The 42,154-nt window shown below is 57.9% G+C and carries 35 protein-coding genes, 1 other RNA gene, 4 pseudogenes and 1 riboswitch; of the genes and pseudogenes, 27 read left to right on the top strand and 13 right to left on the bottom strand.

Annotated features, from left to right (window positions below; all coding sequences use genetic code 11):
* A pseudogene (locus DXA70_RS10125) lies at window positions 1-238 on the top strand (ZIP family metal transporter); the annotation flags it as partial.
* Between the two features lie 34 nt (window positions 239-272).
* Here DXA70_RS10125 and DXA70_RS10120 read toward each other — a convergent pair.
* Complete coding sequence (locus DXA70_RS10120; protein ID WP_128118396.1) at window positions 273-1,352, bottom strand: mechanosensitive ion channel family protein; 1,080 nt, start codon at window positions 1,350-1,352, stop codon at window positions 273-275.
* Window positions 1,353-1,553: 201 nt separating this feature from the next.
* A riboswitch (FMN riboswitch) is annotated at window positions 1,554-1,674 on the top strand.
* Window positions 1,675-1,814: 140 nt separating this feature from the next.
* On the opposite strand from DXA70_RS10120, the gene DXA70_RS10115 reads away from it, so the two are divergent.
* On the top strand, window positions 1,815-2,414 hold the full coding sequence (locus DXA70_RS10115) for an ECF transporter S component (protein ID WP_128118395.1): 600 nt from the start codon (window positions 1,815-1,817) through the stop codon (window positions 2,412-2,414).
* Between the two features lie 62 nt (window positions 2,415-2,476).
* On the opposite strand, the gene DXA70_RS10110 is transcribed toward DXA70_RS10115, so the two are convergent.
* The gene (locus DXA70_RS10110; RefSeq protein ID WP_128118394.1) at window positions 2,477-3,895 is read right to left on the bottom strand and encodes an MATE family efflux transporter; all 1,419 of its coding nucleotides are present in this window, start codon (window positions 3,893-3,895) and stop codon (window positions 2,477-2,479) included.
* A 166-nt stretch (window positions 3,896-4,061) separates the two neighbouring features.
* On the opposite strand from DXA70_RS10110, the gene DXA70_RS10105 reads away from it, so the two are divergent.
* The 5 genes from DXA70_RS10105 to DXA70_RS10085 all read left to right on the top strand — a co-directional run bounded on the left by DXA70_RS10105 (window position 4,062) and on the right by DXA70_RS10085 (window position 8,599).
* Entirely contained in the window at window positions 4,062-5,012 is a 951-nt protein-coding gene (locus DXA70_RS10105) for a phospho-N-acetylmuramoyl-pentapeptide-transferase (RefSeq protein WP_112115168.1), read from the top strand.
* 255 nt (window positions 5,013-5,267) lie between these two features.
* Window positions 5,268-5,993 (top strand): amino acid ABC transporter ATP-binding protein, encoded by a 726-nt coding sequence (locus tag DXA70_RS10100; protein ID WP_112148106.1) that lies wholly within the window; start codon window positions 5,268-5,270, stop codon window positions 5,991-5,993.
* Between the two features lie 121 nt (window positions 5,994-6,114).
* On the top strand, window positions 6,115-7,035 hold the full coding sequence (locus tag DXA70_RS10095; RefSeq protein ID WP_243001294.1) for a transporter substrate-binding domain-containing protein: 921 nt from the start codon (window positions 6,115-6,117) through the stop codon (window positions 7,033-7,035).
* A gap of 48 nt (window positions 7,036-7,083) precedes the next feature.
* Window positions 7,084-7,821: an amino acid ABC transporter permease gene (locus tag DXA70_RS10090; RefSeq protein WP_022256354.1), complete on the top strand. Its 738-nt coding sequence runs from the start codon at window positions 7,084-7,086 to the stop codon at window positions 7,819-7,821.
* 1 nt (window position 7,822) lies between these two features.
* On the top strand, window positions 7,823-8,599 hold the full coding sequence (locus DXA70_RS10085; protein WP_112148109.1) for an amino acid ABC transporter permease: 777 nt from the start codon (window positions 7,823-7,825) through the stop codon (window positions 8,597-8,599).
* A 163-nt stretch (window positions 8,600-8,762) separates the two neighbouring features.
* Here DXA70_RS10085 and DXA70_RS10080 read toward each other — a convergent pair whose 3' ends face one another.
* The 5 genes and pseudogenes from DXA70_RS10080 to DXA70_RS13795 all read right to left on the bottom strand — a co-directional run bounded on the left by DXA70_RS10080 (window position 8,763) and on the right by DXA70_RS13795 (window position 11,041).
* Window positions 8,763-9,614 (bottom strand): bifunctional 5,10-methylenetetrahydrofolate dehydrogenase/5,10-methenyltetrahydrofolate cyclohydrolase, encoded by an 852-nt coding sequence (locus tag DXA70_RS10080; RefSeq protein WP_128118393.1) that lies wholly within the window; start codon window positions 9,612-9,614, stop codon window positions 8,763-8,765.
* Window positions 9,615-9,737 (bottom strand): hypothetical protein, encoded by a 123-nt coding sequence (locus tag DXA70_RS15490; protein ID WP_347553544.1) that lies wholly within the window; start codon window positions 9,735-9,737, stop codon window positions 9,615-9,617.
* Between the two features lie 15 nt (window positions 9,738-9,752).
* Window positions 9,753-10,252, bottom strand: a pseudogene (locus tag DXA70_RS10075) (cyclodeaminase/cyclohydrolase family protein); the annotation flags it as partial.
* Window positions 10,227-10,814, bottom strand: a complete 588-nt coding sequence (locus DXA70_RS10070) for a 5-formyltetrahydrofolate cyclo-ligase (protein ID WP_022256350.1) — start codon at window positions 10,812-10,814, stop codon at window positions 10,227-10,229. The pseudogene DXA70_RS10075 and the gene DXA70_RS10070, both read right to left, overlap by 26 nt.
* Window positions 10,811-11,041: a hypothetical protein gene (locus tag DXA70_RS13795; protein WP_199522878.1), complete on the bottom strand. Its 231-nt coding sequence runs from the start codon at window positions 11,039-11,041 to the stop codon at window positions 10,811-10,813. The genes DXA70_RS10070 and DXA70_RS13795 overlap by 4 nt, the downstream gene beginning before the upstream one ends.
* A gap of 509 nt (window positions 11,042-11,550) precedes the next feature.
* Between DXA70_RS13795 and DXA70_RS13650 the strand changes: the two genes are divergently transcribed.
* The 10 genes from DXA70_RS13650 (at window position 11,551) to DXA70_RS10015 (ending at window position 22,944) form a co-directional block, all read left to right on the top strand.
* A complete protein-coding gene (locus DXA70_RS13650) occupies window positions 11,551-12,033 on the top strand; it encodes an InlB B-repeat-containing protein (protein WP_158565159.1) in 483 nt (160 codons plus the stop codon).
* Window positions 12,034-12,078: 45 nt separating this feature from the next.
* Window positions 12,079-12,321: a hypothetical protein gene (locus DXA70_RS10055; RefSeq protein WP_022256348.1), complete on the top strand. Its 243-nt coding sequence runs from the start codon at window positions 12,079-12,081 to the stop codon at window positions 12,319-12,321.
* 337 nt (window positions 12,322-12,658) lie between these two features.
* Window positions 12,659-13,306: a signal peptidase I gene (gene lepB / locus DXA70_RS10050; RefSeq protein ID WP_243001293.1), complete on the top strand. Its 648-nt coding sequence runs from the start codon at window positions 12,659-12,661 to the stop codon at window positions 13,304-13,306.
* Between the two features lie 15 nt (window positions 13,307-13,321).
* Window positions 13,322-15,985, top strand: coding sequence for a hypothetical protein (locus DXA70_RS10045; RefSeq protein WP_128118391.1), 2,664 nt, complete (start codon window positions 13,322-13,324; stop codon window positions 15,983-15,985).
* On the top strand, window positions 15,982-17,157 hold the full coding sequence (locus tag DXA70_RS10040) for a hypothetical protein (RefSeq protein WP_128118390.1): 1,176 nt from the start codon (window positions 15,982-15,984) through the stop codon (window positions 17,155-17,157). The genes DXA70_RS10045 and DXA70_RS10040 overlap by 4 nt, the downstream gene beginning before the upstream one ends.
* The gene (locus DXA70_RS10035) at window positions 17,070-18,926 is read left to right on the top strand and encodes a Cna B-type domain-containing protein (protein WP_128118389.1); all 1,857 of its coding nucleotides are present in this window, start codon (window positions 17,070-17,072) and stop codon (window positions 18,924-18,926) included. The genes DXA70_RS10040 and DXA70_RS10035 overlap by 88 nt, the downstream gene beginning before the upstream one ends.
* 99 nt (window positions 18,927-19,025) lie before the next feature.
* Window positions 19,026-20,513, top strand: a complete 1,488-nt coding sequence (locus tag DXA70_RS10030; RefSeq protein ID WP_128118398.1) for an isopeptide-forming domain-containing fimbrial protein — start codon at window positions 19,026-19,028, stop codon at window positions 20,511-20,513.
* A gap of 48 nt (window positions 20,514-20,561) precedes the next feature.
* Complete coding sequence (locus DXA70_RS10025) at window positions 20,562-21,431, top strand: class C sortase (protein WP_022256343.1); 870 nt, start codon at window positions 20,562-20,564, stop codon at window positions 21,429-21,431.
* On the top strand, window positions 21,415-22,314 hold the full coding sequence (locus tag DXA70_RS10020; protein WP_128118388.1) for a SpaA isopeptide-forming pilin-related protein: 900 nt from the start codon (window positions 21,415-21,417) through the stop codon (window positions 22,312-22,314). The genes DXA70_RS10025 and DXA70_RS10020 overlap by 17 nt, the downstream gene beginning before the upstream one ends.
* A gap of 3 nt (window positions 22,315-22,317) precedes the next feature.
* Window positions 22,318-22,944 (top strand): sortase, encoded by a 627-nt coding sequence (locus tag DXA70_RS10015; RefSeq protein ID WP_128118387.1) that lies wholly within the window; start codon window positions 22,318-22,320, stop codon window positions 22,942-22,944.
* A gap of 101 nt (window positions 22,945-23,045) precedes the next feature.
* Here DXA70_RS10015 and DXA70_RS10010 read toward each other — a convergent pair whose 3' ends face one another.
* Window positions 23,046-23,498, bottom strand: coding sequence for an S-ribosylhomocysteine lyase (locus DXA70_RS10010; protein WP_128118386.1), 453 nt, complete (start codon window positions 23,496-23,498; stop codon window positions 23,046-23,048).
* Between the two features lie 30 nt (window positions 23,499-23,528).
* Entirely contained in the window at window positions 23,529-25,286 is a 1,758-nt protein-coding gene (gene pyk / locus DXA70_RS10005; protein WP_128118385.1) for a pyruvate kinase, read from the bottom strand.
* Between the two features lie 409 nt (window positions 25,287-25,695).
* Between pyk and DXA70_RS10000 the strand changes: the two are divergent.
* Window positions 25,696-26,873, top strand: a pseudogene (locus DXA70_RS10000) (phosphopentomutase).
* 61 nt (window positions 26,874-26,934) lie between these two features.
* Here the strand turns inward: DXA70_RS10000 and DXA70_RS09995 are convergent.
* The 4 genes from DXA70_RS09995 to rnpB all read right to left on the bottom strand — a co-directional run bounded on the left by DXA70_RS09995 (window position 26,935) and on the right by rnpB (window position 31,533).
* Entirely contained in the window at window positions 26,935-28,674 is a 1,740-nt protein-coding gene (locus DXA70_RS09995) for an LCP family protein (RefSeq protein WP_128118384.1), read from the bottom strand.
* A gap of 37 nt (window positions 28,675-28,711) precedes the next feature.
* Entirely contained in the window at window positions 28,712-29,068 is a 357-nt protein-coding gene (locus DXA70_RS09990) for a NusG domain II-containing protein (RefSeq protein WP_128118383.1), read from the bottom strand.
* 6 nt (window positions 29,069-29,074) lie between these two features.
* Window positions 29,075-31,012 carry an NAD(+) synthase gene (locus DXA70_RS09985; RefSeq protein ID WP_128118382.1) on the bottom strand — a complete coding sequence of 646 codons (1,938 nt, stop codon included), beginning with the start codon at window positions 31,010-31,012 and terminating at the stop codon, window positions 29,075-29,077.
* A 183-nt stretch (window positions 31,013-31,195) separates the two neighbouring features.
* An RNA gene (gene rnpB / locus DXA70_RS09980) (RNase P RNA component class A) lies at window positions 31,196-31,533 on the bottom strand.
* Between the two features lie 100 nt (window positions 31,534-31,633).
* On the opposite strand from rnpB, the gene DXA70_RS09975 reads away from it, so the two are divergent.
* The 9 genes and pseudogenes from DXA70_RS09975 to DXA70_RS09935 all read left to right on the top strand — a co-directional run.
* Window positions 31,634-32,539 carry an RluA family pseudouridine synthase gene (locus tag DXA70_RS09975; RefSeq protein ID WP_022256496.1) on the top strand — a complete coding sequence of 302 codons (906 nt, stop codon included), beginning with the start codon at window positions 31,634-31,636 and terminating at the stop codon, window positions 32,537-32,539.
* A 190-nt stretch (window positions 32,540-32,729) separates the two neighbouring features.
* On the top strand, window positions 32,730-34,622 hold the full coding sequence (locus DXA70_RS09970; protein WP_243001292.1) for a M23 family metallopeptidase: 1,893 nt from the start codon (window positions 32,730-32,732) through the stop codon (window positions 34,620-34,622).
* Window positions 34,623-34,645: 23 nt separating this feature from the next.
* Window positions 34,646-35,364 (top strand): annotated as a pseudogene (deoD, locus tag DXA70_RS09965) (purine-nucleoside phosphorylase).
* 57 nt (window positions 35,365-35,421) lie between these two features.
* Window positions 35,422-35,883, top strand: coding sequence for a cytidine deaminase (locus tag DXA70_RS09960; protein ID WP_128118381.1), 462 nt, complete (start codon window positions 35,422-35,424; stop codon window positions 35,881-35,883).
* 191 nt (window positions 35,884-36,074) lie between these two features.
* Window positions 36,075-37,253: a BMP family ABC transporter substrate-binding protein gene (locus DXA70_RS09955; RefSeq protein WP_128118380.1), complete on the top strand. Its 1,179-nt coding sequence runs from the start codon at window positions 36,075-36,077 to the stop codon at window positions 37,251-37,253.
* A 233-nt stretch (window positions 37,254-37,486) separates the two neighbouring features.
* Window positions 37,487-38,998, top strand: a complete 1,512-nt coding sequence (locus tag DXA70_RS09950; protein WP_112148321.1) for an ABC transporter ATP-binding protein — start codon at window positions 37,487-37,489, stop codon at window positions 38,996-38,998.
* A 269-nt stretch (window positions 38,999-39,267) separates the two neighbouring features.
* Complete coding sequence (locus DXA70_RS09945) at window positions 39,268-40,164, top strand: ABC transporter permease (protein WP_347553543.1); 897 nt, start codon at window positions 39,268-39,270, stop codon at window positions 40,162-40,164.
* Between the two features lies 1 nt (window position 40,165).
* The gene (locus DXA70_RS09940; RefSeq protein WP_128118379.1) at window positions 40,166-41,083 is read left to right on the top strand and encodes an ABC transporter permease; all 918 of its coding nucleotides are present in this window, start codon (window positions 40,166-40,168) and stop codon (window positions 41,081-41,083) included.
* Window positions 41,084-41,224: 141 nt separating this feature from the next.
* Window positions 41,225-42,154 (top strand): thymidine phosphorylase (locus DXA70_RS09935; protein WP_128118378.1); only part of this gene is annotated, 930 nt, incomplete at its 3' end.

Below are 42,154 nucleotides of genomic sequence, written 5' to 3'. Positions count from 1 at the left end.
CTTTCTGGCCGGGGCAGCCTCCGGGCTGGTGGAACCGCTGGGCGGGCTGCTGGCCCTTGCGGTGGCAGGCTGGGTGAGCGCGGCTCTGCCCTGGCTGATGAGCGCGGCCGCCGGGTGCATGGTCTGCGTAACGGCGCAGGAGATGATCCCGCAGGCCGTTGAACCGGATGAATCGGCGGGGGTCATCAGCATTGTGTTAGGGTTTGCTTTGATGATGGCGCTGGATGTGGCGTTGTAAACAAAAAAACTCCTCCGCACGGAGGAGCAAAGAATTATTTGGAGAGATAGACGGTGGTGGAGGGGAATGCGAAGTCCACATTGTTTTTCTGCATCACGTCCATGACATTCAGGTTCAGGTCGTTCTGCATCTGGAGGAACGTTCCGGCCTGATTGGTGAGCAGGTAGGCGGAGACGAGGAGATTGATGCTGGAATCGCCAAAGCTGGTGAGCCGGACAAGGGCAGAGCCCTTTTCCACATAAGGGCTGGCTTCCAGCATGGCGGTCAGGTCGGCCATCAACTGCTCAAGCTTGGCACGGGAGGTATTGTAAGTGACGCCCAGCGTGAACTTATAAGGCCGGGTGGAGCGCATGGCGCAGTTGACGATGATGGAGCTGCACACCTTGCTGTTGGTGATGACGCTCACGGTCTTATCCAGGGAGCGGATCTTGATGGAGCGGAAGTTGATGTCGATGACCTCGCCCTCCACATCGCCCACGAGGATCCAGTCGCCCACGGCAAAGGGCTTGTCAACGAGGATGACGATGCCGCTGAAGATGTTGCTGGCCGTCTCCTGGGCAGCCAGGGAGATGGTCAGGCCGATGAGGCCGGCGCCGGCAACGATGCTGCCGATGGGGAAGCCGCTCTCCTGCGCGATGGTCGCCACGCCCAGAATGACCACCAGCACCTTATAGGTGGTGTCCAGCAGGGAGAGCAGCGTCTTATTGGAGCGGATCTCCTCGCCGCAGGATTTCAGCAGCAGGGTGGCGACATCCGAGGCGTGGTACAGGCCTTTGCAGATGCAGAGGGTCATGGCCATCTGGTAGACGACGAGCAGGAATTTGGGCACGGGGGCAATGGCCCAGGGCAGGCTGGCCAGGGCAAAGTAAATGCCCGTGAGCCAGACCATCCACTCGGCAGGCAGCTCAAAGCTGCGGAGCAGGATGCCGGTGGCCTCAAAGTGCCAGCTGTGGGCCAGCAGCTTCGGGAAGATCTTTTTGCGGAGCAGGGCACGGGCCACAGCGCCCAGTGCCAGCAGCACCAGAGCGCAGACGCACCGGGCCGCAAAGGCCAGCCAGCCCTCCAGCAAAAAGCCGCCAATGGCAAAGCCCAGGTTTTGGATGGTAAAGATCATACAGAAATTGTTCCTTTCGGGTGAATTGTGTCGAACACATTGGTCTTAGTATAGCATACTCCAGCAGAGGGTTCAAATTTTCTTTGCCGCAGTGCAGGGGCAGTCGTCCAGAAGCAAACGTTACACTTGTGAAAAAGAAAACAAACTTTTGCGGATAAGGGTTGACAACAGCAGGCTGCCGCGCTATACTGTGTGCCAGAAAGTTCGTTTCAGGGCGGGGTGCAATTCCCCACCGGCGGTATAGCCCGCGACCACCCTTATGGGGTGCTGACTCGGTGAGACTCCGAGGCCGACGGTATAGTCCGGATGCAAGAAACGGCAGACAAATTGCTTGTCTACGCGCCCTGTTGCAGTGTTTTTGCAGCAGGGCGCTTTTGGTTTGTCTTCCCGGTTCCCATCGGTGCGAAAAGGGCTTTCCACAGTTTATTTTGAGTGGGGCCAGCCGCCCCGGGAGGAAAAACCATGAAAAAAGACACGACCCACAAACTGACCGTTGCCGCCATGCTCAGCGCGGTGGCATTCATCCTCATGTTCATCGAGTTTCCCATCCCGATGCTGATTCCGGCATTTATCAAGATGGACTTCTCGGACCTGCCCGCCCTGCTGGGCGCGTTTGCCCTGGGCCCGGTGTATGGTGTGATCATCAGCTTTATGAAGAACCTGCTCCACATCGTCATCAAGGGCACCTCCACGGCCTGTGTGGGTGAGCTCTCCAACTTTATCCTGGGTGCCATCTTCTCTGCCGTGGCCGGCTATATTTACAAGCACCACAAGAGCCGCAAGACGGCCATCATCGGTGCCGTGGCAGGCGCCGTGGCCATGGGTGTGTTGAGCGTGCCCTCCAACTACTTCGTCGTTTACCCAGCCTATGTGCAGTTCTACCACATGCCGCTGGAAGCCATCCTGGGCATGTATCAGGCGATCCTGCCCTCGGCAGACAGCCTCATCAAGTGCCTCATCCTCTTCAACCTGCCGTTCACGCTGGTCAAGGGCCTGCTGGACGCTGTGCTCTGTATGTTGATCTATAAGCCGCTGTCGCCCATCCTGCATGGCCGCCGCTGATTCCACTCGATCAGAAAGAAAAATACTCCTGTGCATCCGCACAGGAGTATTTTTTATATCGCTTATGCCAGCGCGCCTCTCTCCAGCCACTTGCCCCGGGCAAGGCGGAGCAGAAACAGCACACCCCGGGTGCACAGCTCCACGCACATGGCCGTCCAGACACCGGCCAGCCCGAAGCGGGGAGCCAGCAGGAATGCCAGCGTCAGCCGGACGCCCCACATGCTGAACAGGTTGAGTACAAAGCAGGCGGTGCTGTCGCCAGCCCCCTGCATGGCACCGCTGGCCACGATGGAGGCCCCGAACATGGGCTCGGCAAAAGCCTCAATGCGGAGCATTTGGGCCCCCAGTGCAATGACAGCCGCGTCGGCCGTAAAAATGCTCATCAGTGCCGGGGCAAACAGCCACATCAAGACGCCGGAAAGAGCCATGATGCCCATGCCCATCCCGGTGCAGAGCCAGGCAAACCGCTTGGACATGTCCCGGCGGTGGGCACCCACGGCCTGCCCTACCAGTGCGATGGAAGCATCCTGGATGCCGTAGCCCGCCATGTAGCACAGGCCCTCGGCGCTTACGGCCAGGCTGTTGGCCGCAATGGCCACAGTGCCCAGCTGGGACACGATGCGGACGAGAAGCACCTGAGCCGAGGAGAGGGCGGCGCGCTCTGCCGCCAGCGGCACACCCACCCGCCACAGGTTGATCAGGCAGGAGCGGGTGATTTTCCAGCTGCCGGGGTAGCGGATGGCCAGTGGGCTCTCCCGCAGCAGGAGCACCGCCAGTGCGGCCAGCCCGCCGATCATGGTAGCAAGGGCCGTGCCCAGCGCCGCGCCCGGCACACCCCAGCCAAAACCGAACATCGTGACGGTCTGGCCAAACAGCTCCATCTCCCGGGTGGGATTGATGAGGAAAAAGTTGAAGAAGATGTCCAGCACGCAGACCAGCACGCTGATGAGGCTGGGCGTCAGGGCGTCACCCGTGGCCCGCAGCATGGCGGAGTACATCCCCATGGCCATGCTGAACGGCAGGGCTGCGGACCAGATGCCAAAGTAGGCCGAAGCATTGCCCTGCAAAGACGGGTCCGCACCCAGCCACCCGGGCAGGAACCGGCAGATGCCGATGCCCAGCGCCGCCATGCCGCAGCCGAGGAGGATGTTGAAGATCATGGACTGCCGCAGCACGCCCCGGGCATCATCCTGGCGGTCGGCCCCGAGATACTGCGCGATCTGGATGGCAAAAGACGTGAACAGCCCCACCAGAATGCCGTGGAGCAGCCAGGTGCTGGAGCTGACGATGCCGATGGCCGCCGTGGCCTCGGCCCCGATGTGGCCCACCATGGCCGCGTCAATGTACTCCATAGCCGTGACCACCAGCTGCTGCAGGATGGCGGGCACGCTCAGGGCAACGGCAACGCGGGCCGTGTCGCCCAGCGGGATGCTCTCGCCCTGCCGCATCCGGGCCGCGAGAATATCAAGTGAAAGTGTCATGATGTCTCCTCTGCAAATACAAAATGGAAAAGCCGATACCTATTATAATAAGAGGGAAGAGGATTGTCAATCAAGGGCGATTTTGCGGCAGGACAATTGATTTTTACTGTTCTGCGTGATACACTCTCATCATGGGAAGAATACTATGAAAGAGGAATTGAATCTTATGATCGAAATGCTTTCTGATACCATCGGCACCCGTGCCGTGGACGCGCTGGGCTTTCTGCTGGCGTTTGCATTGACCGCCCTGATGGACTCCATGTTCCGGGAGCGGCTGCCCCATGACCATGGCCGCGCGTTCGCTGTCAACGGCGAGCTGTCCAAGGGAAAGGCCCGTGGTTCCGGCCTCATCTTTGTGCTCTGCATCGCACTGGTGACGCTGGCTGTCGTCCCGTTCCGGGTGGAGTACCTGATCTATACCGCCCTCCTCATCGCCTCCATGCTCTCGGGCTATTTTGACGATGCGGCGGATACGGCCTGGAACGAATACAAAAAGGGCCTCATTGATTTTGTCATCGCGGTGGTGGCAGGTGTCACCTACCTCAACTTCAACGGCACCGGCGTGCAGCTGCTGAACTGGGCGTTCAGCATCCCGTACCCGGTCTACCTGCTGCTCATCGTCGTGCTCATCTGGGCCAGCATCAATGTGGTCAACTGTACCGACGGTGTGGACGGCCTCTCGGCCAGCCTGGCAGTGGTGTCCATCGGCACGTTCCTGCTGGCCTATTGGGAGGAGCTGGGCGAGTATGCCACGGCAGGCGTCATCTTCATCGGTGCCCTGCTGGCCTACCTGTGGTCCAATGCCAAACCCTCCACCCTGTTGATGGGGGACGCCGGCAGCCGCGCCATGGGCTTCTTCCTGGCCATCCTGGCCCTCAAGAGCAATCACCCGTTCGCATTCCTGCTGGCGGCACTGGTCTTTATCGTGGACGGCAGTCTGGGCATCCTCAAAATCAGCTTCAAGCGGTTTTTGCACATCAGCATCCTGAAAAAAACGCTGACCCCGCTGCACGACCATGTGCGCAAGCGGATGGGCTGGAGCGATGAGCAGGTGGTGGCCCGCTGGCTGATCCTGCAGGCGGTGGCATCGGCACTTTTGCTGCTGCTGGCCCGCTGAATGAATGATTTTAAGTATGATGTTTGTCTAACTTTCCAAAATGCATAAAAGAGCACGTGGTAAATTGTTGCACTTTACTTATTGAAAGTTTGACGGAAAGCAGGTATACTTTTATCAACGAAAGCAAAGGCGCTTGAGTGAAGCTTATTCACTCTGCGCCTTTTTTCTTTTCATGTTAAAAGACAACCCCCGGGCGCACTGGTCTGTGGTGCATGTGCACAGGCAAAAAGAGGATAGGGAAAGGCGGAATACTTCATGATCAAACTGGAACATGTGGATAAATACTTCGGGGACCTGCACGTTCTGAAAGACGTGAACCTGGAAGTGGCTGAGGGCGAGAAGCTGGTCATCATCGGACCCTCGGGCAGCGGCAAATCGACCACCGTCCGCTGCATGAATTTTTTGGAGGAGCCTACCAGCGGCCATGTTTATATCAACGGGGAGGAGCTTACCAACAAAAACAAGACCCGTGTCGTGCGGGAGAACATCAGCATGGTGTTCCAGCAGTTCAACCTCTACCCGCACATGACCGTGCTCAAGAACCTGACGCTGGCCCCCATGAAGCTCCACCACAAAACAAAGGCCGAGGCGGAGGAGCTTGCATATCATTATCTTGAGGTAGTCGGCCTGCGGGATAAGGCGGATGTTTATCCGCCCCAGCTCTCCGGCGGCCAGCAGCAGCGCATCGCCATTGCGCGGGCCCTCTGTGCACAGACCAAGATCATCCTGTTCGATGAGCCCACCAGTGCACTGGACCCCGAGACCATTCAGGAAGTGCTGGACGTCATGGTCCGGCTGGCACACGAGAAAAACATCACGATGGTGGTCGTCACCCACGAGATGGGCTTTGCCCGCTCGGTGGCAGACCGGGTCGTCTTTATGGCGGACGGACAGATCCTTGAAGAGGGCACGCCGGAGCACTTCTTCACCAACCCCAAGAGCGAGCGTGTCCGCCAGTTCCTGAGCAAGATCGTCCGGTAACATCTTATTTTGGTTGACACGGCCGGGTGCACAAGTTGTGGTGCGCCGCCGTTGTTGATAAAACGCAGCCGGTTTCGGGGCGGGCAGGGAAAGCCGCCCAGGCTGCAAAAAACATAGAGGAGTGTATGATTATGAAAAAGATCTCTCGTCGCAGCTTCGTCAAGGCGCTGGCTCGGCCGCTGTCCTTTCCATGCTGGCCGCCTGCGGCGGCTCTTCCAGCAGCACCGCTGCTTCCACCGCTTCCACTGCCGCCAGCACCGCCGGTGCTTCCAGCGCGGCAGCCGCCAGCTTTGGCCCGGATACCCAGGCCATCGTGGATCGCGGCGTCCTCAAGGTCGGCGTCAAGAACGCCGTGCAGGGCTTCAGCTTCCAGGACACCCTGACGGGTGAGTACAAAGGCCTGGAGGACAGCCTGGCTGAGATGATCGCCGAGTATCTGGGTGTGGATGTCGAGTTCACCACCGTCACCGCTGCTACCCGCGGCGAGCTGCTGGACTCCGGCGACATCGACGCCGTTCTGGCAACGTTCACCATCACCGAGGAGCGCAAGAAGAGCTGGGATTTCACCACTCCCTACTACACCGATTATGTTTCCGTTCTGGTCGAAGACTCCAACGGCATCAAGGATCTGGCAGACCTGAAAGACAAGGTCGTGGGCGTGTCCTCCGGTTCTACTTCTGCCCGTGCTCTGGTCAAGGCCATGATCGACGCGGGCGTGCTGGATGGTGCAAACTTTGACGCCGACACGTTCAACGCGGATACCTGGAAAGAGGGCATCTCGTTCCGTCAGTACGACGATTATCCCGCCATCAGCACCGCGTTGAGCGCAAACGAGATCCAGGGCTTCTGCGTGGATAAGTCCATTCTGGCCATCTACAAGACCGATGGCCGCAGCTACGTGGATGCGGAGTTCAGCCCGCAGGAGTACGGCGTCGCCACCAAGAAAGGCAGCGATTTCTCCACCCTGTGCGATGAGCTGGTGCAGGGCTGGCTGGCCGATGGTACGGTCGAGAGCCTGATCAAGGAGAACGGCCTGAGCTAAAAGACCACTTTTGCAATTGAGGGATAGAAAGGGAAAGGAGCGTTTGCCATGTCTGGTTTATTTTCGATGGACGCTTGGAGTACGGTTTGGAACCATAAAGAGAGCTTTCTGCTGGGTCTGGGCAATACCTTACAGACCGCTGTCTGCGCACTGGCGCTGGCCTTTGCCATTGGCGCTCTGCTGGGCCTGATGGCCACCAGCGGCAATAAGATCTTGAAGTTTGTAGCCCGCGTGTATGTGGAGTTCATCCAGAACACCCCGCTGCTGCTCCAGCTCTGCTTTTTGTACTACGCGCTGGCCTTTGCGGGCCTGAGCCTCGGCGTCATCCGCACCGGCATCATTGCACTGGGCGTTTACACCGGTGCCTACATGGGCGAGGTGGTCCGCGCGGCCATTGAGTCGGTGCCCAAGGGTCAGTTTGAGGCCGCACAGGCACAGGGCTTCAATTATCTGCAGCGGATGGGTTACATCATCCTGCCCCAGAGCATCCCCGTGATGCTGCCTCCCATGGTCAATCAGGTGGTCAACCTCTTTAAAAACACTTCCTGCCTCTACATCGTGGGTGGTGCGGACCTCATCAGTGTGACCTACAGCTTTGTCACCGGTGCTTCCACCGGCGGCGCTTACGCTCCCGCTTACATCGTCTGCGGCCTCATCTTCTTTGTGGTCTGCTTCCCGCTGTCCACGCTGGCGACCCGTTGGGAGGCTTCCCTCAAGGCACGCAAGGGCCGCGTGAACACCGCCCTCAAGACCGCCGCCAAGGTGGAACTCAAGGAGGCTGCTTAACATGAAAACACTTGCTGCAAGCCTTTCCATCCTCACCCAGCAGGGTGTGATGCTCTACCTGCTGCGCGGCGTGGCCTTTACCTGCATCATCTCGGTGCTGGGCGTTATTCTGGGCCTCATCGTCGGCAGCCTGCTGGCACTGGCCCGCACCTACTGCAAGCATGGCCCGGCCCGCGTCCTGGGCTGGCTGAGTGCCGCCTACATCGAGCTGTTCCGCAACACGCCCTACCTGCTGTGGATCTTCGTTTGCGTGGTCTTCTGCCCCTGCCCGGCATTCTTTGCCCGGAAAATGTTCGGCCTGACCAGCGTGGAGATGAAGCTCCTGTTCAAGGCAGCGCTGGCTTTGATTCTGTTCAACTCCTCCGTCATTGCGGAGATCGTCCGCGGCGGCCTGAATGGTGTGGCCAAGGGCCAGTTTGAGGCTGGTTACGCACAGGGCTTCAACACCGCTGAGGTGCTGCTCTACATCGTGCTGCCCCAGGCATACCGCAACATCGTGCCCACCCTGCTGAGCCAGGTCATCACCACCATCAAGGATTCGTCTTATCTGGCAAACGTGGCCACCATTGAGCTGATGGCCCGCATCCGCCAGCTGCTGAGTGCCGCGGGCACTTACAACGGTCTGGGCACCGTGAATGTTTCCGACGTCATGGTCCTGTTCGGTGCCGCCTGCGTGATCTACTTCATCATCAACTTCACGCTCAGCTGCATCGTCCGTTCGATGCAGAACAAGCGGAAAAAAGCGCTGGTCTTTGCCCCGGCAAAGAACGCCGCGTAACATCTGACCTTATCTTTTTCCTATTTTCCTATTTTCTTTTCTACCTCCCGGCATAACCCTAGAGCGCAAAACGCGCCCGGCGGTTCCTCACCGCCCGGGCGCGTTTTGCGTTTTGTGCTTCGTTTTGTGCTTTATGATTGAAAATTAAAAATAGATGAAACTTTTATAAAAGCGTCTTCTCCGCTGCTTCCACCACATGGCCCACCAGCACGGAGGTGGTCACGGTGCCCACACCGCCCGGCACGGGGGTGATGGCTTCCACCACGGGCTCGGCCTCGGCAAAGCGGACGTCCCCGCAGAGCTTGCCGTCATCGCCCACATGGATGCCCACATCCACAACGGTCTGGCCCTCCCGCAGGCAGTCGGCTCCGATGAAGCCGCGCTTGCCCATGGCCACCACGACCACATCAGCCTCTTTGCAGAGGGCGGGCAGGTTCTGGGTGCGGGAGTTGCAGATCGTGACCGTAGCGTTTTCGCGGTCCAGCATCATGGCGGCAGGCTTGCCCACCACAAGGCTTCGGCCCACCACCACGGCCCGCTTGCCGGAGAGGGGGATATCGTAATACTTCAGAATTTTCAGGCAGGCCTGGGCGGTGCAGGGCGGGTAGCCCAGCGCCGTGTTGGTAAACACGCCGGCCAGCGAGCCGTCCGTGATGCCGTCAATGTCCTTTTCCGGGGCCAGTGCCGCGCGGATGGTGCGGTCATCGAACTGCCTGGGCAGCGGGCGGAAGAGCAGACAGCCGTGAATGGACTTGTCCGCGTTGATTTTTTCAATGACTTCCAGCAGGGCGTCCTGAGTGGCATCGGCGGGCAGCAAAAACTGCCGGACGGCTACGCCCACCTTGCCGCAGCGGGTCATGACGCCCCGCTCATAGGAGAGGTCGTCCTCCCGCTCGCCCACCCGGACCACGGCCAGGGCAGGGGTGATGCCTTTGGCGGCCAATGCCGCACAGCGGGCGGCGTTTGCCTCGTTCATGGCCGCCACCACGGGCGCGCCTTTTAAGATCGTTGCCATTTAAACTTCCCCTCTCAATTGTGTTGCCATTTTTTCGTAGAGCGTATCGGCCAGCGGGACGTACTGTGCCAGCAGTGCGTCTGCCTTGGCGTTCAGGGCCTCGGCGTGGGCGCGGTCTGCCATCAGTTTGGTATTGATGGAGACATTCAGGCCCGAAGCCTGTAAGGCAGCCTTGCAGAACAGCGCCGCACACCCGGCGTCGGAGACGGCCAGCGCGCTGCCCTTGGCGGCGTACTCCTGCGCCAGCGCAATGCCCTCACAGCAGGCTCCATGGTCTCCAGAGGCACGGCACAGGCCCCGTCCAGCGCCTGCTCCAGCACCGCGGCCTTATGGGCCTGCTGTTCCGGCGTCTCTTTGGGCAGGCCGTAGGCGGCAGCCAGCGGCATAAACGCCTCCGCGTCGGCCTGCACCAGCGCTTCCAGCCGCCTGCGCAGGACTTTCGCCCGGGCATTCAGGGCTCGGATATCCGCCTCCACCGCTGCGTACTTCTTTTTGCCCACGGTCAGGCTGCCCACCATATTGCCCAGGGCCACGCCGGCCGCGCCCACAAGGGCCGCTGCACCGCCGCCGCCCGGGGCCGGGGCTTTGCTGGCAAGGCTCTCCAAAAAGCCCTCACAGCTCGATTTTGTCAGTTCCACGATAGATTCCTCCCTCGGTGATGAACGCGTCCAGCCGCTGGTCGTGTTCGTCCAGAGCGGCGTGGGGGACGCGCTGTGCTTCAAACGCAATGCCCAGCTTCACCGCACGGGTGCAGCGGGGCAGGTAGCGGTCGTAGTAGCCTTTGCCCATCCCCACCCGGCCGCAGGCGGCGTCAAAGGCGGTGCAGGGCACTAAAATCAGATCCAGTGCCTCCGGCGGCAGGATCTCTGCCCGGCTCAGGATGGGGGTGCGGATGCCGTAGGCCCCTGCCTCCCAGCCATCCTCGCCGGGCACAGCCGCGGTCAGGCTGAAATTTTCCCCGCAGACGGGATAGGCCAGCGTTTTGCCCAGGCCCCGGGCCGTCTCGGCCAGGGTGGCCAGATCGGCCTCGCCGCCAAAGGCTGCGTAAAGCAGGATGGTCCGGGCCTGCCGGAAGCAGGGGAGCGCCGCCAGCCGGGCGCAGAGAGTTGCATTGGCAGCGGCACGGGTTTCCGGTGCCAGTGCCCGGCGGGCCGCAATGCCCGCTTTGCGCTGAACCTGTTTCTCTTCCGCAAGGGTCATGCGGCTTCCTCCGTTCTTCCGGGCGGTGCCCATGCAGACGATCCGCACAAAAACCACCCAGCATTTTTATAGGAATATAATAAGCAATGCGGGCTCAAAAAGCAAGCGTTTTTGTCGAAATTGCGGTTGAAGAAAGGCTGGCATTTTGTTATCAGAGAAAAAAACCGTCCGGCCCAATGCGGGGCCGCGCTTTTTGGGATCGTCTCGCCTGCCGTCATGGCGGCCATGGGCGGCATCCTGACCAACAAGTACGCCGAGGGCCTGCCCGGCTGCGGTGGATTTTTATGCCGTGTTTTTTGTGCGTTCTACACGAACTTTTGGGGGAGGCTTTGTGCAGAACCCAATAAAACAGGCGCAAATCTGTGATTTGTGTCCATTTGGACACTTGCGCGGACACGGGCATTTCTGGTAAAATATTTCTGATGAAAAAGAACCGGCTGTGAGCTTTTCCTCCATGCTGTTTCCTGCACGGCAGAGAGGGGCGCAAAAACGGGAAACCGGCGGGAAATGGCCGCGGAAACGCGACATCTGTCCGGAAACGCGGAAAATGACGGAAAATGCCATAAAAATTCCCACCTCGATTTTGCGATCCGGGCTTGACAAGGCACCCGTTCCGATTCATAATTGTTCCAAGGGAGAGCGCTGGAAAACCGCCCGGCGGCTGGGTGGAACGTGCCGCTCCCGGAACACCGGAAAGCGCCCGGGGAAATACGCTTGGAAAGAGAGGACGCGGTCTATGAAGCAGCTTTGGAAAAAGCTCGTGCTCTGCGTACTGACGCTGGCACTGTGCTGCAACCTGGTGCCCATGGCGTTTGCGGCGGACGCAAGCTATTACAACGTCTACTTGGAAGCACAGGGCGGTACATGTGATGTCATGCAGCTGTATGCTTACAAGTACGGCTCCAATTACCGGCTGACCAGTACGCCCACCCCCACCATGGAGGGCTATAAGTTTGATGGCTGGTACGACGATGTGGTGGGCGGCACCAAGATCACCACGCGGTACAACTTCAAGGACGATACCACCATCTACGCGCACTGGACGCCGACAGCCAAAAAGAACACAGCCACAGCCACTGCAGCCAAGACAACGACGACAGCACCGGCAGCCGCTGACACAGAGAAGAGCTGGAAGCTGAAAGACAACCTCGGCACGGTGCTGGTGGTCACAGCGGTGGTCGCTGTCGTGGTTACCGTGGTCGCCGCACAGGGTTCCTGATGAATTTGCTTTTCTATTGAGTTTACTGAAGAAAGGAAAATTACTATGACGAACTATGAGCTCAAAATGCCCGCCAATTACGCAGCCATTGATGCGGAGGAGATGACCTATCTGGTTGGTGGTGAAACCACCGGCTGGCAGATGTTCAAGGATATCGGCACCCTGTTCAATTACATTGCCCGTGTCTTCTCCGCCGGCAGCTCCATCATCAACAACGTGGTCACCATCGTGGACACCGTCAAGAAGATCAATAGCTTTGTCCCCGATATGGGAAGCACCAAGAAGTAAATAAAACGCGCAATTCAACACCGTGTAATCAAAGAGCACTCCGGGTTTCCTGCCCTGGGGTGCTCTTTTGTTGTAAAAATACAAAAAGATGTTTTGCAAAAGGAATAAATCATGAAAAGCAGGAGTCATGGTAAAGAATCTTAGGAAAATTGATTGAAAACAGGAAATATTGGTGCTATACTGTTATTAATATCACTTATCTTTATAAAGATTTTTTTGTGGAAAAAGAACGAAAATGTTTTCGTGGATTGCGCCGCGCTTTGCAGAGGACGGCGATTGAGATAAACTGGGAATGGAATGAAAGACAAAGCCTTGCGGAAGACTTTGCGGAGGAATTATGTCAGAGCGGAAATTGCGGCGGATGAGCCGCACGGAGCTGATCGACGTCATCGACACGCTCCGGCAGGATGAAACGCCGCAGGACACCGAGGCTTTGCGGCGGGTGGATGCGGAACGGAAGCGCCTGACCGAACGGCGGCGTTTCTGGCGGGTGCTGCGCGGTACGGTGAGCACCCTGATCGTGGTGGCGGCCATTGCGGTGCTGCTGGCCACGCTGCTGCTGCCTGTGCTGCAGGTGTCGGGCGACAGCATGAACCCCACCCTGCAGGACCGGGACGTGATCCTGCTGGTAAAAACGGACGATTGGAAGACGGGCGACTTGTGTGGCTTTTACTGGCAGAACAAGCTGCTGCTCAAGCGCATCATCGGCGGGCCGGGCGATGTCATCTCCATCGACACCAAAGGTGTCGTGAGCGTCAATGGAGAGGTGCTCGACGAGCCCTATGTGGATGAGCTGGCGCTGGGCGAGTGCGACATCGAGTTCCCCTATCAGGTGCCGGAAAGCCGCTATTTTGTGATGGGCGACCACCGCGTCACCTCCATCGACAGCCGGAGTACGGTGATCGGCTGTGTCGAAAAAAGTCAAATCGTGGGCAAGGTCTTTTTACGCGTTTGGCCCTTGTCCGGTTTTTCGTTGATCCACTGAGGAAAGGAATCCATTATGGAAATGAAGAATCGCTTCCAGGAAGCCATTCAGAACGTCCAGCGGCAGCGTCATCTGGCCCGGCGTTCGGTGGCAATGGTTCTGGTGCTGGCGATGCTGACCGCCATGAGCGTCAGCTGGCGGCTGCATCAGGATGGCATCGCGCTTACCGCCGATGACACGCGCTATTACTGCGGCAAGGAAGAACACAAGCATACCGACGATTGCTACATCGAGGGCACCGAGCCTGTCTGCGGCTATGAAGAGGGCGAAATCGTTGAAGAAACGATGGATTCGGCTGATGACGCAGGGGACGGTGACTCCAGCGCTGCGGACTGGGACGAAGCCGGGAGCGAGCCGGAAAGTGAGCCCGCCACGCAGGAAGAGCCGGAGCCGGAAGTGGTGCTGCACCACCACACCTCGGATTGCTACGAGGAAAAAGAGGTGCTGACCTGCGGCATCGAGAGCGACCACGTCCATCAGGATTATTGCTACGACCAGGAGACCGGCGAACTGCTCTGCACCGAGCATGAGCACACCGACGACTGCTATACCCTCGAAGAGGTTCTGGTCTGCGGCCAGGAAGAGGGCGAGCCGGAGGAAACGGATGACGGCGCCGCTCTGTACGATAGGGACGAAAACAGCGCGGAGGAGAGCGATTTTGCCGAGGAACCGGAGACAGCAGCCGACCCGGAACCCGAAAAAGAAGCCACCAAGCCCGAAACGGACGACGAGATCGACACGGGCTATACCGTCCACCACCACACCGCCGAGTGCTATGGCAAGGTGCTGATTTGCGGCAAGGAAGAGCACGAGCATACTGCCGCCTGCCTTGTCAACCCCAACGCCGAGATCGACGCGGAGTACGACGCCAAGACCCCTGCCCGCACGGATGCGGACTGGGCTGAGGACATGGTGCTGGTAGCCAAGAGCCAGCTCGGCTATACCGAGAGCAAGGCCGACGTGGACGAGGACGGCAACGGCTACACCATGTATGCCGACCAGTATTATAAGGACAAGCCCATGGTGTATGCTGACTGGGACAGCACCTTTGTGGCCTACTGCCTGTACCACGCGGGCGTGCCGCAGGATATCATCCCCCAGTACGCCAGCATCAGCGCCCTGCGTGGTGAGCTTGCCCGCATGAACTCTGAATATTATACCGATGACCCGCAGGATTTTGGCGGTATCCTGCCGGGTGATATCGTCATGTACAAAAATGCCGAGGGCCGCGAGACCATTGGCGTGGTGTCCGACGCGGCGGTGGACGAGGAGACCGATCTGACCACGGCCCTCACCGTCATTTCCGGCGATGTCGCCACCGGCTACGAGTCCGACGGCGAGACCACCATCGACCAGGTGGCCGAGGTGAGCGTTGCCCTGAGCGAGGTCACCAGCTTTGTGTCCGTCAATGCCGCGGAGGGGTATGGGATCAGCGATTTGATGGATGGAGAGCAGGGAACGGAGAGCCTTGACGTAGTGGTTACAGGTACTCCCCTTGAGCTGAATGAAATAAATACTAAAAATCTGACTATCAATGTAAAACATACTGGTAGCAGCGGAACAGATAACGAGCTGGTTTTTGAAGATGGCGATAAGATCACAGTCAGCGGCTCTTTCAGCGTTTCGACAAAAAAACTGAGAGAAGCAGGGACGAATACGGTTCGCTGGAAAACGGAATTGAAACTCCAAGGAAGAGTGGAAAAAGAAATCATCCTTGGCGGAGATGTGTATGGTAAATACACAGTCTCTAAAGATGGCGTCGTTGATTTTGTATTCAATGAGAACGCGATGAACCAAACTGATATCCAAGTGGAGGATTTTGGATTTGATGCGGAATTCTACCTGGATGATAACAGCGATGAAAAGGAAATCCAGTATCCCGGCATGACCGAAACCATTACCCTTAAAAGAAAATCGGATATTAAGGTTGAAAAGAGCAGTGCACAGAAAGGCTATGTATTGTATACGGAGGATGGCAAGCCTTATATTCATTTTGAAGTGACGGTTTCCACAGAAAAAGGAACAGCAGGCAAGACGCTTTTGATCCAGGATACCATTGCGCACACTGCAATCAAAGGCCACTATGATCAAAGCTCTTTTAGCTTGAAAAAAGTGAGCAATGATGCGCAGAGTGATGAAACACTTCCGGCAGGACAGCCTGTGTTTGGAGGTGAGACACCGACCTTTACAGTAAATAATCTCCCGGCATTGAAAGCAGGGGAAAAGTATGTCCTCTCGTATGATTATTACATTGATTTGGACAAATGCGATAATCAGACACTGCTTGGTGTGGTAAAAAATGATGTGACGGCACAGGTAACAGGCGGCCCGGAGAATAAGGATTCCTGGAGCACGGAATTCAAGACGTCCATTACCAAAACAAGCAGGTATGACTCCAATATAAACCGTATCGTCTGGACGATTATTGTCCGGAACCCGGAGGATGGAAACGACCTCAACGGCTACACGGTAACAGATGCCTTAGAAACGGAAACAGCAGCTGAGATCACCGGAAACATTTACCGCTATGGCGGTGACAAGGAAGACACCAGTGATAACCTTGTTTCGTTTGCGCCGAATGAAAATAAGAAAGGCTTTACTTATACATTCCCGGAGGGTCTACCCAAAAGTTCTACCGTTTTGTGTATAACACAAGTGCGCCTGCAGGCGAAACGGTGAAAAACAATGTAACATACAAAGACCTGGACAGCGAGGAAGAGAAAACATCCGGCACCGGAAGCGCTGGTACCAGAATCCAAGGAACGATTATAAAAGCACCGTTGAATGGAAGTCAGGCGCTGACAGATACAAATTCCAACCGCATCAAAAAGGCAGGCTGGTGGGCAACCATCGTACCGTCGGCTGATACAAAGGTTGTTGAGTTTACGGATACGTTCCAGCAGCCAGAGGATAACAATGGAAATTTTGCAGCGGGTGCGGAGCACTATGCACTGCGGAATGAATTGCTGAACAAATTGCAAGAAATAATTGAAATTTATCTGACGGATGCAGATTCCAGCTGGTATGGACACTTGAATGCTACTAGCAGAAGAGTAAACATTACCTATACTTTTTATGATGCAAACGGTCATGTGGTGGAAGATAATACGACCCATGTCCACTCGTTTAAAGTTCGTGTGGATGCGACGAATGCTTCGGTAGGAAACGTCTGGAAAATCAACCTTGGAAGAGGTAGTAATCAATACTATACCTATGTTGATCTTACCGGAATGCAGAATGGAAAAGATTGGACGATTAAAAACCAAATCACTTCGGATCAGGTCATTGATCAGGTCACTGGTGATAAGAAAACGAGCACGGCGTATTATCCGTATAAGAAGAGCAAGGAAACAGTATTTGAAAAAACTGTCTTTGATAGAGGACATAATTCGCTGGGGCATTCTGGTCCAATCCCGTACGGGAAAGAAATCTGGTATCAGCTCTGGGTCGTCCCGGAAGATGGAGCGGATATGATCACTATTCGGGATACCTTGGACAAAGGTCTGGAGTTGGTGTATGACAGTACAAAAGATAACCAATGGAAAGATTATTATGCCGCACATCTTGTGAAAAATAGTGATAAGGCAAGTGGCAAGAGTTATTTTGAATCTTATGGTGATGTGCGAGATATCACAAACAATATCTCGATCACAGCCAGCGGCACCAGCGAAGATGGCCAGGTGCTGAACATTAAACTGACAGGCCTGAAAGCGGCGATGGAAGCGGCGGAAAAAGCAAACAAGCCTTTGATGGCGTGGCCATTATGTACCGTGTGCAAGTGGATGACCCGGATTTCTGGAGCATCTATGAAAATACGGATAAACCCTACGCCAACAATGCAAAATGGATAGAGGGCGGAAAAGAAGATACTGCGACTGTCACCGTTTCGCGGAATGAGACGTATCTTGAGAAATCTGGCAAACAGGAAGTGAGTACATCAGGTGCTAATACGGAGCGCGTGACCTATACCATCGACATCAATAAAAAACGTGTCAACTTGAACCCGGCAAAGGATAAGATCAAGCTGACAGACCATTTTACAACCGTCAAAAACGCTACAGCGGCACTGGAAAGTGCAACGGTGAAAAAGATTGAACAGGATGGTACAGAAACGGAGGTGTCGGAAAGCGATTATCGCCTGGAAACAAGTGCGAAACCAATCGATAGCGAAAAAACGGAGTACGAGATCGTCCTGACGGTGGATGATGCAACTTACTATAAATTTACCTATACGTACAAAATCGATACATCGGAAGTAAAGGAAAGCGACTTCCCGCTGAAGTTGGAGAATACAGCTTCGATCGTTGGTAAGTGGACCGAACCCGACAAGGTAAGCTACAACAAAGTAAACGGCTGGGTCAAGCTTTCTGCAGATGGTGTGCTGAAGATACGCAAGGTAGAAAAAGGCAAGGAGCAGACCACACTTCATGGGGCAGAATTTACACTGTACCGCTATGAAGATGGCGATTGGAAACTGTTTAAAAAGAATGTAACACCTCAAAACGGTGAGCTTACCTATACGCCTGGCACAAGCAGCAGTTGTACAGTAAACAATTTTGGTGCGCACAAGTTGATGAAGCTGGTGGAGACCGAGGCACCCGCTGGTCATACACTGGATGCGACACCGCTCTACTTCATTTGGCGGACAGATGCAGATCCGTCGGATTCGTCGCTTGCACCGGGAAAACAGCAGGAAATTTTTGCAGATGCAATTGGAAAAACAGGCGATACGAGTGCAAAGTCTGTACAGGATGGAAACACGACCGTAAACTATGATGAGGTCACTTATTATGGTTTTGGCAAGACCTATGAGCAGACCATCCGGAACGCCAAGCAGCAGATCGTGCTCCAGAAAGTCTGGAAAGATGAAGCGGGCCATATCCTTACGGTAGCGCCCATCAGCAGCATTAACGTCACGGTTTATCAAATTGACAGCACAGGTACGGAAACAAAGCAGGGCGATTATAAGTTGTCTGCATCGGACGGCGACGGCTGGACAAAGACGATTTCGGTCCAAGCAGGTTATACCTACCGTGTCGAAGAAACCGATATCCAAAGCGGTTATTCTGTAACATATACCCGGAACTTCAACGATAATGACGTGATGGAAAAGGGAAGCGGCTATGTGGATGGCGATACGGCAAGGATCGTGAACCGGAAACTGCCGACCTCACTGAAAGTGAAAAAACTGTGGAAAGACCCGGATGGCAACTATAAGACAGAAGACTTACCGGATTCTATCACATTGCAGCTTTACACGATCGGCAAGGATGGCCAAAAGACGAAAGTCGAGAATGCCACCATCACATTGCCACAGGATGGAAAGTGGGAGTACACCTTTACAAACCTTGACCCCACAGCTCATTATGTCGTGGAGGAAGCCAGCGTAAGCGGCTACACGGTTTCTTACGACTACCCGGATGGTACGAGCGAAACCACAGGCACACTCCCGGGCGCAACGGTCATCATCACCAACACCGAGGCCTCCACCTACGAGCTCCCCTCCACCGGCTCCCCCGGCGGCACGGTTCCTTACACGGCAGGCGGCGCGGCCATTGCGCTGGCCGCGGTGCTGTGTGGATATAACTCCAGGCGCAAGCGGAAAAGGGGGGGAGAGTGACTCCTGCAGCTCTGACCCCGGCAACAAACCGAACGTAGGAAAATAAATCCCCTCTCTGGCGTCTTCAGAGAGGGGACGTAAGAAAGGTAGTAAAGAAATATGAAAAGAGTAAAACGCGTGTTGGCGCTGCTTGCAGCATTTGCGTTGGTGCTGGCCATGGCCGTCCCGGCGCTTGCGGATGGAGCAAATCAGGGTACAATTTCTGTCCCGGCGGGAAGTAGTCATACATACAAGGTTTACCAGATTTTTACGGGTGATTATAGCAAGGGTAAGCTGTCTAATGTCAAGTGGGGCCAGAACAGTAAGAACCGTGGCGAGAGTGTCAATGTCGGCGATAAAGTTGGAGAGAACGTGTTAAATGAACTGGCTGCTGTTGTGAGTAGTTCGGATGCAGACAAACTTACGGTGATTAAAAAATACGCTGACCTAGACAACACGGCGTTTACGACTGTCACTCACAATAGTCCTGCCACGGTTGATCCTGGTTATTATCTATTTAAAGATACAACTGCAACCGCAGAGAATGAAGTTTACATTACGGAAGTGGTTGGTAATGTTACAATCAAAGCCAAAAACTCCAATGTTCCAGGTTTTGAGAAAAAACTGAAAGACACCAATGACACAGAGGGTACGACTACAGGTTGGCAGGATGTTGCAGACCATGATATTGGCGATGAAATCCCGTTCAAGCTGGAGGGTACGGTTCCGGATGACTATGCAGAGTATAGTAAATATTATTTTGCATTCCATGATAAAGAAGAACAAGGGCTGACGTTTAATAAAAATTCGGTTAAGGTTTATCTTGATGATAACGAGATCACAACCGGATTTGAGGTTAAAACTTCTAATTTTGCGCAGGGTGAAGATTGCACCTTTGAAGTCATTTTTAATGACCTGAAGCAGATTTCTGGAGTCCATGCAGGCAGTGTGATCCGTGTAGAGTATGCTTCTAAGCTGAATCAGAATGCAGTGATTGGTGGTAATGGTAACCTGAATAAGGCACAACTGGAATACTCTAATAACCCCAGAAGCGAGACGGACACAGACAGAACCGTTTGGGATAACGTTGTTGTCTTTACCTATAAGGTTGTTGTCAACAAGTATGCAAACTCTGTTGGAGAGAACAATAAATTGGAAGGTGCAGAATTTACTCTGACCAAAAAGCTGAAAGATGGCACAACGAAGAGCATTGCTGTTGTGAAGTCTGAGGGCGGCGTACAGTTTATTTTTAAAGGGCTTGACGATGGCCAGTATATCTTAACGGAAACCAAGACACCGGAGGGATATAATACGATTGCTCCGATTGAATTTACTGTTACAGCAAATCACGAGATCAGCTGGGATGGTGCAGGAAATCGTAGCGATCTTCTGACAAGTTTCTCTGGAACTGCAGCATCTGGTGAAATTACGTTCACCACTGATAAGGGTACTGGCGCACTGACGACGAATGTTATCAATAAGTCCGGTACAGTGCTGCCCTCCACTGGCGGCATGGGCACCACGGTCTTCTACGTCGTTGGCGGCGGCCTGATGGCTGTGGCTGTGGTCCTGCTGGTGACCAAGAAGCGGATGGAGAACAAGCGCTAAACCAAACCCCAAAGCAAAAAATATCCTGATAACATTAGGGAGTAGCCCATGAAAAAGAACCGCAGTACCATAATATTGATCCTGATCTTTCTCGTGGGTCTATCCGTGATGTTATATCCCACCGTCAGCGATTATGTCAACCAGCGCCACCAGTCCCGCGCGCTGGCCAGCTATGACGAGACGGTCAACGAGATGTCGGATGCGGACTATACCGCCTATTTTGAGGCGGCGGACGCCTACAACCAGCGGCTGGCGGCCACGCCCAATTCGTTCTTCACGCCGGAGCAGGTCTCCGGCTATGACGAGACGCTGGACGTCTCCGGCACGGGCATTATGGGGTATATCACCATCCCCAGGATCGGCGTGGAGCTGCCCGTCTACCACGGCACCAGCGATGGTGTTTTGCAGGTGGCGGCAGGCCATCTGGAGGGCAGCAGCCTCCCCGTGGGCGGGGCGGGCACCCATGCGGTCATCTCGGCCCACCGCGGCCTGCCCAGCGCCAAGCTGTTCACCAATCTGGACGAGCTGGAAGCGGGCGACACGTTCACCATCACCGTGCTGGACCGGGTGCTGACCTATGAGGTGGACCGGATCTCCATTGTCCTCCCCACCGAGACGGATCTATTACAGCCCGTAGAAGGGCAGGACTATGTTACCCTGATGACCTGCACGCCCTACGGCATCAATACCCACCGCCTGCTGGTGCGCGGCCACCGTGTCAACACGCGGGAGAGCCAAAAACATGTCCGTGTCACGGCGGACGCGACACGGATCGACCCCATCATCACGGCGCCTGTCATTGCCCTGCCCATGCTGGCAGTGCTGCTGATCTGGCTGCTGGTGACCACACGGAAGCGTCCGAAAGCAGGCAAACATGAGAAAACGACGAGAGGTGACCCCCATGAAACAAATTCGTAAACAGCTGGCGGCGCTGTTGCTGGCTGTGGCACTGGCGGCAGCGTGCGCGGCCCCGGCGTTTGCCGCCGCCACGGCCGCCAGCATTGAGCTCACCCGGAAAGGCAGCGTCACCGTGACCCTCCGGGATTCCGAGAGCGGGAGCGCGGTCTCGGGCGGCAAGCTGACCCTGTATCAGGTGGCCTCCATCAGTCGCCAAAATGGAAATTTAAGCTACGATTATACAAATGGTTTTGAAAATTGCGGCGTTTCCCTCGGCGATCTCTCGGAGAGCGACCTGGCCCGGACCCTGGACGACAAGCGCCCGGCCGACAGCAAAGGGGAGACGCTCACCGTGGATACCGATGGCAAGGCCGTCTTCTCACGGCTGCCGCTGGGCCTGTATCTCGTCGTCCAGAGCACGGCGTCCACCGGGTATGAGAAGATCAACCCGTTCCTGGTGTCGGTGCCGCTGGTGGAGGAGGACACCTACCTCTACGATGTGGACGCCCTGCCCAAGGTGGGCACGCTGACGCCCACCACACCGCCGGACGTGCCGGAAGAACCCGACAAGCCGGAGGAACCGGACAAACCCACGGAACCCGAGAAGCCCACCGAGCCGGAAAAACCGACCACGCCGGAAAAGCCGGACAAACCGGAGACTCCGGATATCCCCGAGGAACCGGGCAAGAACACCCCTCCGGGTGCCGACAACCCCGATGACTGGGTGCTGAACGGCCGCCCGGATAAGAACGCGGCTCCCAATCCGGGCAACCCGGACGACTGGGTGCTGAATGGCCGCCCGACCCTGCCCCAGACCGGCCAGCTGAACTGGCCCATCCCGGTGCTGACGGCGGCAGGCACCTGCCTCATTGCAGCGGGCATCCTGCTCCGCAAAAAACACTGAGCCATGCAGAAAAGACGACTTGGAACCATCCTCATCCTGCTGGGAGCGCTGCTGCTGGCCGGGGCGCTGGGCCTGCTGGGCTACAACCAGTGGGACAATGGCCGCGCTCAGAAAGCGGCGGCACAGGTGCTGGATCAGCTGGAAACGACGCTGGACGAGCAGGAGAACCATTTGCAGCTTCTGGTGCCCACCCAGGTGGACGACACCGACCGGGAGATGACGGTCACCGCCATTGATGGCTGGGATTACATCGGGTATCTCTCCATCCCGTCCATCGGGCTGGCCCTGCCTGTGATGAGCGAGTGGAGCTATCCGGGCCTCAAAATTGCCCCAGGGCGGTACGCGGGCTCGGTCTTCACGGACGATCTGGTCATCTGCGGCCACAACTATGCCCGGCATTTCAGTCCTGTCAAGCGGCTGGCGATAGGCACCACGGTGCAGTTTGTGGATATGGACGGCCGGGAGTGGGACTACACCGTCTCCAAAGTGGAGACCCTGCAGCCTACCCAGATCGAAGAGATGGTGGGCAAGGCGGACGGCGATGACTGGGATCTGACGCTCTTCACCTGTACCACCGGCGGCAGTGCCCGCTGCGCGGTGCGCTGTACCCGGGTGGAGACGGCTTCCTGAAGATTCCAAACCGGAATAATTTGTGTGAATATTACAAAAAAGGCACGCTCTCTTTTGGAGAACGTGCCTTTTCCGCATCTTATGTTAGGTTCCGGGGGAAATCAGTAGTGCAGCTGGTCAGCGGTCAGAGCTTCCAACACGGGCAGCATGGCGGCTGCTTCCGCCTTGGCCTTGGGCAGGTCCATGTCGCGGTAGTTGCCGCACTCCACTTCGCTGGCGCCGGGGACGGCACCCTCAAAAGCGGCCATGAAGCGGAACGAGTCCACGGTCAGGGCCAGCGCCTCGTCAGGGGTCAGGCCGCGGGTGACCAGATAGAAGCCCGTCCGGCAGCCCATGGGGCCGACGTAGATGACGCCGTCCTTGTAGGCGCTGTTCCGCGCATAGGTGGCAAACAGGTGCTCCAGCGTGTGGGCGGCACCCGTGGTCAGGTAATCGCCCTGATTGGGCTTTTTCATCCGGATGTCCCAGGTCAGCACATCGCCGTCCTGGCGGCTCAGGTACATGCCGCGGTCCAGTTTGGTGTGGTCCACGCAAAAGCTTGCGATCCGTTCCATTGCTACTTCCTCCCAATCTTTCCGATAAAATCAGGCCTGCAGGCGCTGCACGCTGCCGCGCGCGCAGTCCACGGCCACCATCAGGCCATCGCGGATGTGGGAAGTGGCCCCGGCGGCACCCACGATGGTAGGTTTGAGCAGAGCCTTGCCGGCAATGGCAGCATGGCTATTCAGGCCTGGCTCCTCGACCACGATGGCGGCGGCGTCACGGACGTAGCTCAGCATCTCGTTGGAGGTGGAGGGCACGACCAGCACCATGCCGGGCTTGAACTTTGCCCGCAGCTCGTCCAGGTTGTGGCAGACGCAGGCCTTGCCGGTGGCGTTGGCCAGGGCAGAGCCCTCAGGGCCGATGCCCACGCCGGTAGCCAGGCAGTTGCCGATCATGTGGATCTTGATCATGTTGGTGGTGCCGGACACGCCCACGGGGACGCCGGCGGTGACAACAGCCAGCTCGCCGTCGTGCAGGTAGCCGTTCTCCTTGGCCAGGTTGGTGGACATCTCGATCAGCTCATCGGTGCTGTGGGCCAGAGGCATCATCAGCGGGGTGATGCCCCAGGAGATGGCCAGCTGACGCTGCACCTGCTCGTTCATGACGCAGGCAATGATGGGCTGTGCGGGGCGGTACTTGCTCAGCAGGCGGGCGGTGTTGCCGGACTCGGACACCGTGACGATGGCGGAAGCGTTGACGTCCTTGGCGGTCAGGCAGGCAGCGTGCGCGGTTGCGTCGCTGACGCTGATCTGGCCGTTGCTGGCATCCACCAGACGGTTGTCGCGGTAGTGCACCTCGTTCTCGGTGCGCTCGGCAATGGCGGACATGGTCTTGAGGGCCTCCACGGGGTAAGCGCCTGCAGCGGTCTCACCGGAAAGCATGATGGCAGAGGTGCCGTCGTAGATGGCGTTTGCCACGTCAGAGATCTCGGCACGGGTGGGCCGGGGGTTGACCATCATGCTGTCCAGCATCTGGGTAGCCGTGACAATGGGCTTGCCAAAGGAGAACGAGCGGTCGATGACGCTCTTCTGGATGCCGGGCAGCTCGGTGAAGTCGATCTCAACGCCCAGGTCGCCACGGGCGACCATGACGGCGTCGGCGGCGGCCAGGATGCTGTCGATGTTGTTCACGCCCTCGCGGTTCTCGATCTTGGCAATGATGCGGATGTTGGAGTCGTACTCGTTCAGCAGGTTGCGGATGTCGTACACGTCCTGTGCGGTGCGCACGAAAGAAGCCGCGATGAAATCAAAGCCCTGCTGCACGCCGAAGATGATGTCGTCGCGGTCGCGCTGGCTCAGGTACGGCATGGAGAGGTGGACGCCGGGCACGTTGACGCCCTTTTTGTTTTTGATCTTGCCGCTGTTCAGCACCTCGCAGGTGATGTCGGTGTCGGTCACGTTGGTGATGCGCAGCTTAATGAGGCCGTCGTCCAGCATGATGGTGCCGCCCTCGTGCACATCCTGGGGCAGGTCCTTGTAGGTGATGGAGCAGATCTCCTTGGTGCCCTCCACCTCACGGGTGGTCAGGGTAAAGGTCTGGCCTGCTTCCAGCATCTCCACGCCGTTCTTGAACTCTTTCAGGCGGATCTCGGGGCCCTTGGTGTCCAGCAGAGCAGCCACGGGCTTGCCCAGCTCGGCACGGATGGCTTTCAGGTTGTCCAGGCGGCCCTTGTGCTCCTCATGGGAGCCGTGGGAAAAGTTGAAACGGGCCACGTTCATGCCGTTGGCGACCAGCTCGCGCAGCACGCCGTCCTTATCGGTGGACGGGCCCAGGGTGCAGATGATCTTTGTTTTTCTCATATAAAGTACCTCCAACTACGTCTCTTCAAATTTCACTCTATCACACAGCGGAAACTACATCCTCCCGCTGCTTCTGGCAGAGCCAAGCTGCCAGGGAAAACGCTTGATGGTTTGTTTGTTCAAAACCCCACCACCTTATATTATAAACACTTGGATACAATAGAGCAAGAAAAATATTTGCTAAGAAACCCTTAAGATTTTATACCAACCGCCAAAATCGGTTGAGTGGTCGGGTTTGGCCCCTTAAATTCGCTGAATCCATGTCCGAGTGCACGATACTGCAACAAAAGGCTTGCACAAACAGCCAACTGCGCCTATAATAGAACTAAGAAAAAGTCTCACTTTTTGGGGTGCATGGTGCCCCGGGAGCAGGGACCCGAATTTTGAAAAAACGGAGGAACCACTGCAAATGGAAAAGCGTGTTTTTCTGATCGTTCTCGACAGCTTTGGCATTGGCGCGGAGCCGGACGCCCCCGCCTTTGGCGACGCGGGCACCAACACCCTGGGCGCGATTGCCAAGCACCCCAACTTCCACTGCCCCAACCTGCAAAAGCTGGGCCTGTTCAACATTGACGGCGTGACGGCAGGGGAGAAGAGCCCCGCCCCCGAGGGTGCCTTTGCCCGCCTGCAGGAGCAGAGCATGGGCAAGGACACCACCATCGGCCACTGGGAGATCGCCGGTGTGGTCAGCCCCAAGCCGCTGCCCACGTTCCCGGAGGCTTCCCCGATGCCCTCATCCAGGAGTTTGAGGAGAAGACCGGCCACAAAGTGCTCTGCAACAAGCCCTATTCCGGCACCCAGGTGCTAAAAGATTACGGCGAACAGGCCATGAAAGAGAATGCCCTCATCGTGTACACCAGTGCCGACAGTGTGTTCCAGGTGGCCGCCAACGAGGAGCTGGTGCCGGTGCACGAGCTCTACCGTTACTGCGAGATCGCCCGTGAGATGCTGAAAGGGGAATACGGCGTGGGCCGTGTCATCGCCCGGCCGTTCCTGGGCCACACGGCCGATACGTTCTACCGCACCACCAACCGCCACGACCTGAGCCTCAAGCCGCCCCGCAAGACCATGCTCGACCTGCTGAAAGACGCCGGCAAGGACGTCATCGCGGTGGGCAAGATCTTTGATATCTTTGATGGAGAGGGCGTCACTGAAAAAATCAAGACCACGGGCAACACCAATGGCATTGCCTTTACCAAGGCCCTGCAGACCCGTGATTTCGAGGGCCTGGCGTTCGTCAACCTGGTGGACTTTGATATGCTCTACGGCCACCGCCGCGACGTGGCGGGTTACGCTGCCGCCGCCACCGAGTTTGACCACTTCCTGGCCGACTTCATCCCCGGGATGCGGGAGGACGACCTGCTGATGGTCACCGCCGATCACGGCTGCGACCCCTCTTACACCAAGACCACCGACCACACCCGTGAGTATGTGCCCTACCTCATCTGCGGCAAGGGCGTCAAGCCCGGCGTGGATCTGGGCACCAAGCTCTGCTTTGGCACCATCGCCCACACCATCTGCGATTACCTCGGTGTGGACGCTTCCAGCCTGGACGGCCAGAGCGTGCTGCCGGAGATTTTGAAGTAAGCTGATTCGAGAAAAGCAAGACCCCCGTTCCAATGGAACGGGGGTCTTGTGATATCCGGGTTTATGCAGCGTCGCTGGCTGCGTTGGTGTCGGTGCTTTCCGAAGAGCTGGAGGAGCCAAACAGAGCATCCAGCACCGTGGAAGCGGCCTGATGCAGGGAGGAGGCCGCCTGCTCCAGCTGTTCCTGACTGGGCATGGAGATGGCGGGGCTTTCGCCGCCCGTCTCGCCGCCCTGCGCAGGCTGGGCTTCGGATTCTGCCGGTGCTTCCGTGGAAGCGCTCTGCTCACTATCCGCCGGGGTCTCCGGGGTGGTTTCCCCATCGGCGGGAGTCTCTTCCGGGACACTCTCGGCGGGTTCTTCGACGATCACGCTGTCCGGGGCCTCCTCCGGCACGGAGACAGCCGCGTTGGGGTCTGCCGTCGGGGTGTAGACGTCGGTCTTCTCCGGGGTCTGGCTGGTGCTGGTCAGCTTGTCTTCCCCGCCCAGCACAGCCGCGATGAGGGCTTTTGCCTCGTTGACGGAGTTTTCATCCGGTTTCATGACATAGAGGCTCTGGCCCTTGGCGGAGTAGCACTTGGTGCTCTTGGCACTGGTACCGGTCACGCTGTAGCTCTGGATATCCCAGCTGGACAGGTCGCTCAGCTGCATCCGGACCAGGGCCGAGATCTGCTCCTGGGACAGGCTGGTCACAAAGCAGTCCGCCATTGCATCCATCAGCTTGGAAAAGCTCATGAGCAGGGCCGGGGACTTGAGTTTTTCCACCATGGCGTCAATGACTTTCATCTGGTTGATGCCGCGCTGGATATCGCCGTTCTTAAAGGCGTGGCGCTCCCGGGCAAAGGCCAGGGCGGATTTGCCGTCCAGATGGTTCCAGCCCTCGGCAAAGGTGGTGGGGTCATAGTAGCCGGGGCTGCCCACCGAGGTGAACGCCTGGTCGGAGTAGACATCCACGCCGCCGATCGCGTCGATGATGCGGATGAAGCCTGCAAAGTTGATGCGGATGTAGTGTTCCACATTCACACCGTAGAGGTTGCCCAGCGTCGCCATGCTGGTCTCCACGCCGTACAGGCCGGCATGGGTCAGCTTATCCTTGCTGTCGGTGCCCGCCAGGTCTACATAGTAGTCACGCGGGGTGTTGATGAGAGCCGCCTGCTTGGTCTCCGGGTTGACCACCGCCAGAATGTTCACGTCGCTGCGGGCGTTTTCGGTCAGCTCACCGCGGTTGTCCACGCCGCTGAGGTAGACCACGAACGGCTCTTTGGTGATCTTATTGGCTTCCGCGCCGGTGATGAGGCCGGAGGTGACATTATCCAGTGCGGCAAGGCCCTGCTGTGCCCAGACACAGCCCACGGCCAGCCCGGCGCAGAGGAAGAGGGAGAACACCCGGGACACAGCGCCCGGGGTCTTGTACTCCTGGCAGCGCTTGACCAGCAGCCAGAGCAGCACCAGCAGTGCCGTGATGAGGATGAGATACAGCGCGGGCAGCATCTGGGTGCGCCACAGCTGCACCAGAGCGCCGACACTTAAAATTGCCTGTAATACCAGCAAAATAACGCCTCGTTTCGGGGTCGATTCGCCCGGAATGGTCATCTTGTGCTCCCGGGGAGGCTCCGGTGCCTTGTGGGAGGGGGGATTGTTCCGGGGCGGTTTGGGCGGCGGAGACTGGGGCTGGGGCACCTCCGGCGCAAAGAACGCCGAGCTGTCCACCTCAATGGTCTTGTCGTCCTCGTGCCGCGCGCCCCGGCGGATGTGCCGGGAAGTATCGTCCGGGTGGGAGGAACGGTCATTTTCATCGAACATGAGAATACTCTCCTTTGACAGTGTGCCTGGCCATGGGTCAGGACACGGGAACAATGGTCAGCACGGCGCGGGCCGGCAGACAGGTCGCGGTCTGGTCTTCTTCCCGCAGCCAGCCGTAATGCTCACAGATGTGGTCCGGGCAGGGGGAGTCCACAAAGCGGGCGGCTCCGTCCTGCACCTGAATGTGCACGGTCAGGTAGCCGGTGTCCACATCGTAGGTGGCATCCTTGGTCAGCGGGATATCCAGCACCGTGTTGGCGTCGCCGTAGGTCAGGGCAGCGGCTAAGGTCGCTGCACCCGTGCGGTGGGCGGCCCGCCAGGCAAACCACCCGCCTGCGATTCCAAGAACCACGACGGCAAAGATCAGATTGATGAGAAGCTGTTTGTGTTTCATGAACTGTTATCCAATGTTGTCGTTGAGCGGAATCTGCTCCAGTTCGGCCAGCCAGAGAGCAGCTGCCGCGTCGCTGGGCATCCGCCAGTCGCCGCGAGGCGAGAGGGTCACACTGCCCACCTTGGGGCCGTCCGGCAGGCAGCTGCGCTTGAACTGCTGGGCAAAGAACCGCCAGTAGAAGTTGCGCAGCCACTTGTACAGCACGCTGTCCGGGTACTCGGCACGGCCTGCAAAGGCGGCCTTTGCCAGCCGGAAAATCTTGGCCGGGCCAAAGCCGAAGCGGAGCACATGGTAGAGGTAGAAATCATGGAGCTCATAGGGGCCAACCAGATCTTCCGTCTTCTGCGCGATCTCGCCGTTGTCCTTGGCGGGGAGCAGCTCCGGGGAGACCGGCGTGTCCAGAATGTCCAGCAGCACGGTCTTGAGCGCTTCGGAGGCGGCAATGTCAGCCTCGTACTGCACCAGATGGCGCACCAGCGTTTTGGGCACGCCCGCGTTGACGCCGTACATGCTCATGTGGTCACCGTTGTAGGTGGCCCAGCCCAGGGCCAGCTCGGAGAGGTCGCCGGTGCCCACCACGAGGCCGCCGGTACGGTTGGCAAGGTCCATCAGCTCCAGAGTGCGGACGCGGGCCTGACCGTTTTCAAAGGTCACGTCCAGTACGTTCTCGTCCTGCCCGATGTCGGCAAAATGGCTGTGGACGGTATTGGCAATGTCAATCTCCTGGAACGAGACGTTCAGCTCGTCGCACAGAATCTCGGCATTGCTGCGGGTGCGGTGAGTGGTGCCGAAGCAGGGCATGGTCACGGCCCGCACGTCGGTGGTGGGGCGGCCCAGCTGCTTCATGGCACGCACGGCCACCAGCAGGGCCAGGCAGCTGTCCAACCCGCCCGAAATGCCGATGACGGCGGTCTTGGCGTGGGCATGATCCAGCCGCTTGGCAAGGCCGTCAGCCTGCATTTTCAAAATCAGCTCACAACGCTCGGCCCGCAGCTGCTGGTTGTGGGGCACGAACGGGGTGGGGTCCACCCAGCGGGTCAGCACCGTCTCAGTGAGGGGCAGGCTGAACTCCACCGTGGTGTAGCCGTCTGCCGCGGGCTCAAAGCTGGTGTTGCGGGCCCGCTCACTCTCCATCCGCTGGCAGTCCAGCTCGGTCTCGGCGTAACCGCCCGCAAAAGGCTTCGCTTCAGAGAGGAGAGTGCCGTTCTCGGCAATGAGGTCATGGCCGGCAAACACCATGTCCTGGGTGCTCTCACCGTGGCCGGCAGAGGCGTAGAGGTAGCCGCAGAGCAGGCGGGCGGACTGGTTGGACACCAGTGCCCGGCGGTACTCGGCTTTGCCCACCGTCTCATCGCTGGCCGAAAGGTTGGCGATGACGGTGGCCCCGGCCAGCGCGTGGAACGTGGAGGGCGGCAGAGCGCTCCACAGATCCTCACAGATCTCCACGCCCAGCACAAAGCTGGGCATTTCGCGGCAGCGGAAGAGCAGGGAGGTGCCAAAGGGCACCTGCTGGCCGCAGACGGCAATCATTTCCACTTCGGTGCTGCCCGGGGTGAACTGGCGCTTTTCGTAAAATTCGCCGTAGTTGGGCAGGTAGGTCTTGGGCACCAGGCCCAGCAGCTGGCCCTTGCAGAGGACAGCGGCGCAGTTGTACAGTTTGCCCCGTACCAGCAGCGGCAGACCCACCAGAGCCACCACGTCCAGCTCTTTGCTGGCGTCCAGAACGCTCTGCAGCCCGGTCAGCGCTCCCTGCTGGAGGGTGCGCTGCAAAAACAGGTCGCCGCAGGTGTAGCCCGTGAGGCAGAACTCAGGGAAGACCGCCAGTTTGACGCCCCGGCCCGCGGCCTCGCGCAGCTGGGCGATGATCTGTTGGGTGTTATACACGCAGTCCGCCACCCGCAGGGCGGGGGAAAGGGCTGCGGCTTTCAAAAAACCATCTTTCATCGGAGGATTTCACATCCTGTCTGTTTTGATCAAAAACCAAGGAGCAGGGCCCCGGGTTCGTGCTCATAGTATACCACAATCTGCCCCAAACGAAAAGTAACAGTTGGGAAACAGGCGGAAAAACTTGCAAAAACAAAAAGAGCCGCCGCGTTGCCGCGGCAGCCCCCAAAGCCATAAAAGTGGAAAACGAGATAGACCGTAAGCCGGGTTCTGTATTAAACGACGATCTGTCTAGACCTGCCATTGCTGACAGGTTCGTGCCGCCTTCGGGACACGCGAGCAGCGCTATCCGTCCCATATAGGCGTTGCTTCCGGTAGGGTTTACAAAGCCGCATGGTCACCCATGCGCTGGTGAGCTCTTACCTCGCCGTTTCATCCTTACCGCATTGCTGCGGCGGTTTGTTTTCTGTTGCACTTTCCCTAAGGTCACCCTCGGCTGCCGTTAGCAGTTACCGTGCTCTGTGAGGCCCGGACTTTCCTCAGAGCGGTCAAAGCCGCCCCGCCGCCGTATGTTCCACTCGTTTTCCGCTCCCTATAGTACCATAAAAAAACAAGATTTGCAAGCGATGCGGAATTTTGGTATACTATCCTTATCTTTGAGCTTGGAAAGGGGCGGGCAGGATGAAGCTGTATTTCCCGGTGCCGCCGCAGGCGGATGGCGTGCTGCTGCGCAATTTTCTGCGCCGCTGTGCCGTTTCCACCGAGCTGGCCCGGGCCGTGAAATTCCACGGTAGCGGCTTTTTTGCCGATGGCCAGCCCATCCTGGCAAACCGCCGCCTCGCCGCCGGGCAGATGCTCTCGTTTGAACTGCCTGCCGATGGTGAGGGTGTGGCCCCGCAGCCGGAGATCCCGGTACAGGTCGTCCACGAGGACGCTTTTGCCCTCCTGCTGGAAAAGCCGCCCCGCCTGGCCGTGCATCCCACCCTGAACTACCCGCTGGACACGCTGGCCAACGGCTATGCGGCCTGGGCGGCGGCACAGGGGAGGAGCACGGTCTTCCGGCCCGTCAACCGCATTGATAAGGACACCAGCGGCCTGGTGCTGGCGGCGCGGAACAGCTACGCCGCCCCGCTGCTGGCCCAGGGCGTGGAAAAGCTCTACTATGCCATTGTGGAGGGGGAACTGCCTCTCGGCCCCGGCGTTATCGACGCCCCCATCGGGCGGCAGGGCGACAGTATCATCGGGCGGTGCGTGACCCCCGAGGGAAAGCCCAGCCGCACGGAGTATACCATATTAAAAGCAAAGAATGGCCTCAGCCTGGCGGCCTGTGTCCCGGTAACGGGGCGGACCCACCAGATCCGGGTCCACTTTGCCTCTCTGGGCCACCCGCTGGCCGGGGATGACCTCTACGGCGGCCACCGGGAGCGCGTCGGGCGGCAGGCGCTCCACTGTGCAAAACAGACATACACGATCCCGGCCTATACACCGATGCCGGACGGGATCGTGATCGACTGGGAAGCACCCCGACAGCGGATCACGGTGGAAAGCCCGCTCCCGGCGGATCTACAGGCCCTTTTGACGGATTGAGACGCGAGAATTTGTATATTTCGTGAAAAGTCCGTGAAAGCTCCCGCCAAATTCTGTGATAATGCTTGTTTCGGTGCGGGCGGAGTGTATAATAAAAGAAAGATAAACTGATGTACTGTGCCGTTTTGAAACTTTGCGGCGCGGTTTTACTGACTGGAAAGAAACTGGAATCCGGAAGGAGCATCCTTTTTTGCTGGACGAAAAAACAACAGAACCGCAGCAGGAGATGCCGTCGGCCCCCAAACCGACGGCCCGGCGCGGGGAGAAGCTGCGCTCGCTCTGGGCGCGGCTGCAGTGTGTGCATCTGCTGCGGAGACATCGGTTCCGCCGAAAAACGCAGCACCATATGAACAATGTTTCCCAGAAAATGCGGGCCACCCCCATGGTGCAGACCGTGGGCGAGGGCCTGTACGCTCTGGGCTTTTCGACGGAATATGCCATCGTCCGCGCCGGGCGGCGGGTCCGCGCGGCAGCCCTGTGGGTGGCGGCCTGGTTTGCAGCGCTGGCCCATGACCTGATGGTCACGGCGTTCCCCGGTGCAGCACAGGTGCTCAAGGACCTGTTTGGCCCCATCGTCCTCTTTGTGCGGGGCTGCGGGGCGCTGCTGGTTCATGCCCACCGGATTCATCAGGAAAAAGGCCTTGGCGCGGCCCTGCAGGCCAGTGTACATTTCTTCACAAACGGCATCCGGCGCAATGTGAAGCTGCTGCCCCGCATGGCCATGTACATCCTGCCGCTCTGCGCGCTGGCTGTCTGGGTGGCCGTGTTCAACCACATGGTGTATCAGCCCTATGCGCTGGCGGTGCAGGTCAACGGCCAGACCGTGGGCTATGTGGCCAACGAGACGGTCTTTAACCTGGCCCGCGAGGACGTACAGCAGCGGATCAATTACTCCGGTACGGAGAAAAAAGAGTGGACCATTGAGCCGACCTACACCATCTCGGTGGGGCACACGGTGATGGATGAAAACGAGATGGCCAACGCCATCCTCAGCAGCGCCAGCGATGAGATCAGCACAGGCACGGCCCTGTATCTGGACGGCGAGCTGACCGCCGTCTGCGCCGACGGCAGCAGCCTGCGCGGCTACATCAGCAGCCTGCTGGAGCCCTACGAGGATCAGGAAAACTCCAACGTGACCGTCGGGTTCAACAAGTCCGTCGATCTGGAAGAGGGCATCTACTTTAACGAGAGCTTCATGGATTTTCAGGACGTCGTGAACAAGCTGTCCGGTGTCCAGCAGGCGGAGAAAATCTACAAAGTCCAGGCAGGCGATACCCTGTGGGCCATTGCCCAGAAGAACGACCTGACCTTTAAAGAGCTCTGCGCCCTGAACACGAATTTCAAGGGCGCGCCCCTGACGGAGACCTCCAATATCCAGGAGGGAGACGAGCTCATCGTCACCAAAGAGGAGGCGACTCTCGAAGTCCGGATCACCAAGGTCGAGACCCGGCAGGAGGAGATCCCCTACAGCACCGAGACCACCGAGTCCAGAGACCTGAACAAGGGCGTGACCCGGACGACCCAGGAGGGTGAGAACGGCCTGCGGAACGTGACGATGCGGAATGTCTACGACACCAACGGCGCCCTGCTGGAACAGACGATCCTTTCCACCGAGACCATCAAGGAGCCGGTGAACAAGAAAGTGGTGGTGGGCACCAAGAAAGCTTCCACCGGCGGTGCCAAGTACATTACGGGCAGCGGCAGGTTCCTCTGGCCTGTCCCCAACTATAAATACTGTTCCCGCTGGTACAGCAGCGGCCACAAGGGCGTGGATATCTGCGCGGCAGCAGGCACGCCCATCTATGCCACGGCTTCCGGCACGGTCACCAAGGCGGGTTATGAGCGCGCCGGCGCGGGCAGGGGCTACGGCTACTCGGTCATCATCAGCCACGGCAGCGGGTACACCTCGGTGTATGCACACTGCCTGTCCCTGACCGTCCACGCGGGCCAGAGCGTCAAGCAGGGCCAGCTCATCGGCTATGTGGGCAGCACGGGCCGCTCCAGTGGCAACCACTGCCACTTTGAAATCCGGCTCAATGGTTCGTATATTCCTCCCCAGAGTATCTTCCCGGGGAAAAAATAACATCATAAAAAGGAGAATGCACTATGTCTACCCCGCACATCAGCGCCGAGAAAGGCGATTTTGCAAAACCGTCCTGATGCCCGGCGATCCCCTGCGCGCCAAGTTCATTGCAGACACGTTCCTGAAAGATGTCCGGCAGGTGACCGGGGTCCGTGGGATGCTGGGCTTTACGGGCACCTATGAGGGCCGCCCCATCAGCGTGATGGGCAGCGGCATGGGAATGCCCTCCATCGGCATCTATTCCTATGAGCTGTTCAAGTTCTACGATGTGGACAACATCATCCGCATCGGCTCCGCAGGCAGCTATACCGAGAAAGCCAAGCTGTTTGATACCGTGCTGGCCACCGGTGCCGTGAGCGAGTCCAACTACGCCCGGGTCCAGAGCGGCTTTGAGGGCGACATCACCCAGCCCAGCCAGAGCCTGAACGACAAGCTCCGCGCTTCGGCTGCCAAGCAGGGCATCCCCCTCATCGAGGGCAACATCCACTCCTCGGATGTGTTCTACCGCCAGCCCTCCGACGCAAAGCCCACCTACTGGGAAAAGCTGCGGGATGAGCGCGGCTGCCTCTGCGTGGAGATGGAAAGCTTTGCCCTGTTTGCCAACGCGCAGGTGCTGGGCAAAAACGCTGCCTGCCTGCTGACCATCTCGGACAGCTTCGTCTCGCCGGAGATCACCACCGCCGAGCAGCGCCAGAAGAGTTTTACCGATATGATGAAAGTGGCTCTGGGCGCGGAGTACTAAAAAGAAAGTTGGCGCGGCGGGGGACTGCCGCGCTGTTTTTAACGGGAGGAAAATACCATGACGAAACTGACTCTCGAAGAAAAGCAGGAGCTCATCCGGATGGCCCTTGCGGCCAGGGAGAGGGCTTACGTGCCTTACAGCGACTTTATGGTGGGTGCCGCGTTGCGGGCCGAGGATGGCCGTGTCTTTACCGGCTGCAATGTGGAGAATGCCGCCTTTACCCCCACCAGCTGCGCCGAGCGCACCGCGCTGTTCAAAGCCGTGAGCGAGGGCGTGACCAAATTTACGGACATCGCCGTGGTAGGCTCCCGCCGGGGCGAGATCAATCAGCAGATCACCTCGCCCTGCGGCGTCTGCCGTCAGGCACTGTTTGAGTTTGGCGGCCCGGAGCTGAACGTCATCATGGCCAAAACGCCGGATGATTTCATGGAGCGCAGCATGGACGAGCTGCTGCCCTTTGGGTTCGGTCCCTCCAATGTGGCGGGTAATCAGGCCGTAGAGGACGAAAAAGAAGACTGAAATGCCGCGAAAGTAAAAGAAAAGTGGTACTGTTGCATGAATTCTACAAAAATATTGTAAAGGTTTTGTAATCAGAAATCGCTTGCATCTGTCATCACTTCCCGCTATACTTGAGCCAGTAAATGTGCAAGTGTGCGCATTTCGCAAACAAAACGCAGAATTGAATTCAAAATAAAAGGAGAGTTTTCATTATGATGATTTCTCGTCGTAACTTCCTGGCAGTGGCTGGTGTGGCCGCTGTTGCTACCGCTCTGACCGCTTGTGGTGGTTCTTCTTCCACCTCCACCAGCACCGCTTCCTCCGCTGCAGCTTCTTCCGCTGCTTCCACCGCTGAGGGTGGCGACAACAAGATCGTCAAGGTCGCACTGACCTGCGATACCGGCACGATCGATGACGAGAGCTTCAACCAGGCTTGCTGGACTGCTGTCTCCGGCTACATGGGCGATGATTGCCAGTACTACATCCCCGAGGCTGACGCTTCCGATGAGGACCGTGAGACCATGATCCGCCAGGCTGTCAACGACGGTGCTGACGTCATCGTCTGCGTTGGTTACCTGTACGGCGCTTCTCTGGCATGGGCTGCTGACCAGTACCCCGATGTCAAGTTCATCGCCATCGACGTCACCCAGGGCGATATCGGCACCGACAGCGTCCCCGCAAACTGCTACTGCATCACCTTTAAAGAGGAGCAGGCAGGCTACCTGGCAGGCTACGCCATCGCCAAGGACGGCAAGACCAAGCTGGGCTTCCTGGGCGGCATGGCTGTTCCCGCGGTTATCCGTTACGGCTACGGCTTCGTGCAGGGCGCTGACGCTGCTGCTCAGGAGCTGGGCACCAACATCGACATCAACTACTTCTACGGCGGCCAGTTCTACGGCGATGCAAACATCACCTCCCGTATGGAGGGCTGGTACTCCAATGGTACTCAGGTGGTCTTTGCCTGCGGCGGCGGCATCTACACCTCTGCTGTGGAAGCTGCTCTGAAAGACAACGGCTACGTCATCGGTGTTGACGTTGACCAGAACTACATTGGTGTCAATGGCGTGGCTGACGGCTCCTTTGCTTACAACCCGTTCATCACCTCTGCCATGAAGGGCCTGACCGAGGCTGTCAACACCGCTCTGTCTGATATCGAGGCAGGCGAGTGGGGCGAGATCGCTGCTTCCAACGGCAACTTTGGCCTGGAGGACGGCGATTACATCGGCCTGCCCACTGCTGAGGACAGCTGGAACTTCGAGACCTTTACCGTCGATGAGTACGAGGCTGTCAAGGAGAAGATCAAGAGCGGTGAGATCGTGGTCGATAACAACTCCGACGACGCTACCAAGCCCACCGTCAGCGAGTTCACCACGGTCAACTACATCCAGTAATGGCAAAACGCGGCACAGGCTGCATTTTAAGAGCAGGACGCTTCCCAAAGAGCGCCCTGCTCTTTTTGTGTATAATGCACAAAAGTGATACTTATATTGCAACATTCCGATAAAAATTCAAAAAGAAGTGTGCAAAACGGAAGAAATACGGTATAATTGACACTAGAATAGTATCGGTGTCGCTATGGCACGAAAGGAGAGTGAGCAGATTGGCAGAGGACTTTGTGATCGAGATGCTCCATATTACCAAGGAATTCCCTGGCATTAAGGCGAACGATGATATCACCCTGCAGCTGCGTAAAGGTGAGGTACACGCCCTGCTTGGCGAGAACGGTGCAGGCAAGAGCACGCTGATGAGCGTGCTGTTCGGCCTGTATCAGCCGGAACAAGGCAAGATCCTCAAAAATGGCAAGGAGGTCGCCATCCGGAACCCCAACGACGCGAATGCGCTTGGCATCGGCATGGTGCACCAGCACTTCAAGCTGGTGGAGTGCTTCAGCGTGCTGGACAATATCATCCTGGGCGTGGAGCCCAACAAGATGGGCTTTTTGCAGAAAGCCGAGGCCCGCAAAAAGGTCATGGCCCTGAGCGAGAAGTACGGCCTGCGGGTGGACCCGGACGCCCTCATCAGCGACATTTCCGTTGGAATGCAGCAGCGCGTGGAGATCTTGAAAATGCTCTACCGCGACAATGAGATCCTGATCTTCGACGAGCCCACGGCTGTTCTGACGCCGCAGGAGATCGACGAGCTCATGGAGATCATGCGCGGGTTCAAGAAAGAGGGCAAATCCATCCTCTTCATCACCCACAAGCTCAACGAGATCATGGCGGTGGCAGACCGCTGCACCGTCCTGCGCAAGGGCAAGTATATGGGCACTGTGGAGATCAAGGACACCACCAAGGAAGAGCTTTCCCGCATGATGGTGGGCCGTGATGTCCAGCTTCAGGTCGAGAAAAAGCCTGCCAACCCCGGCAAGGCGGTGCTGGACGTGAAGAACGTGACCATGCACAACAGCCAGAGCAAGAAAGACTCCGTCAAGAATGTTTCGTTCCAGGTGCACGGCGGCGAGATCGTCTGCCTGGCGGGCATTGAGGGCAACGGCCAGACCGAGTTCATCTACGGCCTGACCGGCCTGGAAAAACTGTCCAGCGGCACCATTACGCTGGACGGCAAGGATATCACCCGTGAATCCATCCGCCAGCGCTCCAAGGACGGCATGAGCCATATCCCCGAAGACCGCCACAAGCATGGCCTGGTGCTGGATTACAGCCTGGAGAACAACATGGTGCTCCAGCGTTACTGGCAGCCGGAGTTCCAGAAAGGCGGCTTCATCCAAAAAGAGAAAGTGCGGGAGTACTCCGATAAACTGATCGCGCAGTACGACGTCCGCAGCGGCCAGGGCAGCTCCACCATCGTGCGCAGCATGTCCGGCGGCAACCAGCAGAAAGCCATCATTGCCCGCGAGATCGACAAAGACCCCAAGCTGCTGGTGGCGGTGCAGCCCACCCGCGGCCTGGACGTCGGCGCCATTGAATACATCCACCGGCAGATCGTGGCCGAGCGCGATAAGGGCAAGGCCGTGTTGCTGGTCAGCCTGGAGCTGGACGAAGTGATGAACCTCTCCGACCGCATCCTTGTCATGTACGAGGGTGAGATCGTAGGCGAATTTGATCCCAAGACCACCACTGTCCAGGAGCTGGGCCTGTATATGGCTGGTGCCCGCAAGCAGGGGAAAGGGGAGTAAACAGGAATGAACAAGAAAAAACTTTCCCACAGCGGGCTGCAGAGCTCGGTCACGAGCGTCATGGCAGCATTGCTGTGCATCATCATTGGTATGGCAGTCGGTTTCCTCGTGCTGCTGGCCATCAACCCGGCCCACGCATGGGGCGACGGCTTTGTCCGCATCATCAAGGGCGGCTTCCATGATGCCCCCTATGGCGTCGGCAAGGAGCTGGCCAACGCGGCGCCTCTGATCATGACCGGCCTTTCCGTCGCTTCGCCTTTAAGACGGGCCTGTTCAACATCGGCGCTTCCGGCCAGTACACGCTTGGTGCCTTTGGTGCCCTGTACTGCGCCATCATGCTCAAGCTGCCCTGGTTCGTCTGCCTGCTGGTGGCTACCATCCTGGGCGGCATCTGGGGCGCTATTCCGGGCTTCTTCAAGGCCTACTTCAACATCAACGAGGTCATCACCTCCATCATGTTCAACTGGATCGGCCTTTACCTCGTCAATGAACTCATCTACCAGAACGGCACCGGCCCCATGTACGATGTGCGCAACACCCGTACCCTGAACCTGGGCAAGAGCGCGGAGCTGTCCAAGGCATTGATCCCGGACTTTGGCCTGAACAAGATGTTCCAGACCAACAGCACCACCATTGCCATCTTCCTGGCGGCAGCCGTGGCGGTCCTGATCTGGGTCATCCTGAACAAGACCACCTTTGGCTATGAGCTCAAGGCGGTCGGCCTGAACAAGAGCGCGGCCCGCTATGCCGGTATCAACGAGAAGAAGAACATCATCCTCTCCATGGCCATCGCAGGTGCGCTGGCCGGTTTCGGCGCAGGCCTGTATTACCTCTCCAACGTGTCCCAGTGGAACCCGCTGAACTCCACCAGCCTCCCGGCCATGGGCTTCAACGGTATCTCGGTGGCGCTGCTGGCAAGTTCCAACCCCATCGGTACCATTTTCTCTGCCCTGTTCATCTCTCACATCTCGGTCGGCGGCTCGTTCCTTTCCACCAAGTATTACCCCACCGAGATCTCGGACCTCATCAGCGGCATCATCATCTATCTGTGCGCATTCTCCATGCTGTTCCGCGGCAAGATCCACGCCCTGCTGTTCAAGAACGCGGATAAGACCAACGTGAACGCAGAGCCTGCCCCTGCAGAAAACAAAAAGGAGGGCAAGTGATATGCTGCTTCTGATCAAATATACCCTGCTGTATGGCATCGTGCTGATGCTGGTCGCTCTGGGCGGCATGTTCAGTGAGCACTCCGGCATCATCAACATCGCGCTGGAAGGCATCATGGTCATCGGCGGTGTGGCGGGTGTCCTCACCCTGACCATGCTCCCGGCGAGCCTGCCCTCCTGGCTCATCGTGGTCATCGCCGTGGTGGTGGCCGCGCTGGCAGGCGTGATCTACAGCCTGCTGCTGGCCTTTGCTTCCATCAACCTGAAAGCGGACCAGACCATCGGCGGCACGGCCCTGAACCTGCTGGCTACCGCCGTGGCCGTCGTCATTGCCAAAAACTTCAGCGACAGCGGCAGCGCCAAGCTGAACTACTCCAACAAGCCGTTCCTGTTCAGCATCGGCAAGCTGGAACTGAGCATCTTTGTGCCGCTGGGCATTATCCTGCTCGTCATCAGCTATATCGTGCTGTATAAGACCCGCTTCGGCCTGCGTCTGCGTGCCTGCGGCGAGCATCCCCAGGCTGCGGATTCCGTGGGCATCAACGTGTACAAGATGCGCTATGCAGGTGTCATGATCTCCGGTGCACTGGGTGCCATCGGCGGCCTGGCCTATATCGTGCCTCCGGTCCAGACCTGGAACTTTGAGGTCGGTGTGGCAGGTGCAGGCTTCCTGGCCATGGCCGTTATGATCTTCGGCCAGTGGAAGCCGTTCAACATCTGCGGCGCGGCCATGTTCTTTGCCGTGTTCAAGAGTCTGGCAAACATTGCGGACTCCACGTTCCTGGCACAGTTCCACTGGTCCAGCAACATCTACAACATGATGCCGTTCATCGCCTCGATGATCATTCTGGCATTTACCTCCAAGAACAGCATGGCCCCCAAGGCCGAGGGTATCCCCTACGACAAGGGTTCCCGCTGATCGGATTTTTACAAGGGCGCAGCTGCTGCAAGGGCGGCTGCGCCTTTTGTGCTTGAATCTGAGAAAAACGGTTGAATTTATAGAAAATTTTGTTATAATAAACTAAAAAAGTCGTACTTTTAAAACAAGGAGCGTGACGTTATGCGTATTTATGATCTGATCGCAAAAAAGCGTGATGGCGGCACCCATACCCGGGAAGAGCTGGAAGCCATTGTCAACGGCTTTGTCAGCGGCGAGGTAGCCGATTACCAGATGGCGGCCTGGATGATGGCCGTCTACCTGCGCGGCATGACCGATGAAGAAACGGCAGAGCTGACCGATGTGATGGCCCACAGCGGCGTCATGGTCGATCTTTCGCCCATCCCCGGCATCAAGGTGGACAAGCACTCCACCGGCGGCGTGGGCGATAAGACCACCTTGGTCATTGCACCTATCGTGGCAGCCTGCGGGGTCAAGATCGCTAAGATGAGCGGCCGTGGTCTGGGCCATACCGGCGGCACCATTGATAAGATGGAGAGCGTGCCCGGCACCCGGACAGCCCTGACCCAGGAGGAATTCTTTGCGCAGGTGAACAAGATCGGCCTCTCGGTCATCGGTCAGAGCGAGGGCATCGCCGTGGCGGATAAAAAGATGTACGCCCTGCGGGACGTGACCGCCACCGTCAGCTGCATCCCCCTCATCGCCTCCAGCATCATGTCCAAAAAGCTGGCTTCCGGCTCGGACGCCATCCTGCTGGATGTCACCACCGGCACGGGCGCGTTCATGAAGACCGTGGACCAGAGCATTGAGCTGGCCAAGCTGATGGTCTCCATTGGCACCCACCATGGCCGCCATGTGGCCGCCATGATCACCGATATGGACACCCCGCTGGGCCATAACATCGGCAACAGCTTGGAAGTGATGGAGAGCATGGACGTGCTTAAGGGCAAGGGCCCGGCCGACCTGACCGAGGTCTGCCTCCAGCTGGCCACCAATATGCTGGTGCTGGCTGATAAGGGCACCCCGGCGGAATGCCGCGCCATGGCTGAGGCTGTCATCGCGGACGGCTCCGCCTTTGAAAAGTGCAAGCAG

Source organism: Faecalibacterium sp. OF04-11AC (assembly GCF_003460645.1).
Lineage (GTDB): Bacteria > Bacillota > Clostridia > Oscillospirales > Ruminococcaceae > Faecalibacterium > Faecalibacterium prausnitzii_I.
This window is presented reverse-complemented; position numbering and strand designations above follow the sequence as displayed.

Bases quoted from the DNA above. Each gene is read 5' to 3' on its own strand.
- DXA70_RS10020 (WP_128118388.1), top strand. From the start codon at position 21,415: ATGAAACAAATTCGTAAACAGCTGGCGGCGCTGTTGCTGGCTGTGGCA.
- DXA70_RS10080 (WP_128118393.1), bottom strand. From the start codon at position 9,614: ATGGCAACGATCTTAAAAGGCGCGCCCGTGGTGGCGGCCATGAACGAG.
- DXA70_RS10105 (WP_112115168.1), top strand. From the start codon at position 4,062: ATGATCGAAATGCTTTCTGATACCATCGGCACCCGTGCCGTGGACGCG.
- DXA70_RS10030 (WP_128118398.1), top strand. From the start codon at position 19,026: ATGAAAAGAGTAAAACGCGTGTTGGCGCTGCTTGCAGCATTTGCGTTG.
- pyk (WP_128118385.1), bottom strand. From the start codon at position 25,286: ATGAGAAAAACAAAGATCATCTGCACCCTGGGCCCGTCCACCGATAAG.
- DXA70_RS10090 (WP_022256354.1), top strand. From the start codon at position 7,084: ATGTCTGGTTTATTTTCGATGGACGCTTGGAGTACGGTTTGGAACCAT.
- lepB (WP_243001293.1), top strand. From the start codon at position 12,659: ATGTCAGAGCGGAAATTGCGGCGGATGAGCCGCACGGAGCTGATCGAC.
- DXA70_RS09940 (WP_128118379.1), top strand. From the start codon at position 40,166: ATGCTGCTTCTGATCAAATATACCCTGCTGTATGGCATCGTGCTGATG.
- DXA70_RS09975 (WP_022256496.1), top strand. From the start codon at position 31,634: ATGAAGCTGTATTTCCCGGTGCCGCCGCAGGCGGATGGCGTGCTGCTG.
- DXA70_RS09995 (WP_128118384.1), bottom strand. From the start codon at position 28,674: ATGTTCGATGAAAATGACCGTTCCTCCCACCCGGACGATACTTCCCGG.
- DXA70_RS10100 (WP_112148106.1), top strand. From the start codon at position 5,268: ATGATCAAACTGGAACATGTGGATAAATACTTCGGGGACCTGCACGTT.
- DXA70_RS15490 (WP_347553544.1), bottom strand. From the start codon at position 9,737: ATGGCAGACCGCGCCCACGCCGAGGCCCTGAACGCCAAGGCAGACGCA.
- DXA70_RS13795 (WP_199522878.1), bottom strand. From the start codon at position 11,041: ATGGCCGCCATGACGGCAGGCGAGACGATCCCAAAAAGCGCGGCCCCG.
- DXA70_RS10085 (WP_112148109.1), top strand. From the start codon at position 7,823: ATGAAAACACTTGCTGCAAGCCTTTCCATCCTCACCCAGCAGGGTGTG.
- DXA70_RS10025 (WP_022256343.1), top strand. From the start codon at position 20,562: ATGAAAAAGAACCGCAGTACCATAATATTGATCCTGATCTTTCTCGTG.
- DXA70_RS10110 (WP_128118394.1), bottom strand. From the start codon at position 3,895: ATGACACTTTCACTTGATATTCTCGCGGCCCGGATGCGGCAGGGCGAG.
- DXA70_RS09985 (WP_128118382.1), bottom strand. From the start codon at position 31,012: ATGAAAGATGGTTTTTTGAAAGCCGCAGCCCTTTCCCCCGCCCTGCGG.
- DXA70_RS10010 (WP_128118386.1), bottom strand. From the start codon at position 23,498: ATGGAACGGATCGCAAGCTTTTGCGTGGACCACACCAAACTGGACCGC.
- DXA70_RS10055 (WP_022256348.1), top strand. From the start codon at position 12,079: ATGACGAACTATGAGCTCAAAATGCCCGCCAATTACGCAGCCATTGAT.
- DXA70_RS09955 (WP_128118380.1), top strand. From the start codon at position 36,075: ATGATGATTTCTCGTCGTAACTTCCTGGCAGTGGCTGGTGTGGCCGCT.
- DXA70_RS10035 (WP_128118389.1), top strand. From the start codon at position 17,070: ATGTACCGTGTGCAAGTGGATGACCCGGATTTCTGGAGCATCTATGAA.
- DXA70_RS13650 (WP_158565159.1), top strand. From the start codon at position 11,551: ATGAAGCAGCTTTGGAAAAAGCTCGTGCTCTGCGTACTGACGCTGGCA.
- DXA70_RS09990 (WP_128118383.1), bottom strand. From the start codon at position 29,068: ATGAAACACAAACAGCTTCTCATCAATCTGATCTTTGCCGTCGTGGTT.
- DXA70_RS10045 (WP_128118391.1), top strand. From the start codon at position 13,322: ATGGAAATGAAGAATCGCTTCCAGGAAGCCATTCAGAACGTCCAGCGG.
- DXA70_RS10070 (WP_022256350.1), bottom strand. From the start codon at position 10,814: ATGACCCTTGCGGAAGAGAAACAGGTTCAGCGCAAAGCGGGCATTGCG.
- DXA70_RS10015 (WP_128118387.1), top strand. From the start codon at position 22,318: ATGCAGAAAAGACGACTTGGAACCATCCTCATCCTGCTGGGAGCGCTG.
- DXA70_RS09960 (WP_128118381.1), top strand. From the start codon at position 35,422: ATGACGAAACTGACTCTCGAAGAAAAGCAGGAGCTCATCCGGATGGCC.
- DXA70_RS10120 (WP_128118396.1), bottom strand. From the start codon at position 1,352: ATGATCTTTACCATCCAAAACCTGGGCTTTGCCATTGGCGGCTTTTTG.
- DXA70_RS10115 (WP_128118395.1), top strand. From the start codon at position 1,815: ATGAAAAAAGACACGACCCACAAACTGACCGTTGCCGCCATGCTCAGC.
- DXA70_RS09950 (WP_112148321.1), top strand. From the start codon at position 37,487: ATGCTCCATATTACCAAGGAATTCCCTGGCATTAAGGCGAACGATGAT.